At 68.5% G+C, this 55,843-nt stretch carries 59 protein-coding genes and 1 riboswitch (1 of these 60 only partly in view); of the genes, 39 read left to right on the top strand and 20 right to left on the bottom strand.

Annotation, left to right across the window (positions count from 1 at the left end; genetic code table 11):
* The first annotated feature begins 227 nt into the window (after positions 1-227).
* The 5 genes from DEU38_RS21695 to DEU38_RS21680 all read left to right on the top strand — a co-directional run bounded on the left by DEU38_RS21695 (position 228) and on the right by DEU38_RS21680 (position 4,570).
* On the top strand, positions 228-932 hold the full coding sequence (locus DEU38_RS21695; RefSeq protein WP_114723464.1) for a YciI family protein: 705 nt from the start codon (positions 228-230) through the stop codon (positions 930-932).
* Positions 933-939: 7 nt separating this feature from the next.
* Positions 940-2,181, top strand: a complete 1,242-nt coding sequence (locus DEU38_RS21690) for an RNA polymerase sigma factor (RefSeq protein WP_114723463.1) — start codon at positions 940-942, stop codon at positions 2,179-2,181.
* A gap of 71 nt (positions 2,182-2,252) precedes the next feature.
* A riboswitch (SAM riboswitch) is annotated at positions 2,253-2,367 on the top strand.
* 53 nt (positions 2,368-2,420) lie between these two features.
* On the top strand, positions 2,421-3,740 hold the full coding sequence (locus DEU38_RS21685; protein WP_114723485.1) for an aminotransferase class V-fold PLP-dependent enzyme: 1,320 nt from the start codon (positions 2,421-2,423) through the stop codon (positions 3,738-3,740).
* Between the two features lie 69 nt (positions 3,741-3,809).
* Positions 3,810-3,893 carry a putative leader peptide gene (locus DEU38_RS29875; protein ID WP_397484741.1) on the top strand — a complete coding sequence of 28 codons (84 nt, stop codon included), beginning with the start codon at positions 3,810-3,812 and terminating at the stop codon, positions 3,891-3,893.
* Positions 3,894-3,934: 41 nt separating this feature from the next.
* Entirely contained in the window at positions 3,935-4,570 is a 636-nt protein-coding gene (locus DEU38_RS21680; protein WP_114723484.1) for an LLM class flavin-dependent oxidoreductase, read from the top strand.
* Between the two features lie 10 nt (positions 4,571-4,580).
* Here DEU38_RS21680 and DEU38_RS21675 read toward each other — a convergent pair whose 3' ends face one another.
* Entirely contained in the window at positions 4,581-5,339 is a 759-nt protein-coding gene (locus tag DEU38_RS21675; RefSeq protein ID WP_114723483.1) for a methyltransferase domain-containing protein, read from the bottom strand.
* A 20-nt stretch (positions 5,340-5,359) separates the two neighbouring features.
* Complete coding sequence (locus DEU38_RS21670) at positions 5,360-6,139, bottom strand: SDR family oxidoreductase (protein WP_114723462.1); 780 nt, start codon at positions 6,137-6,139, stop codon at positions 5,360-5,362.
* Positions 6,140-6,382: 243 nt separating this feature from the next.
* Here DEU38_RS21670 and DEU38_RS21665 point away from each other — a divergent pair, with 243 nt between their 5' ends.
* From DEU38_RS21665 to DEU38_RS21655, 3 genes are read left to right on the top strand one after another with little or no spacing between them, the layout of a single operon-like run.
* Positions 6,383-7,312 carry an ABC transporter ATP-binding protein gene (locus DEU38_RS21665; RefSeq protein ID WP_114723461.1) on the top strand — a complete coding sequence of 310 codons (930 nt, stop codon included), beginning with the start codon at positions 6,383-6,385 and terminating at the stop codon, positions 7,310-7,312.
* Positions 7,309-8,160, top strand: a complete 852-nt coding sequence (locus tag DEU38_RS21660) for an ABC transporter permease (protein ID WP_114723460.1) — start codon at positions 7,309-7,311, stop codon at positions 8,158-8,160. Before DEU38_RS21665 ends, DEU38_RS21660 begins: the two co-directional genes overlap by 4 nt.
* Positions 8,150-8,392, top strand: a complete 243-nt coding sequence (locus DEU38_RS21655) for a helix-turn-helix transcriptional regulator (protein ID WP_114723459.1) — start codon at positions 8,150-8,152, stop codon at positions 8,390-8,392. Before DEU38_RS21660 ends, DEU38_RS21655 begins: the two co-directional genes overlap by 11 nt.
* A 70-nt stretch (positions 8,393-8,462) precedes the next feature.
* On the opposite strand, the gene DEU38_RS21650 is transcribed toward DEU38_RS21655, so the two are convergent.
* The 3 genes from DEU38_RS21650 to DEU38_RS21640 all read right to left on the bottom strand — a co-directional run bounded on the left by DEU38_RS21650 (position 8,463) and on the right by DEU38_RS21640 (position 10,626).
* A complete protein-coding gene (locus DEU38_RS21650; protein ID WP_174907929.1) occupies positions 8,463-9,011 on the bottom strand; it encodes a flavin reductase family protein in 549 nt (182 codons plus the stop codon).
* A gap of 73 nt (positions 9,012-9,084) precedes the next feature.
* Positions 9,085-9,609, bottom strand: a complete 525-nt coding sequence (locus DEU38_RS21645; protein ID WP_114723457.1) for a YbaK/EbsC family protein — start codon at positions 9,607-9,609, stop codon at positions 9,085-9,087.
* A gap of 15 nt (positions 9,610-9,624) precedes the next feature.
* Positions 9,625-10,626 carry a hypothetical protein gene (locus DEU38_RS21640; RefSeq protein WP_254622938.1) on the bottom strand — a complete coding sequence of 334 codons (1,002 nt, stop codon included), beginning with the start codon at positions 10,624-10,626 and terminating at the stop codon, positions 9,625-9,627.
* Positions 10,627-10,853: 227 nt separating this feature from the next.
* Between DEU38_RS21640 and DEU38_RS21635 the strand changes: the two genes are divergently transcribed.
* Entirely contained in the window at positions 10,854-11,429 is a 576-nt protein-coding gene (locus DEU38_RS21635; protein WP_114723482.1) for a TetR/AcrR family transcriptional regulator, read from the top strand.
* Here the strand turns inward: DEU38_RS21635 and DEU38_RS21630 are convergent.
* The gene (locus tag DEU38_RS21630) at positions 11,423-11,944 is read right to left on the bottom strand and encodes a 2-oxo-4-hydroxy-4-carboxy-5-ureidoimidazoline decarboxylase (protein WP_114723455.1); all 522 of its coding nucleotides are present in this window, start codon (positions 11,942-11,944) and stop codon (positions 11,423-11,425) included. The genes DEU38_RS21635 and DEU38_RS21630 overlap by 7 nt on opposite strands.
* Positions 11,945-12,429: 485 nt before the next feature.
* Between DEU38_RS21630 and DEU38_RS21620 the strand changes: the two genes are divergently transcribed.
* The 4 genes from DEU38_RS21620 to DEU38_RS21605 are packed head-to-tail and all read left to right on the top strand — an operon-like array spanning position 12,430 to position 15,898.
* Positions 12,430-12,795, top strand: coding sequence for a glyoxalase superfamily protein (locus tag DEU38_RS21620; protein ID WP_174907935.1), 366 nt, complete (start codon positions 12,430-12,432; stop codon positions 12,793-12,795).
* A 38-nt stretch (positions 12,796-12,833) separates the two neighbouring features.
* Positions 12,834-13,271, top strand: a complete 438-nt coding sequence (locus DEU38_RS21615) for a carboxymuconolactone decarboxylase family protein (RefSeq protein ID WP_114723454.1) — start codon at positions 12,834-12,836, stop codon at positions 13,269-13,271.
* A 46-nt stretch (positions 13,272-13,317) separates the two neighbouring features.
* Positions 13,318-14,148, top strand: coding sequence for a crotonase/enoyl-CoA hydratase family protein (locus DEU38_RS21610; RefSeq protein ID WP_114723453.1), 831 nt, complete (start codon positions 13,318-13,320; stop codon positions 14,146-14,148).
* Between the two features lie 52 nt (positions 14,149-14,200).
* Positions 14,201-15,898: an MDR family MFS transporter gene (locus DEU38_RS21605; protein WP_114723452.1), complete on the top strand. Its 1,698-nt coding sequence runs from the start codon at positions 14,201-14,203 to the stop codon at positions 15,896-15,898.
* On the opposite strand, the gene DEU38_RS28145 is transcribed toward DEU38_RS21605, so the two are convergent.
* The 6 genes from DEU38_RS28145 to DEU38_RS21585 form a co-directional block, all read right to left on the bottom strand.
* Positions 15,856-16,191, bottom strand: coding sequence for a hypothetical protein (locus DEU38_RS28145; protein WP_147283562.1), 336 nt, complete (start codon positions 16,189-16,191; stop codon positions 15,856-15,858). The genes DEU38_RS21605 and DEU38_RS28145 overlap by 43 nt on opposite strands.
* The gene (locus tag DEU38_RS28645; RefSeq protein WP_181818890.1) at positions 16,188-16,355 is read right to left on the bottom strand and encodes a hypothetical protein; all 168 of its coding nucleotides are present in this window, start codon (positions 16,353-16,355) and stop codon (positions 16,188-16,190) included. Before DEU38_RS28645 ends, DEU38_RS28145 begins: the two co-directional genes overlap by 4 nt.
* 226 nt (positions 16,356-16,581) lie before the next feature.
* Positions 16,582-17,349 (bottom strand): hypothetical protein, encoded by a 768-nt coding sequence (locus DEU38_RS21600; protein WP_258558091.1) that lies wholly within the window; start codon positions 17,347-17,349, stop codon positions 16,582-16,584.
* 343 nt (positions 17,350-17,692) lie between these two features.
* The gene (locus DEU38_RS21595) at positions 17,693-18,904 is read right to left on the bottom strand and encodes a hypothetical protein (RefSeq protein WP_147283561.1); all 1,212 of its coding nucleotides are present in this window, start codon (positions 18,902-18,904) and stop codon (positions 17,693-17,695) included.
* 197 nt (positions 18,905-19,101) lie between these two features.
* Positions 19,102-19,764 carry a transcriptional repressor LexA gene (lexA, locus tag DEU38_RS21590; protein ID WP_114723449.1) on the bottom strand — a complete coding sequence of 221 codons (663 nt, stop codon included), beginning with the start codon at positions 19,762-19,764 and terminating at the stop codon, positions 19,102-19,104.
* Positions 19,765-19,856: 92 nt separating this feature from the next.
* Positions 19,857-20,348 (bottom strand): inorganic diphosphatase, encoded by a 492-nt coding sequence (locus DEU38_RS21585; RefSeq protein ID WP_114723448.1) that lies wholly within the window; start codon positions 20,346-20,348, stop codon positions 19,857-19,859.
* 166 nt (positions 20,349-20,514) lie between these two features.
* Here DEU38_RS21585 and dacB point away from each other — a divergent pair, with 166 nt between their 5' ends.
* From dacB to hpt, 4 genes are read left to right on the top strand one after another with little or no spacing between them, the layout of a single operon-like run.
* Entirely contained in the window at positions 20,515-21,927 is a 1,413-nt protein-coding gene (gene dacB / locus DEU38_RS21580; protein ID WP_114723447.1) for a D-alanyl-D-alanine carboxypeptidase/D-alanyl-D-alanine-endopeptidase, read from the top strand.
* A gap of 23 nt (positions 21,928-21,950) precedes the next feature.
* Entirely contained in the window at positions 21,951-23,003 is a 1,053-nt protein-coding gene (locus DEU38_RS21575; RefSeq protein WP_114723479.1) for a zinc-dependent metalloprotease, read from the top strand.
* Positions 23,004-23,005: 2 nt separating this feature from the next.
* Positions 23,006-23,980 (top strand): tRNA lysidine(34) synthetase TilS, encoded by a 975-nt coding sequence (gene tilS, locus DEU38_RS21570; RefSeq protein ID WP_114723480.1) that lies wholly within the window; start codon positions 23,006-23,008, stop codon positions 23,978-23,980.
* 12 nt (positions 23,981-23,992) lie between these two features.
* Entirely contained in the window at positions 23,993-24,547 is a 555-nt protein-coding gene (gene hpt / locus DEU38_RS21565) for a hypoxanthine phosphoribosyltransferase (RefSeq protein ID WP_114723446.1), read from the top strand.
* Here the strand turns inward: hpt and DEU38_RS21560 are convergent.
* Positions 24,508-26,856: a serine/threonine-protein kinase gene (locus tag DEU38_RS21560; protein WP_114723445.1), complete on the bottom strand. Its 2,349-nt coding sequence runs from the start codon at positions 26,854-26,856 to the stop codon at positions 24,508-24,510. The two genes, hpt and DEU38_RS21560, sit on opposite strands and share 40 nt — an antisense overlap.
* A gap of 101 nt (positions 26,857-26,957) precedes the next feature.
* Here DEU38_RS21560 and DEU38_RS21555 point away from each other — a divergent pair, with 101 nt between their 5' ends.
* The 14 genes from DEU38_RS21555 to DEU38_RS21490 all read left to right on the top strand — a co-directional run bounded on the left by DEU38_RS21555 (position 26,958) and on the right by DEU38_RS21490 (position 39,541).
* Positions 26,958-28,310, top strand: a complete 1,353-nt coding sequence (locus DEU38_RS21555) for an amidase (RefSeq protein WP_114723444.1) — start codon at positions 26,958-26,960, stop codon at positions 28,308-28,310.
* Between the two features lie 259 nt (positions 28,311-28,569).
* Positions 28,570-30,915, top strand: coding sequence for an ATP-dependent zinc metalloprotease FtsH (gene ftsH, locus DEU38_RS21550; RefSeq protein WP_114723443.1), 2,346 nt, complete (start codon positions 28,570-28,572; stop codon positions 30,913-30,915).
* 85 nt (positions 30,916-31,000) lie between these two features.
* Complete coding sequence (gene folE / locus DEU38_RS21545; RefSeq protein WP_114723442.1) at positions 31,001-31,618, top strand: GTP cyclohydrolase I FolE; 618 nt, start codon at positions 31,001-31,003, stop codon at positions 31,616-31,618.
* Positions 31,619-31,650: 32 nt separating this feature from the next.
* Entirely contained in the window at positions 31,651-32,499 is an 849-nt protein-coding gene (gene folP / locus DEU38_RS21540; RefSeq protein ID WP_114723441.1) for a dihydropteroate synthase, read from the top strand.
* On the top strand, positions 32,492-32,893 hold the full coding sequence (gene folB / locus DEU38_RS21535; protein WP_258558090.1) for a dihydroneopterin aldolase: 402 nt from the start codon (positions 32,492-32,494) through the stop codon (positions 32,891-32,893). Before folP ends, folB begins: the two co-directional genes overlap by 8 nt.
* Positions 32,890-33,396 (top strand): 2-amino-4-hydroxy-6-hydroxymethyldihydropteridine diphosphokinase, encoded by a 507-nt coding sequence (gene folK, locus DEU38_RS21530; protein ID WP_114723439.1) that lies wholly within the window; start codon positions 32,890-32,892, stop codon positions 33,394-33,396. The genes folB and folK overlap by 4 nt, the downstream gene beginning before the upstream one ends.
* Positions 33,397-33,401: 5 nt before the next feature.
* Positions 33,402-33,869, top strand: a complete 468-nt coding sequence (locus tag DEU38_RS21525) for a DUF3180 domain-containing protein (protein WP_114723478.1) — start codon at positions 33,402-33,404, stop codon at positions 33,867-33,869.
* 81 nt (positions 33,870-33,950) lie between these two features.
* On the top strand, positions 33,951-35,102 hold the full coding sequence (locus DEU38_RS21520; RefSeq protein WP_220181947.1) for a DUF6779 domain-containing protein: 1,152 nt from the start codon (positions 33,951-33,953) through the stop codon (positions 35,100-35,102).
* A gap of 145 nt (positions 35,103-35,247) precedes the next feature.
* Positions 35,248-36,174, top strand: coding sequence for a Rossmann-like and DUF2520 domain-containing protein (locus tag DEU38_RS21515; RefSeq protein WP_114723437.1), 927 nt, complete (start codon positions 35,248-35,250; stop codon positions 36,172-36,174).
* 7 nt (positions 36,175-36,181) lie between these two features.
* Entirely contained in the window at positions 36,182-37,132 is a 951-nt protein-coding gene (gene panC, locus DEU38_RS21510; protein ID WP_114723436.1) for a pantoate--beta-alanine ligase, read from the top strand.
* A gap of 16 nt (positions 37,133-37,148) precedes the next feature.
* On the top strand, positions 37,149-37,571 hold the full coding sequence (panD, locus tag DEU38_RS21505) for an aspartate 1-decarboxylase (protein ID WP_114723435.1): 423 nt from the start codon (positions 37,149-37,151) through the stop codon (positions 37,569-37,571).
* Positions 37,572-37,574: 3 nt separating this feature from the next.
* Entirely contained in the window at positions 37,575-38,384 is an 810-nt protein-coding gene (locus tag DEU38_RS21500; RefSeq protein ID WP_114723434.1) for a type III pantothenate kinase, read from the top strand.
* A gap of 162 nt (positions 38,385-38,546) precedes the next feature.
* Complete coding sequence (locus tag DEU38_RS21495) at positions 38,547-39,122, top strand: cysteine dioxygenase family protein (protein WP_114723433.1); 576 nt, start codon at positions 38,547-38,549, stop codon at positions 39,120-39,122.
* On the top strand, positions 39,119-39,541 hold the full coding sequence (locus tag DEU38_RS21490) for a rhodanese-like domain-containing protein (RefSeq protein WP_114723432.1): 423 nt from the start codon (positions 39,119-39,121) through the stop codon (positions 39,539-39,541). The genes DEU38_RS21495 and DEU38_RS21490 overlap by 4 nt, the downstream gene beginning before the upstream one ends.
* 34 nt (positions 39,542-39,575) lie before the next feature.
* On the opposite strand, the gene DEU38_RS21485 is transcribed toward DEU38_RS21490, so the two are convergent.
* Positions 39,576-40,532, bottom strand: a complete 957-nt coding sequence (locus DEU38_RS21485; protein ID WP_114723431.1) for an AraC family transcriptional regulator — start codon at positions 40,530-40,532, stop codon at positions 39,576-39,578.
* A gap of 81 nt (positions 40,533-40,613) precedes the next feature.
* Between DEU38_RS21485 and DEU38_RS21480 the strand changes: the two genes are divergently transcribed.
* The 5 genes from DEU38_RS21480 to DEU38_RS21460 all read left to right on the top strand — a co-directional run bounded on the left by DEU38_RS21480 (position 40,614) and on the right by DEU38_RS21460 (position 46,833).
* Positions 40,614-41,141 (top strand): anthrone oxygenase family protein, encoded by a 528-nt coding sequence (locus tag DEU38_RS21480; protein WP_114723430.1) that lies wholly within the window; start codon positions 40,614-40,616, stop codon positions 41,139-41,141.
* An 11-nt stretch (positions 41,142-41,152) separates the two neighbouring features.
* Positions 41,153-42,664, top strand: coding sequence for a lysine--tRNA ligase (lysS, locus tag DEU38_RS21475; RefSeq protein WP_114723477.1), 1,512 nt, complete (start codon positions 41,153-41,155; stop codon positions 42,662-42,664).
* A gap of 131 nt (positions 42,665-42,795) precedes the next feature.
* On the top strand, positions 42,796-43,149 hold the full coding sequence (locus DEU38_RS21470; RefSeq protein WP_114723429.1) for an Lsr2 family protein: 354 nt from the start codon (positions 42,796-42,798) through the stop codon (positions 43,147-43,149).
* A 595-nt stretch (positions 43,150-43,744) separates the two neighbouring features.
* Positions 43,745-45,622: a hypothetical protein gene (locus tag DEU38_RS21465; RefSeq protein WP_114723476.1), complete on the top strand. Its 1,878-nt coding sequence runs from the start codon at positions 43,745-43,747 to the stop codon at positions 45,620-45,622.
* Positions 45,619-46,833, top strand: coding sequence for an acyltransferase (locus DEU38_RS21460; RefSeq protein WP_114723428.1), 1,215 nt, complete (start codon positions 45,619-45,621; stop codon positions 46,831-46,833). The genes DEU38_RS21465 and DEU38_RS21460 overlap by 4 nt, the downstream gene beginning before the upstream one ends.
* Here DEU38_RS21460 and DEU38_RS21455 read toward each other — a convergent pair.
* The 4 genes from DEU38_RS21455 to DEU38_RS21445 all read right to left on the bottom strand — a co-directional run bounded on the left by DEU38_RS21455 (position 46,799) and on the right by DEU38_RS21445 (position 49,917).
* On the bottom strand, positions 46,799-47,425 hold the full coding sequence (locus tag DEU38_RS21455) for a DUF3558 family protein (RefSeq protein WP_181818889.1): 627 nt from the start codon (positions 47,423-47,425) through the stop codon (positions 46,799-46,801). The two genes, DEU38_RS21460 and DEU38_RS21455, sit on opposite strands and share 35 nt — an antisense overlap.
* A gap of 47 nt (positions 47,426-47,472) precedes the next feature.
* Positions 47,473-47,847 carry a hypothetical protein gene (locus tag DEU38_RS28640; protein WP_181818888.1) on the bottom strand — a complete coding sequence of 125 codons (375 nt, stop codon included), beginning with the start codon at positions 47,845-47,847 and terminating at the stop codon, positions 47,473-47,475.
* Positions 47,844-48,923, bottom strand: a complete 1,080-nt coding sequence (locus DEU38_RS21450) for a hypothetical protein (RefSeq protein ID WP_147283560.1) — start codon at positions 48,921-48,923, stop codon at positions 47,844-47,846. The genes DEU38_RS28640 and DEU38_RS21450 overlap by 4 nt, the downstream gene beginning before the upstream one ends.
* A gap of 196 nt (positions 48,924-49,119) precedes the next feature.
* Entirely contained in the window at positions 49,120-49,917 is a 798-nt protein-coding gene (locus tag DEU38_RS21445) for a hypothetical protein (RefSeq protein WP_258558089.1), read from the bottom strand.
* A gap of 375 nt (positions 49,918-50,292) precedes the next feature.
* On the opposite strand from DEU38_RS21445, the gene DEU38_RS21440 reads away from it, so the two are divergent.
* A complete protein-coding gene (locus DEU38_RS21440) occupies positions 50,293-52,845 on the top strand; it encodes an ATP-dependent Clp protease ATP-binding subunit (protein WP_114723425.1) in 2,553 nt (850 codons plus the stop codon).
* Between the two features lie 55 nt (positions 52,846-52,900).
* On the opposite strand, the gene DEU38_RS21435 is transcribed toward DEU38_RS21440, so the two are convergent.
* A complete protein-coding gene (locus DEU38_RS21435) occupies positions 52,901-53,500 on the bottom strand; it encodes a TIGR03086 family metal-binding protein (RefSeq protein WP_114723424.1) in 600 nt (199 codons plus the stop codon).
* A 97-nt stretch (positions 53,501-53,597) separates the two neighbouring features.
* Between DEU38_RS21435 and DEU38_RS21430 the strand changes: the two genes are divergently transcribed.
* Positions 53,598-54,569: a YafY family protein gene (locus tag DEU38_RS21430; protein ID WP_114723423.1), complete on the top strand. Its 972-nt coding sequence runs from the start codon at positions 53,598-53,600 to the stop codon at positions 54,567-54,569.
* Between the two features lie 5 nt (positions 54,570-54,574).
* Here DEU38_RS21430 and DEU38_RS21425 read toward each other — a convergent pair whose 3' ends face one another.
* Positions 54,575-55,180: a hypothetical protein gene (locus tag DEU38_RS21425; RefSeq protein WP_258558088.1), complete on the bottom strand. Its 606-nt coding sequence runs from the start codon at positions 55,178-55,180 to the stop codon at positions 54,575-54,577.
* A 166-nt stretch (positions 55,181-55,346) separates the two neighbouring features.
* Between DEU38_RS21425 and DEU38_RS21420 the strand changes: the two genes are divergently transcribed.
* A protein-coding gene (locus DEU38_RS21420) for an MFS transporter (RefSeq protein ID WP_114723422.1) crosses the window boundary here: on the top strand, positions 55,347-55,843 show its start. Its footprint extends 1,090 nt past the window's final position; the window shows 497 of its 1,587 coding nt (coding positions 1-497); the start codon lies at positions 55,347-55,349; its stop codon lies off the right edge, out of view.

Raw genomic sequence — 55,843 nt, 5'->3', positions numbered from 1 at the left:
GGCTGGGCAGACAATCCGGGGCGTCCCTCTCTGGTCCTGGCTGTGCGGGCACCTGGTTGTCTCACGACCAGGTGTCCGGCTGATGAACACGCTCCGACGGCGTGGACATCCTCCAGGGGTCGGTTCTTCGTGACGATTCTCCACCGGTTGTGTCGAAATCGGCGCGTCGCGCACGTCGTGTTGACGAAAGTGGGGTGAAGGGCCCCGCATCGTCGGAAGGAGACGACATGTACTACCTGGCATTGCTGGCAGCGGAGGAGGACGGTCGCACCTCGATCCCGGGCACCGATGAGCACAAGGCGTCGATGGCGCGGCACCAGGAGTTCTGGACCAAGGCGCAGGAGGCCGTTGCCGGTGGCGGGCTGTATCCCTCCAGCGAGGGAGCGGCCATTCGGCACGACGGCGGACGCACCCTCGTCGCCGACGGCCCGTTCACCGACGCCGCCGAGGTCGTGGGCGGGTACTACGTGTTCGATGCCGCCGACCTCGACGCCGCGCTGAGTCTGGTGCGGCAGATCCCCGAGGTCTCGACCGGGCACGTGGAGCTGTGGCCGATGGTGTTCTGGAATTCGGTGGACGAACCGAATGACACGTGGTGGGCTGCGCTGCTGCGTGAACCTCTCGGGTCCGCCAACGAACCGGGGTCGGCCGAGTGGGACGCGCGCGTGGCCGAACATCAGTGGTTCGGCGAGATCGCGGGCGACCGGATCAAGGGTTCCGGGGCGCTGTATCAGCCGGCGTCGGCAACGACCGTACGACTGCGCGGCGGGGAAATGCTGCTGACGGACGGGCCGTTCACCGAGGCCAACGAGATCGCGAACGGTCTCTACGTGCTGTCCGCGCCCGATCGGGAGACCGCGGTGGCGCTGGCCTCGCAGATCCCGCTCGGGCCCAAGGGGTGCGTCGAACTCCGGCAGATCGTCGCCGAGTGAGCGAGGCATGACCTCCGAGGCGGCGACGGTGGCACTGACGCGCGTGTTCCGGGAGGAATCCGGGCGGGCGCTGGCCACCGTCGCCCGCCTGGTCGGGGACATCGAGATCGCCGAGGACGCGGTGCAGGATGCGTTCACGGAGGCGCTGCGGACGTGGCCCGTCGACGGCACGCCCCGCAAACCGGGGGCATGGATCACGACGGTCGCCCGGAACCGCGCGATCGACCGGCTACGTCGCGAGCGACTGCGCGGTGATCGTGAGGAGGACGCGTTCCGGCAGCAGCCCGAGGACGACGGCGACCCGGGGGAGGTGTCTCCGGTGGCGGACGACCAGCTGCGGCTGATCTTCACGTGTTGCCATCCGGCGTTGTCCGCACCGTCGCAGGTGGCGCTGACGCTGCGGCTGGTGTGTGGGCTGACCACCGGCGAGATCGCCCGCGCGTTCATGCAGCCGGAGCCCACCGTCGGGCAGCGGCTGAGTCGGGCGAAGGCGAAGATCCGGACTGCGGGCATCCCACTGCGGGTGCCGTCCGACGGCCTGCTCCCCGAACGTCTGCCCGCCGTGCTCGCATGCGTCTATCTCGTTTTCACGGAAGGGTATTCGGCCACCGCAGGTGATGCGAGCGTGCGCGGCGAGCTGTGTGACGAGTCGCTGCGGCTCGGTCGTCTGCTGTGTGAACTGATGCCCGACGCGCCGGAGGTCTGGGGGCTCACGTCCCTGATGTGCCTGCAGGACAGTCGCCGCCGCGCACGCGTCGACAGTTCCGGCGAAGCCGTTCCGCTCGACGAGCAGGACCGTGGCCGATGGGATCGGTCTCGGATCTCGGAAGGATTGGCGCGCTTGATCGTTTCCCGCGCGGGCGGTGGCGGGCGCTATACCGTCGAGGCCTCCATCGCCGCGGCACACGCCGTCGCTCCCACCTTCGCCGATACCGACTGGTTTGCGATCGTCGCCGCCTACGACCGTCTCCTCAGGTTCGGACAATCCCCCGCCGTGCAACTGAATCGGGCTGTCGCAGTGGGATTTCGGGATGGGCCCGAGACCGGAATCGTCGCGGTGGACGAGATCGGGGGAGTGGGTGCGGCCGGGTTCGATCACGCGGTGGCCGCGGTGCAAGCCGACCTGCTGCGCCGCTCCGGCCGGCGCCGAGACGCCGTCGCCGAGTATCGGCGCGCGGCGTCCTCGGCGCGGACCGCGTCGTCGCGACGATTCCTCGAACGGCGCCTCGCCGAACTCGGCGAGATGTGACCACCGTCTCGTTCCGGAAGGGTTGACGATGGGTTGACATGGCGCGGACGCCTCTGCCATTCTCGTTGCCAGGTCACGAGTACCAGCGTCAAGCCCCGGCTAGCTGGTCGGCAACCCTCCAACCGCGGTGGGGTGCTCCGGGTGACGACCAGGCTGTCGGCCACAAGGCCGCGGCAAGCGCGGACTCCGATGGCGTCAACTCTCATCGCCGACGAGTCCTGAACTCGAAGGATGTCGTGATGACTGCTGTACTGACTGCCGATACCTGCTGCGCCACCGCCCCGATTGCTCGGGTGTCGGGCTGTGACCTGCAGGTTCCGCTTGTCGGGGGTGGAACCTGCACCTATGCGAACTTCGACTACGCGGCCAGCGCGCCGGCCCTGGCGCAGGTCACCGACCGGGTCCAGGAACTGCTGCCCTTCTATGCAAGCGTGCATCGCGGCGCCGGCTACGCCTCCCGCGTGAGCACCGAGGCCTACGAGAACGCCCGCGGATCGGTGGAGCGCTTTGTCGGAGCCGACACCGACCAGGTCGTCGTCTTCACCCGCAACACCACCGACTCGCTCAACCTGCTCGCCAACTGCGTGCCCGGCGATGTCGTCGTCCTCGACATCGAGCACCATGCAAACCTGTTGCCGTGGAAGAACTCCCGCATCGTCGAGGCTGCCGACACGGTCGCCGAGACGATCCGTCGCCTGGTCGCCGAACTGTGCGCCAAGCCCGCCGCGCTGCTCGCGATCACCGGGGCCTCCAACGTCACCGGTGAGGTGCTGCCGATCGCCGAACTGGCCGACATCGCGCACCGCTGCGGCGCCCGGATCCTCGTCGACGGCGCGCAGTTGACCCCGCACCGCCGCGTGAACCTCGCCGAGTGCGGCGTCGACTACCTGGCCTTCTCCGGCCACAAGCTCTACGCACCCTTCGGTGCGGGCGTACTGGTCGGCCGCCGTGACTGGCTCGACGACGCGCAGCCGTACCTCGCCGGTGGCGGCGCCGTCCGCGAGGTGACGATCGACGAGACCTGCTGGGCGCCCGCCCCCGCCCGCCACGAGGCCGGCAGCCCCAACGTCCTCGGTGTCGCCGCGCTCGCGGCCGCGTGTGACGCGCTGTCCGCCTTGGACTTCGACCGTGTCGTCGAGCATGAGCGTGTGCTGTCGACCCGCCTCGCGGACGGCCTCGCGGAGATCGACGGTGTGCACCTGCTGCGCCTGTGGTCGGATGCGCCGGACAGCGTCGGCATCGTCACCTTCACGATCGACGGCTTCGAGCCGGGCCGGATCGCTGCGTTCCTGTCCGCCGAACACGGAATCGGCGTGCGCGACGGCCGCTTCTGCGCTCACCCGCTGCTCAGCCGCATCGGCCACGCCGGCGGTGCCGTGCGTGCCAGCATCGGGCTGGGCACCAGCTCGGCCGACGTCGAGCGCCTGATCGCGGCCGTCCGCCAGCTCGCCGCCGGCGAGGAGACCTGGAACTACGGCAAGACCGACGGACTGTGGAACCCGGTCCCCGAGACCCGCGGGTTCTCCGAGCGGACCTCCGGCGCCGCCGAGTGCGTGTAGACGGCACGTCCGAAATCGCCGTGATTCGAACTGTGGTGGGGACGCGAAGGGACGGCTAGCGTGACGCACATGGAGTCGACGAACACGGGCGGTCAAAGGTCCCGCCGGCACGTCGACCTGTGCCGCACCTCGTCCGGCATGTGTACGCGCTGATCGCTCCGCGCCCTGTACCTGCCTTCCTGCGAGGAATTGCCATGTCCGAGAACTTCTTTGCCTCCGTCTCCACGGCCGCGCACCGTCGCCCACTCCGCGTCGCTGTCGAACTGACCGGCGCGGGACACCACCCGGCCGCAGCCCGTATCGCCGGCAACGTCCCGCTCACCGGCCCCGACTACTGGGTCGACCTGACCGTCGGCCCCGATGACCTCGACCTGGCTGCGCAGCCGCCCGTCGTCTACCGGGTCCAGGCATCCGATCTGCGTGAGGCACAGCAGACCCGGGCCCGGATCCGAGCCGAGGTGGCCGCCGAGGGGCGCGACCCCGACGGCATCACCGTGCTGGTCGATGTCGAGACGCTCCTTGCCGTCGATTCCCGAAGCGCGCGTTCCGAACTCGCGTTGCTCGACGAGACCCTCGGAGTGCCCCACCTGCCGACGTCGTTGTCCTACATCGGGACCGCCGACGGCCTCGCGAGCCTGATCGCCGACATCCACGCCGCCGACGTCGCGGACGGGGTGACGCTGGTGCCGCTCGCACTCCCGAGGGTGCTCGAGCGTGTGGTCGACGGCACGCTGCCGTGGCTCGAACGCCGCGGGCTCGTCGCCGCGTCCGAGACCGCCGACGAGGCGCTGGCCAAGTTCGGGCTGCATCGTCCCGCACGCGCGTCCTGAGACCGCTCCGTCAGTCCGGCTTGCGGGCCTCGATGAGAAATCGGGTGGAATGGGCGACGAACGATCCCTCCGCGCGGATGTGTCGGTCGAGGTCCCGCAACCGGTCACGGTAGGCGTCGACCGTGAAGCCCGGAACTATCCAGATCACCTTCCGTAGGAAGTAGACCACCGTTCCGATGTCGAAGAACTCCATGCGCAGTCGCTCGAAACGCAGATCCATGATCTCGAGCCCGGCGGCGCACGCCTCGGACGCGGCCGTGTCCGGATGCCTCGATCGCCGCGCCTCGGGTTGCGGACCGAGGAAGAACTCGGCGAGTTCGAAGACGCTCTCGTGACCCACGTGCTGGGCCAGATAGGTTCCGCCGGGGACGAGCACCCGCGCGATGTCCGGCCACGACACGGTACTGGGATGTCGGCTGCTGACCAGATCGAAGGCGTTGTCCGCGAACGGTAGTGGTGGCTCGTCCGAGGCCGCGACCACCACCACGCCCAACGGGTGCAGCACCGCGGTGGCCTTCGCGAGGTTGGGCGGCCAGGACTCCGTCGCGGCCATCGTCGGAGGAATCGCGCCGGCGCCCGCGAGAACCTCCCCTCCGCCGGTCTCGATATCGAGTGCGGCCGTCGCTCGTGCGAGGCGCTCGCCCAGCAGGCGCTGATAGCCCCACGACGGGCGCTGTTCGGTGGCGCGGCCGTCGAGCCAGGAGAATTCCCAGCCGTCGACCGATGCGGCCTCGGCTTCGGCAACCAGACTGTCGAAGGTGCGCTCCATGTCCGTGATTGTCCCAGTGCTCACAGCGTTTTGATCAGCCCGCCGTCGATGACGACGTCGGCCCCGGTGATGTTGCCGGCCCTCTCGCTCGCGAGGTACAGCACCAGATCCGCCACCTCGTCGGGGCGGGTGAAGCGTCCGGTCTCGGACCCTGCAGCGGCGGCCTCGACGACCGCCTCCGCCGTGCTGCCGCTGACCCGGGCCACGGTGGACGCGACCCCGTCGTCGGCGAGCCACAGCGCAGTGGTGACCGGTCCGGGGCTGACCGTGTTGACCCGAATCTTCTGACCGGCAACCTCTTTGGAAAGCGAGAAGTTGGTGAGTGCGGCCTTCGCAGCGGAGTAGTCGACCACCCCGGGATCGGGCAGGAACGCGTTGACCGAGCTGACGGTCACGACGGCCCCGCCGCCGCGCCGGACGAGTTGGGGGAGCGCGGCGCGGGTGGTCCGCACCGCGGACAGGAACGTCAGGGTCAGCGATGCCAGCCAGTCCTCATCGGAGATGCTCGCAAATCCGCCGGTCCGCGGCGTCACGGCGCCGGCGTTGTTGACGAGGATGTCCACGCCGCCGCGCTCGGCGGCCGCCTCGATCAGGGCCACCGGGCCCTCGGCCGTGGACAGGTCACACGGAACGAACGTGACGTTGCCGTCGTTCTCCAGCGACTCGATTTCCGCAGTGCGAGTGCGTGATCCGGCGACGACGTGAGTGCCCTCGGATGCCAGGGCTGTGGTCACCGCAAGCCCGATGCCCTTGCTCGCGCCCGTGACGACGGCGGTCTTGCCGGCCAGGTGCAGGTCCATGACTTCTCGATCCCGTGGATCGGATGTGGTCGGCTCAATGCTACTGCCGGTCTCTGCGCGGGATCGCGGATCGGCACGGATCCCGGGCATAGAGCTGCCACGCCATCCCCATCTCCATGTTGTGTGCGGTCCCGGGTCTCGACGTCCTCGTGCCCGTTTCGAGAGGATTCGACGAAGCACTAGCGCTGCAGAATGTAGTAGGTATGCTACAGATCATCGAAGGATCGTGACTGGGGAGGGTTCATGGCTTTGAGTAACGACGTTGTTCTCGACGTCGGCGCGCTGCGAATGCGCTACGCCGACGTCGATGTTCTGCGCGACGTGGCATTCCAGGCGCGGCGCGGCGAGGTGCTGGTCATGCTCGGCCCGAACGGCGCGGGCAAGACGACCACGATCGAGATCCTGGAAGGCTTCCGCAGACGCTCGGCGGGCCGCGTCGCCGTCCTGGGCGCCGATCCCGAACACGGCGACGAACAGTGGCGATCCCGGATCGGTGTCGTCCTCCAGTCCTGGCGCGACCACGCCAAGTGGCGGGTACACGAACTGCTCGACCATCTCGGCGCGTTCTACCGCCCCTATCTCGCGGAGCGATCTCGCGAGCCCTGGGACACAGACGAACTCATCGCCCTGGTCGGGCTCACCGCGCAGGCGGACGCGAAGGTCGCCACACTGTCCGGTGGTCAGCGCCGCAGGCTGGACGTGGCGATCGGCATCGTGGGCCGTCCGGAACTGCTGTTCATGGACGAGCCGACCGCGGGCTTCGACCCCGCGGCCCGCCGGGACTTCCACGACCTGGTGCACCGCCTGTCCGATCTCGAGAACACGACGGTGCTGCTCACCACCCACGACCTCGACGAGGCGGAGAAGATCGCCGACCGGATCCTGATCCTGGCGGGCGGCCGCATCATCGCCGACGGTTCCGCCGACGAACTGTCACGCACGATCGCCGGCGAAGCCGAGGTGCGGTGGACCGTCGACGACCAGCGTTTCGTCCACACCACCACCGAGTCCACGAAGTTCGTCCACGAACTGTTCAAGCAGCACGGCGAGCGCATCGAGGACCTGGAGGTGCGCCGCGCCTCGTTGGAAGACACCTACATGACGCTGGTCCGCCGCCAGGAATCAGGCGAGGCCGAGGCCGCCGTCCACACACTCTCGGAGGTCGCACGATGAGCCCGACAGGTACCGTTGTCCGCGCCGGTTTCACCCGTGGATGGATCGAGTTCCGTCAGCTGTACACCAACGCCCCCGACCTCATCGGCCAGTTCGCGATGCCGGTGATCGCGCTCGCTGCGCTCTACCTGCTGCGGAACCGGGAGTACGCGGGCAGCGATCTCTCGATCGCCGAGCTGGCACTGCCCGGCCTCATCGGCAGCATCATCGCGTTCAATGGCGTGTTCGCGATAACCAACGTGCTGGTGCTCGACCGGGAGGACGGCACACTGCTGCGGGCCAAGGCGGCACCCAACGGCATGATCGGCTATTTCATCGGCAAGATCCTTTCCGCGTCCGGATCGGTTCTGGTGCAGGTGGCCATCGTGATGGCGGCGGGGATGGTGATCATCGGCGGGTCTTCGCTGGACGGGGTGGGCGCGTGGACGACCTTCGTCTGGGTGGTGCTGCTCGGCCTGCTCGCCACGCTGCCGGCCGGGGCGATCCTCGGCGGCGTCCTCGAAGGTCCGCGCGCCACCTTCCTGCTGACGATGCCGATGATGGCGCTCGTCGCCATCTCGGGCATCTTCTATCCGATCACCGCACTGCCCGGCTGGCTCCAGGGCGTGGGTCAGGCGTTCCCGATCTACTGGGTCGGCCTGGGCATGCGTTCGGCGCTGCTGCCCGACGACGCGGCCGCGATCGAGATCGGCCAGTCCTGGCGGCACCTCGAGACGGCCGCGGTGCTGGGCGTTTGGGCGGTCGCGGAGCTGCTGATCGCGCCGGTAGTGTTGCGACGCATGGCGCGTCACGAATCAGGATCGAGCATGGCCGAGCGGCGGGACAAGGCGATGCAGCGTGCCTTCTGAAGTCATCTACAACCGGATCGCGATGCTGCGCGCCGAGCGGGGGATATCGCGGCGGGAACTGGCCGAGGCGCTCGGCGTGCACTATCAGACCGTCGGCTACCTCGAGCGCGGCGAATACAGTCCCAGCCTGCATCTGGCGTTGCGGATCGCCGCCTACTTCGACGTGGCGGTGGAGGTCGTGTTCTCCACCGACCCCTTCCCCCGACTGGGGTCGGCCGCCGAAACGGCGTGACGCTCCGGCCCGTGAACGGCTCCGGCCAGGCTCGTCGTGGACGAGCCTGGCCAGAACTCTGTCGAAGCGTCTAGTCGAGCGGTGCGGCGCGGTGGTAGCGGCCCTCGTGGTACAGCAGCGGAGCGGCCGCGGCCTCGTCGTCGTTCTCGTTGTGGATGCGGGTGATCAGGCCGATCACGAGGGTGTGATCGCCCGCGGGGATGAGCTGGTGGACCGTGGTGCGCATCCAGATCGGGGTGCCGTGCAGCACCGGCTCACCCGTCTCGAGGCGGGACCACAGTGACTCGTCGCTGAAACGCTGGTCGGCGCTGCGTGAGAAGCGCTGCGACAGGTGCTGCTGGTGCTCGCCCAGCAGGTGCACGACGATCGAATCGGCGGCCTGCAGCGCGTTGATGCTCGACGAGTTCAGCGCGATGTTGAACGAGATCAGCGGCGGATTCATCGACAGCGACGCGAACGACGTCGCGGTGAAGCCGACCGGACCGGACTCCGAGTCGAGGGTGACGATCGTGACGCCGGCCGGGTGGCGGCGCATGGCCGCCTTGTACTCGTCGTTGCCGATGCCCTCCTCGCTCGGGACGACGGTGAGGTCGGGCGCATTCTCGACGTGCTGTGACAAGGCATTCTCCGATTCGGACCTGATTGACTGCCGTCACTATAGGGCCAGGCTCACAGACCAGGCATGCTTACGCTCACTCAGCGGGCAACTGGTTTTCGTGTCCCATCGCGGCGTCCTCGGTCGGTCGGCCCATGTCGACGGCCAGACCCGCCGTCACCCGCAGCAACTCCGGGAAGGTGGTCCGGAAGACCGTGTCCGGGTGCCCGGCCGCCGCCCACAGATCCGGATGGCCGGCCAGGGCGCTGTCGAGGTAGGTGGGCAGATTGGTGGGATGCCCCAGCGGCGCGACCCCGCCGATCGGTTGGCCGGTGACCTCCCGGACCACGTCGAGCGGGGCCCGCGACAGCGTGCCCTGCAGGCGGACGCCCGTGGCGGCCACGTCCACCTCGTGCGCCCCCGACACCAGCAGCAGCACCGGTTCGTCGTCGAGCAGGAACACCAGCGACTTGACGATGGCACCGAGTTGCACGCCCAGCGCCTCCGCCGCCTCCGCGGCACTGTGCGTCGGCGCGGGCTGGGTGACGATGACCCCGTGATGTCCGCGCGCGATCAGCGTGTCGGCGACGTGCGCCGCATTGGGATGCAGCAGCCTGGGCATGTTCTCAGGGTAGGACTAACTCGCGGCGTGGGTAGGCGTATGCGTGAGCGAAGTCCGGGTCCGGCGTGTTCGCCGCGCGGTGAAGCCGAGCAGCATCGCCGCACCGACCGCGGCGTACAGCGCGAGGGCGAGCGCCGGCTGGCCGAGACCCACGTTGTCGAAGTACACGATGCTGCGCACACCCTCGGTGCCCGCGCCGGGGGTGATCCACTGCCCGATCGCGGCGTAGAAGCTGGGAATCACGTTCGCGCCGAATGCGCCACCCGCGCTCGGATTGCCCAACACCACGAACACCGCGATCGCGAGCGGGACCGCGAGAATGCCCACCGCGGCCCGCAGTCCGAGTGTGAACAGCGCCGTCGCGAACACCACGCCCGTGCCCAGTAGCCACAGCGGGAACCAGTGTCCGGCAAACGTTCCCAGCAGGTGCGTCGTGATCAGCGCGCCCAGGGCGCCCGACACCACCGAATAGCCGAACAGGACCGCGATGTGCGTCCACGCCTGACGCATCGTCGACGGCGCTCCGATGATGAGGCCGATCGCCGCGGCCAGCAGGTAGCCGCCGACGACCCATCCGATCGACAGGTAGAAGCCCGAGAGCCCGCGGTTGTCGTGGGCGCCGACGGGGATCTCGTCGCGCACCACCAGCTGCCGGTCCTGATCCGCCGCGACCCGGTCGAAGACCGCCTCGAGCGCGGATGCGATCGAGCTGCCACCGGCGCTCGCGGTGATCAGGGTGTCCGTCCCGCTCGGGTCGATGACGTATGCGCCCTGGATCTCGCGGTCCCGCAGCAGCCGTCGGACCTCCGAGGTGTCGGACGCGACGCGTGCGTCCAGCGGATGTCCGTCGAGCGCGTTCAGCTTGTCCACCGACTGCTGTCCGACGCCCTCCGGGATGCCACGGGCCGTGACGACGGCGACCGTGATGTCCCGTGGCGTCGGCTGATGGAACGCGGCGACGTAACTGAGGATGAAGCCGAGCTGCAGCGCCAGGACGCCGATGACCAGCGCGGCCATGACCTTGCCGCTGCCGAACCGCTCGAGCGGGCTGCGGTGCGTGGGCGAGGGCGTGGCGGTTGCCGCGGGGATGGTCGGTGTCTCGGTCGATGTGGTCACGGGCTTCCTCGAAGTCTGGGTGGGCCCCGGCGGTCTTGTCGATACCGCGGGTATTGAATACCGTAGGTATCGTGACTGGTAGTCGTCAAGACGAGGTGGCCGCAACGGCGCGTCCGGCCCGGGATGTGGTGCGCGGACGCATTCTGGACGCGGCCGCCGACGAGTTCGCCGAACGCGGCTTCGCCGCCGCCCGCCTCGCCGAGATCGCGCGTCGGGCAGGGTTCACGAAGGGCGCGGTGTACTCGAACTTCGAGTCCAAGCAGGACCTGTTCGCGGAGCTGTTCGCGCAGCGGTCCCTCGAACTCGCCGGCCGGGTCCTCGCCGAGATCTCCGGACTCGACCCCGCCGACGCGGTGGGCAAGGGCGGCGCGGAGGTGGCGTCGGCCCTCATCGCGGATCCGGGATGGTCGCTGCTGGTCCTCGAGTTCGGGGTCCAAGCGGGCCGCGACCCGAACATCAAACAGGCCTATCTACGCGAACGCCGTTATCTGCGCGGCAAACTCGTCGAACTGATCGGCGACCGCGCCCGCGAGTGGGGCGTCGACATCGACGTGCGAACCACCGCGATCTCGTTGATGGCGCTCATCTCCGGCCTGGTCCTCGAGCACTCCGTCGATCCCGAGGAAGTGGACCAGCGCGCGATGGGCGCCGCCGTGACCGCGTTGTTCGCCGGCGCCGTCGCCCGGGCCACCCGTCGTCAGTAGTCCGGGAACCCGCCCTCCGGTCCGAGCATCCGTTCGAGCCGTGTGCGGGTGATCGTCGCGAGCTCCGCGGTGCAGACATCACGCTCGGTCTCGAGATCGTGGCTCATCCGGGCCGTGAGATTCGCCAGCAGTGCGCGCCCGTCCCGGCCGTCGGCGCACCAGACGTACCGGAACCCGAACCGCTCCTCGTACGCGGAACCGGCCTCGTCGAGCATGCCCATCGCGGCCGCGTCCTCGACCCACACCGCGCACTGCTCCCGATACGACTGCAGGCTCCGGGCCCGGGACCCGATCCGGGGGTGGCCCTGCAGGACCTGCTGGATCTCCTGCTCGGGCAGGATTCGCAGTTCCTTCTCCGCTCGGCTCAGCAGATCGGTGTGCATGGCATACGCGCGGCCGTCGGCCAGGCGGGCCGACCACGGCAGGCTGGAACAGCACTCGAACAGTGCGTGCACCGCGCGCCGGCGCGGCAGGTCGTTGAACCGGTCCAGGCCGATTCCCTGGTGCATCAGCATGCGCATCCTCCGCTCGGCGTCGCGGACGTGCCCGTGCGGGCAGTTCGATCATCCGCCGTTCGCGGGCGGGAACCGGCCGGTCGGCGCTGATGTTTGCACACAATTAACGAGTCGCACCGGATTGTGCGGATTCGGTGACGATCGAACCGCGGGTCTGGTCCAGCCAGGTCCGCTCGGCGAAACCAAATCGCACGGTGCGCTTGCTCGCTGCGATGCGCAGGATGTCGTCGAGGTCGAAACCGTGGAACGCGGCGATTCCGAGCTGCGGTCAGTTGCCGCACCACCGGCGTCTCTCCGTTCGAACGGATGATCTCCGGGATTCGACCCCTCACAAGCTTGCCCAAGACCGATCTGCCTCCTTCGTGCGCCTTGCCCCGGTAGTTCTTCAGGCGGGCACCGACAGAGGAATCACGAGTCGGGCGCACCGGTTCCCTCGAACGGGGAGAATCGAATGCGTCCGTCCACGCCTGGGACAGGAGGACTTCATGCGCGTCACCCGTATCACCGCCAATCTTCGTGTGCCCGACGTCGATGCTGCCAAACGCTTCTACACGGACTACCTCGGGTTGAGCACCGAGGAATTCGACATGGGCTGGGTCGCTCGTTGCACCGCGCCGGGCACCGGGGCGAGCGTCCAGCTCGTCACGAAAGATGCTTCCGCTCCTGAGGATTCGGTCGTATCGGTTCACATCGACGACGTGGACGCGGCATACGCGGAAGCGCAGGAGCACGGTTACGAGATCGTGTACCCGCTGACCACCGAGCCGTGGGGAGTTCGCAGATTCTTCGTCCGAGCACCGGACGGCAACATTCTGAATATCGTGAGACATCGGGAAGGGCCACATCGGTAACGACCCCGTCGGACGTGCCTTCGTCGAAAGGAATCCGCATGAGCTCCCTGAATCTCAGCAAGCAGCACCCGGACGCGTACAAGCAGTTGGGCGCCTTGAACGCGCAGGCCGAAACGGCCGTGCAGGAGTCGGGGCTGGACCAGCTGCTGGCCGAACTGGTCAAGATCCGCGTCTCGCAGATCAACGGCTGCGCGTTCTGTCTGCGCATGCACACCCGCGACGCCATCTCGAAGGGGGAGACCAGCGATCGTCTGGCGGTCGTGGCGGCGTGGTGGGAGTCTCAGTACTTCAGTGCGCAGGAGCGCGCAGCCCTGGCCCTGGCGGAACAGGTCACCAGGCTCTCGGTCCCGGACACACGTACGTGGGACGACGGATCCCTGACCGCCGAGCAGGCGTCGGCGGTCAGCTGGCTCGCCGTCGTGATGAATGCGTGGAACAGGGTCGCGATCACCAGCCACTACCCGGTTGCCCCCTGACGACCGGGTCTTCGCCTGCCCGAGCCGCAAAGGTTACTCTCGAGTAATGACGGAAAAGCAGAGCTGGAAGGCGTTCACAGTCGAGCGCAAGGACCACGTCGCCCAGGTGACGCTCATCGGCCCCGGCAAGGGCAATGCGATGGGCCCGGACTTCTGGGAGGAACTGCCCGACATCTTTGCCGAACTCGACGCCGACCCCGAGGTCCGTGCCGTCGTGCTCGCCGGATCCGGTAAGCACTTCTCCTTCGGCCTGGACCTGCCCGCGATGAGCGGCGGCTTCGGCGCCGTCCTCGCCGACAAGGCCCAGGCCGGACCTCGTACCGATTTCCACAACCTCATCAAGCGGATGCAGTCCGGCATCAACGCCGTCGCGGACTGCCGCAAGCCCGTCGTCGCCGCGATCCAGGGCTGGTGCATCGGCGGCGGCGTCGACCTGATCTCGGCCGCCGACATCCGATACGCGAGCGCCGACGCCAAGTTCAGCATCCGCGAGGTCAAGGTTGCCATCGTCGCCGACATGGGCAGTTTCGCCCGCCTGCCCGCGATCATCGGTGACGGGCACCTGCGTGAGCTCGCGCTGACCGGCAAGGACATCGACGCCGCCCGCGCGGAGAAGATCGGTCTGGTCAACGACGTGTTCGAGGACGCCGACGCGGTCCTGGCCGCGGCTCACGCGACCGCCGCCGACATCGCGGCGAACCCGCCGCTCGTCGTGCACGGCGTCAAGGACGTGCTCGACCACGGCCGTTCCGCGGCGGTGAACGACAGCCTGCGTTACGTGGCCGCGTGGAATGCGGCCTTCCTGCCGTCGGAAGACCTGACCGAGGCCATCACGGCGGTGTTCCAGAAGCGTCCGCCCGAGTTCAAGGGTCGCTAGGCTCGAAAGGCGTTTGCCACTGCAGTTGTGAGAGCGACGGCGAGGGACCGACATGGCCGAGGAACCTCAGGATTCTGATCGGGACGTCGAGCCCGCCGTCGCGCCGGAGGGTTCCGGGCAGCAGGTCACGTTCACGCACCGCCAGATCCTGGCGATCCTCAGTGGCCTGCTGCTCGGAATGTTCCTCGCGGCGCTCGACCAGACCGTGGTCGCCACCGCGATGCGCACCATCGCCGACGACCTCGACGGGTATGCGCTGCAGGCGTGGGTGACCACCGCCTATCTCATCACCGCGACCCTGGTCACCCCGCTGTACGGGAAGCTCTCCGACATCCACGGGCGCAAGCCGTACTTCATGGCCGCGATCGTTCTGTTCGTGATCGGGTCGATCCTGTGCACGTTCGCGCAGTCGATGTACATGCTGGCGGTGTTCCGGGCAATTCAGGGACTCGGTGCCGGCGGCCTGTTCTCGCTGGCGCTGGCCATCGTCGGCGACATCGTCCCGCCGCGCGAACGCGCGAAATACCAGGGCTACTTCCTGGCGGTGTTCGGCACGTCGAGCGTGCTCGGGCCCGTGATCGGCGGCGTGCTCGCGGGGCAGGACGAGATCCTCGGGATCGCGGGCTGGCGGTGGGTGTTCCTGGTCAACGTGCCGATCGGACTGGTCGCGCTCGCGGTGGTGTGGCGGGTCCTGCACCTGCCACCCGTGCACCGCATGATACGGATCGACTGGTGGGGTGCGCTGGTCCTCGCGGTCGGGCTGGTGCCGCTGCTGGTGGTCGCCGAGCAGGGGCGCACCTGGGGCTGGAGCAGCGAGAAGGCCCTGATCTGTTACGGAATCGGCGTCGTCGGCGTACTCGGATTCGTCGCCGTCGAATACGCCATGCGCGACGCGGCGCTGTTCCCGCTGCACTTCTTCCGCGGCCAGACCTTCGCCCTCGGCGTGCTCATCAGCTTCCTGGTCGGTGCCGTGATGTTCGGTGCCATCACCGTGATCCCGCAGTTCCTGCAGGTGGTGAAGGGGTCGAGTCCGACGATGGCCGGCTTCCAGATGCTGCCCGCCGTGCTGGGCATAGCGCTCGGATCGATCCTGTCCGGTCAGCTGATCGCCAGAACCGGCCGCTACCGGATCTTCACGATCGTCGGCGCCGTGCTGATCGCCGTCGCAGCCCTGCTGCTGCACACCGTGACCGCGCAGACCAGCCTGCCGGTGTTCATGGTGTTCATCTTCGTGCTCGGCCTGGGCCTCGGTAATCTGCTGCAGCCGCTGACCCTCGCGATCCAGAATGCGTTGCCGCCCAAGGACATGGGCGTCTCGACCGCAGCCGCCACGTTCTTCCGGCAGATCGGCGGCACGCTGGGCGTCGCGCTGTTCCTGTCGATCCTGTTCGCCCAACTGACGCCGGCGATCACCACCCAACTGCACGACGCTGCCCAGTCGCCCGAGTTCCAGCAGGCCGTCGCGGCCGCGGTGAACAGCGCCAACCCCGTCGAAGCCGGGATCGCGCGCGGCCTCATGAGCGGAGACCCGACCGCCGCACAAGCGTCGATGAACGACACGTCGTTCATCGAGCAACTGAATCCGACGCTCGCCGCACCGTTCAAGGACGGCTTCGCGACCGCGTTCGAGGCGGTCTACCCGCCGATCGTCGTCCTCGCCGTCGCGTCGCTGGTGCTGATCCTGATCTGGCGCGAGGTGCCGCTGCGTCAGAAGTCGGGCATCGACGAGGCACGATCCGACATCAGCTGACGTGTGCCCATGACGTCCGCGGCATCTGCATCCACCAGATCGCTGGACAGCAGGCCCGGCGACCGACAGGGACTTGTACGTAATCGAGTTCGATACGGTTGGACCGATATCGGGCGTAACAACGAATTCGACTCGCCGACAAAGGGTTCTGCGCTCGACATGCCGACCGCAAGCTGGGCTGGATGGATGACCTCACCGTCGTCGTGGAAGTTGTGTGCGGTGCGTCCCAGAACTGATGCGTTCCAGTGAGAGCCGGCGAGATCACGGAAACCTGCCAGCACTCCTTCGTTCATGAACGCTGCACGAATCTCAGATAGAACGCCGTGAACACCAGGACGATCCCGACATTCACCATCAACCGCCCCCAGAAATGGTGCCTGAAGAACAGGACGTCCACTACAACCACTACGGCTACCAGCGCGAGCACGTAGAGCACGACGGTTGCCTGTCTTCCCACCTTTCCTTTCTACTCTCCGAGTTCTCCTTCACAGACTGTCGTGTTCGACGCTCGCTGACCGAGGTCAAAGAACGAACGATATCTTTAGCCTGCGGCGGCACTGGTCCGTTGAGCTGCGCTCTTGCGTCATGGACGATGTCCACAACGGGGTGTTGGCCAGGGATTCGCTGCTGATTTCGCGGAGCCCTTTGTTATCGAGTCGATACTGTGGGATGGCGAAGTCAGATCACTCATCGTCGAGGGAAGGTTCTTCCAGTTCGAGTAGTGCGGCATCGTCCGGGTGGAGGTTCTCGTTCGGTTGCACCGAGCGGGTCAGCGAATCGTCCCGCTCGACATCGTCGGGAGTCTGGACGATCTGCAATCCCCGTTCCAGGACGTTTGTTCGCTCGAGATCGTCGCCGGACGAACCCGCGAAGAAGGCAGCGGCAACCGCGTCACGGACCAGCGCCTCCGCGAGGTCCCAGTCCTGGATGTAGTCCGCGACGGGAACCGACGGGTCCCGCCGCATCGCGGCATCGCTGCTGCACTCCTGGAAGTAGACCCCGACCAGTTCCTGGGACCGGTCCCATTGCTCCTTCAGACCGGACGCGACGGCCTTGACCCGCAACTGCGAACGGAGGTCGAGGGCAGCGGCGGACCTCATCGGCGGGGAGGCCCGAACCTGGTCGACGTAGTCGTCGAACCCGATAGCCGCGACATCCCCGACCGTGTTGACGATCGCCGGCCAGTTCTGCCCCAGATGGTCGAGGAGATCGCCGTCCGTGATGGTCGTCGACTCGATGTGTCGAACGATCGTCTCAAGCGATCTGTTCGGGTCGTCGTACACACCGTCCCGCTGTGCTTGACGAAGCCATTCCATCTCCACGGCCGTTGCATCACCTGGAACCGATGCCGCGAGCTCGAACGCCTCGCTGGCGGACAATTGTGTACCGGTAGCGACCTGCGGTCCCCACGCGGCGCCGCGGACGCGCAGCAACTCTCCTGCGCGCTGCATGACGTCCGTCAATCGCTGCGCTGTGCTTCCGTGGCGACTGCACCTTCACCGTCCCTTCAACACCGTCGTGGATTGGTCTGGAGAAACTGGAAACCAATGCGAACGCTACCGGGCAGGCGGTTTCGCTGATCGGCCGATGGGAAGTTGCTTGTCGGTGACGTGTCCTTGGACTGGTACTTCCACGCTCCGATCGTCACGGCGGTGAGGACCACGACTGCCGCAACGACCACGAGAGTTGTCAGCCCCTAGAATGTCTTCGAGGTCACTCGCTGTTTGTGACACTCGTGGCCGCCCACCCCGCAGGGGTGGGCGGCCACAGAGTTGGTGGTGTGGTGGGAGCCGGTCAGGATCCGAAGATCGGGCCGAGGGAGCCGGTTGCCGAGGATTCGGAGGTGACCGACGCGAGCGCGAGGGAATGGAAGCCGCCGGCGGCGACGGCGGTGTAGGTCTGCCCGATAGGCGGCGCCGGCACGACGGACACCTCGTAGGCGTTGTTTCCCCAGCCGATCACCTGTCCGGCGGAGGTCAACGCGACGGAATGGGCGCGGCCAGCGGCGATCGCGGTGTAGGTCTGCCCGGCCGGCGGGGCCGGCACGGCGGTCTGCCTGAATTCGTTGCTTCCCCAGGCGATCACCTGTCCGGCGGAGGTCAACGCGAGGGAATGGGAGCGGCCGGCGGCGATCGCGGTGTAGGTCTGCCCGGCAGGCGGGGCCGGCACGGCGGTCTGACCCTCGTTGGTGTATCCCCAGGCGATCACCTGCCCGGCGGAGGTCAGTGCCAGCGAATGGGAGTAGCCGGCGGCGATCGCGGTGTAGGTCTGCCCGGCAGGCGGGGCCGGCACGGCGGTCTGACCCTCGTTGGTGTATCCCCAGGCGATCACCTGTCCGGCGGAGGTCAGTGCGAGGGAATGGAAGCCGCCGGCGGCGATCGCGGTGTAGGTCTGCCCGGCCGGCGGGGCCGGCACGGCGGTCTGACCCTTGTAGTCTCCCCAGGCGATCACCTGACCGGCGGAGGTCAACGCGAGGGAATGGGAGCCGCCGGCGGCGACGGCGGTGTAGGTCTGCCCGGCCGGCGGGGCCGGCACGGCGTTCTGACCGTTGTCGCCCTCGGGGGCCACCTGCCCGTTGTCGTTGTTTCCCCAGGCGGCCACCTGCCCGGCGGAGGTCAACGCGAGGGAATGGTAGAGGCCGGCGGCGATCGCGGTGTAGGTCTGCCCGGTAGGCGGCGTCGGCACGGCGGTCTGCCCGTCGTAGTTGTATCCCCAGGCGATCGCCTGGCCGCTGGGCGGGACCGGGACCCCGACCGGGACCCCGACCGGGGCCGCGGCCGCGGGAGCGGCCAGCGCCACGGCGATACCGGTCGCGGCGAGAGCCGTCAGGACCGTACGCCGGAATCGGGGCGCGCGGCGGCCGGTCGAGTGTCGGGGCGGAGCGTCCCCACCGTGTGGTGAGGCCGGGGCGGCGAGCAGCATCGAGATCGGTTCCTTCGTATGAGAGTGGTGAACGGTGACCACCAGCAGGCGGACGTAGCGGCGGCACCACTCGGAAGCACGCAAAACCGGATAGTCGGCCCACTGCAAATTCGCACCATAACAGGGCAAATCGGAGGGCATAAGTGGCAATCAGGAGAGATAGCCGAAAGTGGCCAAATACCGAGGGCGCATCCGGGAGTCGGCCGCAACTCGCGGTCGAGATTTGCGAGCGCAGCGCGCGAAGTCGAGGCGAAGGACGTTCGTTCGCGTGCGTAGCGGGATCAGATCCGCCGCATTACCGACACCACCTTGCCGAGGATGACGGCCTCGTCGCCGTCGATGACCTCGTAGGCGGGGTTGCGGGGCTCTAGGTACACGTGGCCGTTCCGACGGCGCAGCACTTTCACTGTGGCCTCGCCGTCGATCATCGCGGCGACGATCTCGCCGGAATGGGCCTCGTCCTGGCGGCGCACCACGACGGTGTCGCCGTCGCAGATCGCGGCGTCGACCATGGACTCGCCGCGCACCCGCAGCGCGAACACGGTGCCGGAGCCGACGAGCTCACGCGGCAGGGCCAGCACCTCGTCGGCGTGCTCCTCCGCGAGAATCGGTGCGCCGGCCGCGATGTCACCGACGACGGGAACCGCCACCGTGTTCTCCGTCGCCCGTCCCGGCGCGGAACCGGCGAGGAAGGGGCGCACGTCCAGCTGGCGGGTCATCGCCCCGCCGCGGCGCAGGAAACCGCTGTCCTCGAGGATCCGCAGATGCTTGGACACCGTCGACGTCGAACGTAGTCCCACCGCGTCCGCGATCTCACGGGTACTCGGCGGGCACCCGTACGCGTCGACCCAGTCCCGGATCGTCAGCAGGATCCGTTGCCGGCGGGGCGGCAGGGTGGAGGCGTCGAGGCCACCGAACATGTCGAGATCGTCGTAACCGGTCACCCGGCGAATGGTAGTGGGGGCCGGGGACACCCCCGGAAACAGCGAAGGTGTGGGACCACGAACGTGATCCCACACCTTCACCGGTGGTTACTTCAGTGTCCGCCGTTCGCCTTCAGACGCTCGACGGCCTCCGCGATGACCTTCTCCGCCTCGGCGCGACCGACCCAGTCGGCGCCCGTGACGTGCTTGTTCGGCTCGAGATCCTTGTAGTGCACGAAGAAGTGCTTGATCGCGTCCAGTTCGAACTGCGCGACGTCGGCCAGGTCCTGGATGTGATCCCAGCGCGGGTCACCCGCGGGGACACACAGCACCTTGTCGTCGCCGCCGGCCTCGTCGACCATCTTGAACATGCCGACCGGGCGAGCCTCGACGATGACGCCGGGGAACACGGACTCGGGCAGCAGCACCATCGCGTCCAGCGGATCGCCGTCCTCGCCGAGGGTGTTCTCGATGTAGCCGTAGTCGGCGGGGTAGCCGAAGGAGGTGTAGAGGTAGCGGTCCAGCTTCACGCGGCCGGTCTCGTGATCGACCTCGTACTTGTTGCGCTGGCCCTTGGGGATTTCGATGGTGACGTCGAACTCCACGTCTTGTCCTCACTGTCCTGTCTGCGGCTGCCGCCTCGGTAGACGGTTCGGGAAAAGGGTAGCGGGTCGGCGATACTGTGTTGTGCAGGTGCCGGGCACTTGGTCGGCCCCTCGCGCGAAACGGTCTGAGTAGTCCGAGAAGTCGGTGGAGCGAGAACCCGGAGGGATGTTGGCGGGCGAGGGAAAGAAGAAGATCGGCACCCTGGCGGGGCGTCGACGCCGAAATATCCGGATCCTGATGGCGTTGGCGGCTGTGCTCGTCCTCGCCGCCGCCGGCACCACGATCGTGGTGATGCAGCGCGGGACCGCCACCGCCGCCGAGGACGTGGTCGCCGCGCCCCCGGAGCCGTCGCCCATCAGCGCGACACCGCAGGTGGCGCCGCTGTCCGACGACGCCCCGATGCCGACGCCGCAGGCACTGGCGGCGGCCCTCGCGCCGGTCGTGGCCAACCCCGCGCTCGGCGCGTTCACCGGTTCCGTCGCCGACGCCCTCACCGGCAACGTGCTGTGGAGCCAGAACCCGGACACCCCGATGACGCCGGCATCGACCACCAAGATCCTCACCGCGGCCGCCGCGATGCTCGCGCTGCCCGCCGACCACCGGGTCGCGACGCAGGTGGTGCAGGGCTCGCGGCCCGGTGAGATCGTCCTCGTCGGCGACGGCGACCCGACGCTCACCGCGCAGCCGGCAGGGCAGCCGGGCTACTACCCGGGGGCACCGCGCATCGCGGACCTCGTCGAGCAGATCCAGCGCGCGGGCGCGCCGGTGGACAGCATCGTCGTCGACACCAGCGCGTACACCGGCCCGACGATGGCACAGGGCTGGATGCCCGACGACGTCGCCGCCGGCTACATCGCGCCCACCGAACCGCTCATGATCGACGGTGGCCGGATCTCGCCGCTCGCCGACGAGTCGCCGCGCAGCGCCACCCCCGCGCTCGACGCCGGCCGCGTCCTGGCGCAGGCCCTCGGCATCGACCCCGCCCGTGTCACCCTCGGCAAGGCCGAATCCGGTGCCGCCCCCGTCGCGAGCGTGCTGTCGGCGCCGCTGCGCGACCGGCTCGGTCAGATGATGCGCAAGTCGGACAACGTGCTCGCCGAGGCCATCGCCCGCGAGGTCGCGGGCGCGAAGAACGCCGAACGATCGTTCGCGGGTGCCACCGCGTCCATCTCGCAGACGCTGTACGACGCCGGTTTCGGGATGGACGGGCTCACCCTGCACGACGGCAGCGGCCTATCCGTCGACAACCGCATTCCCGCCCGGCTCCTCAACGAGACGCTCACGGCCGCGGCCGGCGACACCAAGCCGCAGTTGCGGCCCATGCTCGACGACCTGCCCGTCGCCGGCGCCACCGGCACGCTCTCGGACCGGTACGCCTCGGGGGACCGGACCGGCGCGGGTTGGGTGCGGGCCAAGACGGGAACTCTCTCGGTCGCCAGCGTGTTGACCGGATATGTCGTCGACGTCGACGGCCGGGTCCTCACCTTCGCGCTGATGTCCAACAACAGTCCACCGGAGGCGAGCCGTCCCGCGCTGGACGCGGTCGCCGGGGCGCTGCGGCTGTGCGGATGCCGGTGAGTTGAGGGGAAGTGAGCGGTGAGGTGACGGAGCCGGAGAGCGGATTCGGGAATGCGGTGGACTGGAGTCTGGCCGCCCGGACGGGTGCGCGGCTGGCTCCGGCCGGGCCGTCGACGTCCCGGTACACCGCGCAGGCGGTGGTGGCGGAACTCAAGTCCGCGTCGATCCGGGCGGAGGGCCCGGTCCGGGAGGTCACCGGTCTCGCGGACGGGCTGCCGATCCCGACCGCGCAGGTCGTGGACCGGGCCGGCTGGATCCGTGCCGCCGCGCACTCGATGGCGCAGCTGACCGGGACCGACATCGATGCCGCGCAGCGCACGCTGATCGCCGGCAAGCCCGGTGGTGTGCAGGCCGGAGCGATGCTGGCCTACCTGTCGTCCGCGATTCTCGGCCAGTACGACCCGTTCACCGGCGAACACGGCACCCTGCTGCTGGTGGCGCCCAACGTGCTGCAGGTCGAGCGCACCCTGAAGGTGCCGCCCAGCGACTTTCGGCTGTGGGTGTGCCTGCACGAGGTGACCCACCGGGTGCAGTTCTCGTCGGCGTCGTGGATGGGCGAGTACATGCGCCAGTCCGTCGCCACCCTCGGCGAGTCGACCGACGAGCCGATGGGCGAGTTCGTCGCCCGGCTGTCCGGGGCACTGCGCGACCGCCGCCGCGGCGAGGACCTGCCCGCCGACCAGCGCGGAGTCATCGGGCTCCTGCGGGCCACCCAGGCCGAACCGCAGCGCCGAGCGCTGGACCGGATGCTGATGCTCGGCACCGTCCTCGAAGGGCACGCCGACCACGTGATGGACGCCGTCGGGCCCGAGGTCGTGCCGTCGGTGGTGCGGATCCGCAATGCGTTCGACGCGCGCCGCCGCCGCAAGAGCAACCCGGTGCAGCGACTGGTGCGGGCACTGCTCGGCATGGACGCCAAGATGGCGCAGTACGTGCGCGGCAAGAGCTTCGTCGACGCCGTCGTCGCGCGCGTGGGTATGGAGCAGTTCAACGCCGTCTGGTCCGGGGCCGAGGCCATGCCGACCGTCGACGAGATCGACAACCCCGACGCCTGGATCACCCGGGTGCTGGGGTGACGGTGCCCGCCGTCCTGCCCGAGGCCCCCGCGATCCTCGAGATCCGGCACGCGGTGCGTGCGTGGCTGGCGCGGCACGAACCGGCCGGTGGTGTGGTCGTCGCGCTCTCGGGCGGGGCGGACTCGCTCGCGCTGACCGCGGCCGCCGTCGCCGAGGCACCCGCGGTGCGGGCACTGGTCGTCGACCACCGCCTGCAGGACGGGTCCGGTGACGTCGCCGCCGTCGCGGCCTCCCGGGCGCTCGCACTGGGCTGCGCCGGCGCCGACGTCGTGGCGGTGGACGTGACGGGCCCGGGAGGACTCGAGGCCGCCGCCCGCGCCGCCCGGTACGCCGCTCTCGATGCGGGCCGGAGCGGTCGGCCCGTCCTGCTCGGGCACACCCTCGACGACCAGGCCGAGACGGTGCTGCTCGGTCTGGCCCGGGGTTCCGGGGGACGTTCGATCCGTGGCATGGCCGAGTACGACGCGCCGTGGGGGCGTCCGTTGCTCGGGGTGCGCCGCGCGACGACACGGACCGCGTGCGCCGAACTGGGGCTCGAACCGCACGAGGACCCACACAACTCCGATCCCGGGTTCACCCGGGTGCGGCTGCGCACCGAGGTGCTGCCGCTGCTCGAGGACGTCCTCGGGGGCGGTGTCGCCCCGGCCCTGGCCCGCACCGCCGAGCAGCTCCGCGAGGACGGCGAGGTGCTCGACACACTTTCTCGACAGGCCCTGGCGGCGGCCCGCGACGGCGACGACCTCGTCGTCGAGCGGCTGATCTATGTCCCGGTCGCGGTGCGGCGCCGTGTCCTGCGGTTGTGGCTCCACGACTGCGGTGCGAAGGCGTTGACCGACCGGCAGTTACGTGCCGTGGACGAACTGGTCGGGCGGTGGCGGGGGCAGGGTGGTGTCGCAGTCGGGGGCGGAAGACCGGGAGTCAGGTTGGTTGCATCCCGGCGGCGTGGCAGGCTGTCGGCGGGGTTCGTGAACGACTGAAGGGAATGCTCCGTGTACGAGGGCGACATCGCATCGGTACTCATCTCCGAGGAGCAGATCAAGGAGCGCACGGCCGAACTGGCCGAGGCCATCGCCGAGCGCTATCCGGTGGGCGCGCCGGAAGGTGACCTGCTGCTGGTGGGTGTCCTCAAGGGCGCCATCTTCTTCATGACCGACTTCGCGCGGGCACTGTCGATCCCCACCCAGATGGAGTTCATGGCCGTCAGTTCGTACGGCTCGTCGACGTCGTCGTCCGGTGTCGTGCGGATCCTCAAGGACCTCGACAAGGACATCGCCGGTCGCCACGTGCTGATCGTCGAGGACATCATCGACTCCGGTCTGACGCTGTCGTGGCTGATGCGCAACCTCAAGACCCGCAACCCGGCGTCGCTCGAGGTCGTGACGCTGCTGCGCAAGCCCGAGGCGTGCAAGGTCGACATCGAGGTCGCGCACGTCGGCTTCGACATCCCCAACGAGTTCGTCGTCGGCTACGGCCTGGACTACGCCGAGCGCTACCGCGACCTGCCCTACATCGGCACCCTCGACCCCAAGGTGTACGGCGGATAGTTCCCCTGCGACACCACGCGCTCGAGGGCGCGTAGGTCCTCTTCGAGCAGGCGGAACAGCCAGTACACCAGCACGAAGGCGACCACACCGCCGACGCACAGCACCCGCACCGCGTAGATGACGACGGAGATTTCGTCGGGGGACAGGAACGTCACCCCGGCGACTCCGACCAACGGCACCGATGCGGCCACCGCCAGATACAGGGTGCTGCGGCGGTCCAGTCCGCGTAGCCGGCGCTCGTCGCTGCTGCTGGTGATGCCGTGCGGCAGCAGCGACGGATACAGGCAGCGGACGGCGTAGAAGCTGACGACGAAGAACGGGTACGCGACGGCGACCGCGCCGCACACGATCTGCGATCCCAGGAAGTGCACGTACGCGCCATGCGGGATGCTGCCCGCCGCGAACTGCAGCGAGACGGGGAAGACGATCCCCGCGACCAGCCACAGCGTGAACACCACGGCCACGATCCGGTCGCCCATCAGCAGCGTGTCGGCGCGGGCCCGCGCGAGGGTCGCGGCGTCGTAGGACTTGCCCTTGCGCAGGCCACGGGGCACCGAGATGACGTGCCGGCAGAAGTACACGATCAGCAGGAACCCGAGAGGGAACAGGGTGCTGTTGATCACCTGCGAGATCTCGACGAACCGCTGCTGCGCCTCCGGGGAGAGTTCCTCGATGATCAGCGTCTGGTTGTGGTGGTAGTTGTACATCGCGGCCAGCGCGTTCGGCACGCCCACCCCGACCGCGACGATGGGGATCATCCACGGCCGCAGCCGGGCCCGCCAGCTGTTCGGCGGCGGATCGACGAGGTCGCGGGCGCGCGCGTCCAGGCACAGGTCGAACTGCTGCGCCAGTTCGGCGCCGGTCGCCCAGCGCCCCTCGGGATCGGGGGCCAGGCACGTCAGCAGTACGCGTCGCAGCGCGGCGGGACAGTCGTCGGGCAGATCGGACTGGAACTGCGGGTCGATGTCGCGTCGGCGCAGCGCGAGCATCCGCTCGAGGGACGTCGCCGACTCGCCGGCGCCCTGCTCGTCCGCGAAGGGCCGGCGACCTGTGAGCAGCTCCCACAGCATCACACCGAGCGCGTAGACATCGCTGCGGACGTCGAGGTCGGCCGCCGATCCGGCCATGTCGGGATGGCAGGCCTCCAACTGCTCCGGCGACATGTAGGCCAGCGAGCCGCCGAAGTACGCGACCGGGCTGGTGCCGGCGACGCAGTCGCTGAAGCTGATGTTGAAGTCCGCGAGCTTCGGGACGCCCTCCGACGTCAGGAGCACGTTCGCGGGCTTGATGTCCCGGTGCAGGACGCCGCGGCTGTCGGCGTAGTCGAGGGCGTCGGCGAGCCGTCGGCCCAGCCATGCCACCGTCTCGGGCCACGTCAGCCCGGCGATCTCGTCCCGCACGCTCGAGTCGCTGGGACGGATCTCGCCCTTGCGTTCGAGGGTCTCGTCGATCGCGTCGAGCAGCAGCCGGCCGGTGCGCGGGTGCTCGGGATCGTCCGGCTCCTCGCGCACGCGGCGCAGCACACCGAGCAGCGTGCCGCCCGGCACGTACTGCATGTACAGCAGCTTCAGCTCGCGGTCCGTGAGGAGCCGCTGGTCGAACACCCGCACGATGTAGTCGTGGTCCAGCTGGGCGAGGGTCTGCGGCTCGGTGCCGTGGTCGTGCGAGATCTTCACCGCGACCAGTCGTTGCATCGACCGCTGCCGCGCCAGGAACACGCGTGCGAACGACCCGCGGCCGAGCCCGGTCAGCAGATCGAAGTCGTCGATGCAGTCGCCGACGTCCACCTGGTCGAGGGCGTGCTGCGCGCCGGGCTGTGCGATCAGCGTGCTGCGGTAGTCGCCCGCGCCGTTGCCGACCCGGGCCAGCTGCTCGGCGAGTGCGGGGAACTCGCGCGCGTACGCCTCCGCGTCGGCGACCCGGCCGCAGCGTCGGCGCAGGTGGAAGTCCTCGTAGATCAGGTCGAGGGGCAGCGGCTTCGCGTGCAGGTCCGGGAACTCGGAGTGATAGTCCGTCAGCGGCTTCGGCCGGTCGGTCCGCAACAGCCGGTAGTCGAGATCGACCTTGATCAACTCCACCAGCGCGGCGCGGCGCAACGCGTCGCCCACGGCCAGCCCGCCGGGCAGGAACGTCTCGATGTCGGGCGGCTCGCCGGTGGTCTCCCACTCGGCCGCGAACCGGGCCACCACGTCCGCCAGGAACGTGACGGTCTGCGCGCCGAGATCCGGCGGCGCCCCGGCGGCGGCCGTGGGAGCCGTCGTCGCAGCGAGGTCCGCCGAACCAGCGCTTGCCGAACCTGGGCCATCCATCACTCGTCACCGTTCGGGAGAGGGCAGCGGCCGGAAGGGTGGGGTGAACTCACCCCTCGGGGTACTCGAAATGATATCGCCGTCGGCGGCATACTCGGCAGGTGCAGGATCACCTGGTCGAGGAGTTCACCGCAGTTTCCATCGCTGCCCGCGTGCGTTCCGGTGCGCTGTCGCCGGTAGATGTCGTCGCGGACGCGCTCCGCCGCATCGAGCAACGCAACCCGCGGATCAACGCGTTCGTGCGCGTGCTGGGGGAGCGGGCTCGCGCCGAGGCTCAGGCCCTGGCCTCGCACCCCGACCTGTCGAGCCTGCCGCTGGCCGGGGTGCCGGTCGCGATCAAGGACAACGTCGAGGTCGAAGGCGAGCCGATGCGTGACGGGTCGGCGGCGACCGATCCGGGCCCGTCCACCCACGACCACCCCACGGTGGCCAGGCTGCGCGCGGCCGGGGCGATCCCGGTGGGGCTGACGGCGGTGCCCGAGCTGTGCGTCTGGGGTGCCGTCGACTCACCCGGCGTGATCACGCGCAATCCCTGGAATCCGGACCGGGTCCCCGGCGGCTCGTCCGGTGGTTCCGCCGCCGCCGTCGCCGACGGCATGGTGCCGATCGCGCTGGCGGCCGACGGCATGGGCTCGATCCGGATCCCGTCGGCCGCGTGCGGAGTGTTCGGCATCAAGCCGGGCCGTGGTCTGGTGCCGGCCGAGCTGGGCGCGCACTCGTGGTTCGGGATGTCGGAGAACGGGCCGATCGCGACCACCGTGGAGGATGCGGCGCTGATGCTGTCGGTGCTGGCCGACGATCCGTCGCTGGCTGAGATCCCGGAGTCGCGACCCCTGCGCGTCGGTGTCGCGGTCAACCCGGCGTCGCCGATCCTGCGCGTCGACGCGGACTGGGCGCGCGGTGTCGAGCAGACCCGGCTTGTCCTCGCGGAGGCCGGACACCGGACCAGCGAGACGAGGGTGCCGTACCCGCCGAACATGTCGGCGGCGTTCCTGCGCTGGTTCGCCGGCACCGCCGACGACGCCGCCGACCTCGATCCCGCGTTGCTGCAGCCGCGGACCTGGTGGCACGCCGCGATCGGGCGGGCCGTCAACCGGGCGGGGCTGGTGCGGTCGTCGCAGGTGGACCGTCTCGATGCGCGAATGCGGTCCTTCTTCATCGCGTACGACGTGGTGTTGACGCCGTCGCTGGCCCAACCGCCGATCGAGGCGCTCCCGTGGAGCGAGAAGTCGTGGGCGGCCAACCTTGTCGCAAATGTACGATATGCCCCGTTCAGCGCGATGTGGAACGTGCTCGGCTGGCCGGCTGCCAGCGTGCCGGTCGGTATGCACCCCACGTCGGGTACGCCGATCGCGGTCCAGATCGTCGCACCGCCGGGCGGGGAATCGACGGTGCTCGCGGTCGCGGCCGAACTCGAGCGGCGACAGGCCTGGCCTCGCCACGCACCCGTGTGACTTGCGGCACGTATCGTCCTGTGTCGAGTGAGTTCGGCGGCCAGCGGGAACCGGCGGGGGGCCGGCGTGCGTTGAACGGATTGACTCCACTTCTCGGAGTGGATGGCTGCTACCAGGCGTCGAGCATCATCGTTCGCGGTAATCTGAGGTGTCCGAGCAGCCCGAACGCCGACTGTCCGGGGATCCGGACGGTCGACCCCGTACCTGCACGAGCGTAGCCCGCACTATCGAAAGGACCGGCCGCCGTGGCCGAACCTGTATGAACCGCAAGACTGTGTTCCGCAACCTGGCGATAGTCGCTGGAATCCTGTTGGTGATCTACGCCTTCAGTTACTTCGGTAACGACACGCGCGGGTTCAAGTCGGTCGACACCTCGGTGGCGATCTCGCAGCTCGACTCCAAGAACGTCGAGAAGGCGCAGATCGACGACCGCGAGCAGCAGGTGCGCCTGTGGCTCAAGGACGGCAACGAGGCGACCCAGGATTCGAAGCAGATCATCGCCAAGTACCCGAACGCGGCGTCCGAGCAGATCTTCGACAAGGTCTCCGGATCCGGGGCGCAGGAGTTCAACACCAGCGTCACGCAGGAGAGTTGGCTGACGTCGCTCCTGCTGTTCGTGCTGCCGATGATCATCCTGCTGGGCATCTTCTTCTTCGTCATGAACCGCATGCAGGGCGGCGGGCGCGGCGGAATGATGGGCTTCGGCAAGTCCAAGGCCAAGCAGCTGTCGAAGGACATGCCCAAGACCACCTTCGCGGACGTCGCGGGCGCCGACGAGGCGGTCGAGGAGCTCTACGAGATCAAGGACTTTCTCCAGAATCCGGCTCGCTACCAGGCGTTGGGCGCGAAGATCCCGAAGGGCGTGCTGCTCTACGGTCCTCCTGGTACCGGCAAGACGCTGCTGGCGCGCGCCGTCGCCGGTGAGGCCGGCGTGCCGTTCTTCACGATCTCCGGTTCGGACTTCGTCGAAATGTTCGTCGGTGTCGGCGCCTCGCGTGTCCGCGACCTGTTCGAGCAGGCCAAGCAGAACAGCCCGTGCATCATCTTCGTCGACGAGATCGACGCGGTCGGCCGCCAGCGTGGCGCCGGCCTCGGCGGTGGCCACGACGAGCGCGAGCAGACCCTCAACCAGTTGCTGGTCGAGATGGACGGCTTCGGCGACCGCACCGGCATCATCCTGATCGCCGCGACCAACCGCCCCGACATCCTCGATCCCGCACTGCTGCGTCCCGGACGTTTCGACCGGCAGATCCCGGTCGGCGCGCCCGACCTGGCCGGCCGCCGCGCGATCCTCAAGGTCCACTCGCAGGGCAAGCCGATCGCGCAGGACGCCGACCTCGAGGGTCTGGCCAAGCGCACCGTCGGCATGTCCGGTGCGGACCTGGCGAACGTCATCAACGAGGCCGCGCTGCTCACCGCGCGCGAGAACGGCACCGTGATCACCGAGGCGGCGCTCGAGGAGTCCGTCGACCGCGTGATCGGTGGTCCGCGCCGCAAGAGCCGGATCATCTCCGAGCACGAGAAGAAGATCACCGCGTACCACGAGGGCGGTCACACGCTCGCGGCGTGGGCGATGCCGGACATCGAGCCGATCTACAAGGTCACGATCCTGGCCCGCGGCCGCACGGGCGGTCACGCGATGACCGTGCCCGAGGACGACAAGGGCCTGATGACGCGGTCCGAGATGATTGCTCGACTGGTGATGGCGATGGGCGGTCGTGCCGCCGAGGAGCTCGTGTTCCACGAGCCCACGACGGGCGCGTCCTCCGACATCGACCAGGCCACCAAGATTGCGCGCGCGATGGTCACCGAATACGGCATGAGCGCCAAGCTCGGTGCGGTCCGCTACGGCCAGGAACAGGGCGATCCGTTCCTGGGTCGGTCGATGGGCATGAACTCCGACTACTCGCACGAGGTCGCCCGCGAGATCGACGAGGAGGTGCGCAACCTGATCGAGGCCGCGCACACCGAGGCGTGGTCCATCCTCAACGAGTACCGCGACGTCCTCGACATCCTGGCGCGCGAGCTGCTCGAGCGGGAGACGCTCACCCGGAAGGATCTCGAGCAGATCTTCACGAGCGTCGAGAAGCGTCCGCGGATCACCGCGTTCAACGTCTTCGGTGAGCGCACGCCGTCGGACAAGCCGCCGATCAAGACGCCGCGCGAACTCGCGGTGGAGCGCGGCGAGACGTGGCCGCCGACCGTCGAGCCCGAGCCGACGCCGGAGGTGCCGCAGCCGACCTTCGTCAAGCGCGATACGGTGCCGACCCCGCCCGCCAACGGGCACGCGGCACCCGATCCGTCGCGGCACCAGCAGCAGGCGCACCCGCAGCAGCCGGCCGCGCCGGTGCAGGGCACGCGACCGGACTACGGCGCCCCCGCGGGCTGGTCGGCCCCGGGCTGGCCCCCGCAGGAACCGGACGGCCGGGGTCGCCCGCAGAACCCGAGCGGCTGGCAGCCGTATCCGCAGTGGGAGCCGCCGCAGCAGCAGCGGCCCACCGATCCCGAGGGACGTCCGGTCCACCGACCTGGCGATCAGGGGACCGGACGGTCTGATGACGATGCGCGGACGCAGGCATGGGAGGGGCCGAGCGGCCCGCAGTAGTCGGCTCGGAACTAGGCTTAGCCCTGGCTCACCCCGTTTCGGTGTGGGTCAGGGCATTCAGCCCCGATACTGGAGGTGCGGTCGGTTGTCGGTGAATCAGCTGGGGAGTGAGCCGGTCGCGCTCATGACGGGAAGGCCTTTCGATCAGGCACGGGCCGAGGCCGCGGTTCGCGAACTCCTGATTGCGGTCGGTGAGGATCCCGACCGCCCGGGTCTGCTCGATACTCCGGCGCGCGTTGCGCGCGCATACCGTGAGGTGTTCGCGGGTCTCTACACCGACCCGGACGACGTACTGAACACGACGTTCGACGAGGGCCACCAGGAACTGGTGCTGGTCCGCGACATCCCCATGTACTCGACCTGCGAGCACCACCTGGTCTCGTTCCACGGCGTCGCGCACGTGGGCTACATCCCCGGCCCGACCGGTCGGGTGACGGGCCTGTCGAAGCTGGCACGTCTGGTCGATCTCTACGCGAAGCGCCCGCAGGTGCAGGAGCGGCTCACGAGCCAGATCGCCGACGCGATGATGCGCAAGCTCGATCCCCGCGGCGTGATCGTCGTGGTCGAGGCCGAGCACCTGTGCATGGCGATGCGCGGCATCCGCAAGCCCGGTGCCAGCACTACGACGTCGGCGGTGCGGGGGCTGTTCCAGTCGAACTCCGCCTCCCGTGCCGAGGCTCTGGATCTGATCCTCCGCAAGTGATCGCCTTACCGAACCCGGGCCGCCCCGTCGTGATGGGCGTCCTCAACGTGACCGCCGATTCGTTTTCCGACGGGGGCCGATTCCTCGACCGGGACGCCGCCGTCGCACACGGAGTGCACCTGCACGATCTCGGCGTCGACATCGTCGACGTGGGGGGTGAGTCCACCCGGCCCGGGGCCGCCCGCGTCGACCCGGAGGTCGAGGCGGCCCGGGTGGCGCCGGTGATCGCCGCGCTCGTCGCGGAGGGTGTCACCGTCAGCGTCGACACGATGCGGGCATCGGTGGCGCAGGCCGCGATCGAGGCCGGTGTCACCATCGTCAACGACGTGTCGGGTGGACGCGCTGACGCGGACATGGCCAGGGTCGTCGCCGACGCCGGTGTGCCCTGGATCCTCATGCATTGGCGGCCCACCGGCGGGTTCGTCCACGCCGGCGGGTCGACCCACTACGACGACGTGGTCCGCGACGTCCGGGACGAGCTGATGGTCCAGGTGGACGCGGCCGTCGCGGCCGGGGTGGACCCGAAGGCGATCGCCCTCGATCCGGGCCTCGGTTTCGTCAAGGATCCGCACCACAACTGGCAGCTGCTCAATCGGCTCCCGGAACTGGTCGATCTGGGTTTCCCGGTCCTGATCGGCGCGTCCCGTAAGCGTTTCCTCGGCTCGCTGCTCGCGGACGCCGACGGCACCGTGCGCCCACCGGCCGGCCGCGAGGTCGCGACGGCGGTCGTGTCCGCGCTCGCGGTGACCCACGGTGCGTGGGGCGTGCGGGTGCACGACGCGCAGGCCTCGCTCGACGCGATCGCGGTCGCGGGGGCGTGGGCGCGGGGTTCCCAGAGCCCGAGTCCCAGCGGTGATGTGCCAGGAGGCGGCGGTGAGTGATGGCAGTGATGTCTCGGGCGATCGCATCGAGTTGCGGGGGCTGAAGGTCCGCGGCAACCACGGTGTGTTCGATCACGAGAAGCGGGACGGTCAGGACTTCTTCGTCGACGTGACGCTGTGGATGGATCTGGCGCCGGCTGCCGCGTCGGACGATCTGAAGGACACCTTCGACTACGGCGACCTCGCTCAGCGTGCGGCGACGATCGTCGGGGGACCTGCGCGGGACCTGATCGAGACGGTGGCCGCGGAGATCGCGGACGACGTGATGCGCGACGCCCGCGTCCGGCGCGTCGAGGTGGTGCTGCACAAGCCGTCCGCGCCGATCCCGTTGACATTCGCCGATGTCGCGGTGGTCGCGAGTCGATCGCGCGCGGCCGCCGAGGGCTCCCGGTGAGTCGGGCGGTCCTGTCGATCGGCTCCAACATCGGGGACAGCCTCGCGCATCTGCAGGGTGTCGTCGACGGGCTCCGCGAGTGGATCGTGGTGGTCTCGCCGGTCTACGCGACCGCTCCGTGGGGCGGTGTCGAGCAGCAGGACTTTCTGAACGCGACGGTGATCGTCGATGATCCCGGCACCGACTGCCGGGGCTGGCTTCGACGCGGACAGCAACTCGAGGCCGCGGCCGATCGGATTCGTGAGCAGCGGTGGGGACCGCGCACGTTGGACGTCGACGTCGTCACGTGTGACGGGGTGCGCAGCGACGATCCGGAGCTGACTCTTCCGCATCCCCGCGCGCACGAACGCGCCTTCGTATTGGTGCCCTGGCTGGATGTGGACCCGGATGCGACGCTCGATGTGGGCGGGATCACCGTCCGCGTCGATGAGCTGGTCACGGGCCTCGACGCGGCCGAAAGAGCCGGAGTTCGCCGGACGGCGCTGCAACTGGAACTACGGTAGCCGTGATGAAGCCGACCCGGATCTGGGACCTGCTGTCGCTGGCACTGCTGGCCGCAGTCGCGACATGGTTGCTGGTGCGTGTCTCGTATGGCTCGCTGCCCCCGATTCCCATCTACGCCGGGGCATCGCTGTACCCGGTGGCGCTCATCGAGGTGGTGTTGGCGTTCGTGATCCGGGCCCGGGTTCGTGGGCACGCGATCGGCCCGGGGCCGCGTCAGCTGCACCCGATCACCGCGGCCCGAGCGGCGGCGCTGGCGAAGGCGTCGGCACTGGTCGGTGCGGCGAGTGCCGGCGTGTGGGCAGGTTTCCTGGTGTTCCTGTGGCCGCAGCGTTCGGAGTTGCGGGCGGCGGTGTCGGACAGTCCCGGCGCGATCGTCGGGCTGGTTGCCGCGGTCTTGCTGGTGGTGGCCGCGATGTGGCTCGAGCACTGTTGCCGGACTCCGGACGAGCCGCCGGACGAACCCGCGCACTGATCTGCGCAACCGGACAAACGGGATTGGCGCCCGGATGTGTCCGGGCGGAGGTTCCCTCTGAGTGCGGCTACCCTGATCTGCATGACGGTTCCGGGTCGCGCCAAGTCAGTACGCCGCAACCGGCGCAGTGCGAGCCAGATGATCATTGCAGGTCTCGTTGTGCTCGCCGTCGCCGCCTCTTTGTTCATGATCTTCAGCGAAAGCGTCCAGCTGCTGCGGGTCGGTTTGGTGATCGCGCTGTGGGCCGCGACACTCGGTGCAATCGCGATGACGAAGTACCGGCGCGAATCCGCCCTCGACAAGGCGAAGGTTCGCGACCTGCAGAAGGTGTACGAGCTGCAGTTGGAGCGCGAGATCGGCGCTCGCCGCGAGTACGAGTTGGGCGTCGAGGCCCGGGTTCGTGGAGAACTGGGCGCCGAGGCCGAGAACATCGCCGCGTTGCGCGAAGAGCTTGCGGCGCTGCGCAAGAACCTCGAGGTCTTGTTCGACGGACGCCTGCCCGAGGAGCGGGTGGCGTTGCGCGCGGAGTCGATGCGGGTCCAGGAGCTGGCAGGTGGCCCTCAGCCGTCGGCGCCGGGCCTGTTCCGGCCGGGCGCTCAGGCACCGGCGCGGAACAACGCCCCGCGGCCGGCACCGAACAGGCCGTCGTTCGCGTCGCCGTACGACGATCCGGTGACCGCCGAAACATCGGTCGTTCCACCCGAGCCGATCGACGTCGAGGTCGACGAGGTTGCCGAGCCGGTGGTGCCGCAGCCGGTCGTGCGGGCCGAGAAGGTCGAGCAGGTCAAGCCGGTCGAGCAGGTCAAGCCGGTCGAGCAGGTCAAGCCGGTCGAGCAGGTCAAGCCGGTCGAGCAGGTCAAGCCGGTCGAGCGGGTCAAGCCGGTCGAGCAGGTCAAGCCGGTCGAGCGGGTCAAGCCGGTCGAGCGGGCCACGCCCGTCGAGCGAGTCACGCGAGAAGAGCGGAAGCCGGCCCCCGCCGTCCAGGAGCGCGTTCAGGAGAAGAAGCCCGCACCCGTTCCCACTCTCGTTCCGGATCCCGACACCGGGGCCGACGCCGATGCGGACGCGGGCGGCGAAGTGCCCGCGTCGCGGCGGTCGCGTCGCCGCGCCGAGGACGCCGGGGACGCCGGGGGCGCGCACTCGAATGGGCTGTCGGTCGCCGAGATCATGGCGAACATGAAGTCGGCGGATTCGGGTGACGCCGAGCCGCGTCGCCGTCGCCGCGCCGAGTGATCGTCGAGGTCCCGCGGCTGTCGGTCGTGAAGTGAGCTGTAGATCACGTCACTAGCCCGTGGCGGCGTGTCTTCGCGCGGGGCTATTCTCTCCGCAGAACGTCTGGTACCCGCCGAGCGGGACTGGAACGAACGAGAGGACAAGTGTGACCTCTTTCGGGATCACCAACGGGCCTGCGCCTGCACGATTGACGGTAGGAATCGTCTCGGCGGGCCGGGTCGGAACTGCCGTAGGCGCCGCGCTCGAGCGGGTCGGTCATATCGTCGTCGCCTGTTCCGCGGTGTCCGACGCGTCCGTCCTCCGTGCCGAGACCCGGCTTCCCGACACCGAGATCCTGCCGGTGCCCGACGTCGCGGCCGGCGCCGAACTGCTGATTCTTGCCGTCCCCGACGATGAGCTCGCGGGCCTGATCAACGGCCTGGCCGCCACCGGAGCGGTGCGCCCCGGCACGATCGTCGTGCACACCTCCGGCGCCAACGGCATCGGGATTCTCGAGCCGCTCACCGCGCAGGGCGTCGTTCCGCTCGCGATCCATCCCGCGATGACCTTCACCGGTCACGCCGAGGACACCGCGCGTCTGTCCGACGCCTGCTTCGGCATCACTGCGGCCGACGACATCGGCTACGCGATCGGGCAGTCCCTCGTGTTGGAGATCGGCGGCGAGCCGGTGCGGGTCCGCGAGGACGTCCGCCCGCTCTATCACGCGGCCCTCGCGCACGGCAGCAATCACCTCGTGACGCTCGTCGTCGACGCGGTCGCGGCGCTGCGGGTGGCCCTCGAGGGGCAGGAACTGATGGGTCAGGAACTCGTCGGCGACGAGCCCAACGGGTTGCCCGAGCGGGTGCTGCAGCCGCTGCTGTCGGCGGCGCTGGACAACGCGCTACGGCGCGGGCAGTCGGCACTGACCGGGCCCGTGGCGCGTGGGGACGCGGCGGCGGTCGCGAAGCACCTCGAGGTGCTCGGGGACGTCGACCCGCAACTGGCCGCCGGATATCGGGCCCTGTCGCTGCGGACGGCGCAGCGCACGGGGGCCAAGCCGGAACTGATGGAAGTACTCGATGATCGGGAATGAGCAGGGAATGGGCACTGTGACCGAAGCTTCTGCACTGCAGGGCGGATACAAGCGCGGCGAACTGACCGTGCACCACGACCCCGCGATCGTGACGCGGGTGTCGAAGGCGCTGCGGGGCGTGGGCCGTCAGGTCGCGCTCGTCCCGACGATGGGTGCTCTGCATTCGGGGCACATCGAGCTGGTCCGCCAGGCGAAGCTGACCGGTGCGGTCGTGATCGTGTCGATCTTCGTCAATCCGCTGCAGTTCGGTGCGAACGAGGATCTCGACGCCTACCCGCGCACCCTCGACGCGGACCTGGAGTTGCTGCGCGCGGAGGGCGTCGAGCTGGTATTCGCGCCCAGCGCGAAGGCGATGTACCCGGAGGGCCCGCGCACCACGGTGCTGCCGGGTCCGCTCGGCGCCGAGCTCGAGGGTGCGAGCCGCCCGACGCACTTCGCCGGCATGCTCACCGTCGTCGCGAAGCTGCTGCAGATCGCGGCGCCCAATGCCGCGTACTTCGGTGAGAAGGACTACCAGCAGCTGACGCTGATCCGGCAGATGGTGCGCGACCTCAACTTCGACGTCCGGATCGTCGGCGTGCCGACCGTCCGCGAGCAGGACGGCCTGGCGCTGTCCTCCCGCAATCGCTACCTGGACGCGGAGCAGCGCGAATTGGCGACCGTCCTGTCGGCTGCGCTCGTCGCGGGGGCCCACGCGGCCGCCGGCGGTGCGGAGGGGATCCTGGCCGTCGCCCGCGACGTGCTCGCGTCCGTTCCCGGCGTCGAGGTCGACTACCTCGAGGTGCGCGGCGTGGACCTCGGCCCGGCTCCCGAGCGCGGTGACGGCAGATTGCTCGTCGCCGCCCGCATCGGTACCACTCGACTGATCGACAACGTCGGCGTCGCGGTGGGAACCGGATTCCTCGAGCGCGACCCCCAGCCGGGCGATCCGGCCACTGACGACCTCCTCTCCCACTGAAACCGAAGGGCCGAAGATGCTGCGCACCATGATGAAGTCGAAGATCCACCGTGCCACGGTCACGCACGCGGACCTGCACTACGTGGGATCGGTGACCGTCGATCAGGATCTGATGGAGGCGGCCGACCTGCTCGAGGGTGAGCAGGTCACGATCGTCGACATCGACAACGGCGCCCGCCTCGAGACGTACGTAATCACTGGCGAGCGCGGTTCGGGTGTCATCGGGATCAACGGTGCCGCAGCGCATCTGGTGAACCCGGGCGACCTGGTGATCCTTATCGCGTACGGCGTGATGGACGAGCAGGAGATTCGCGAGTACGCGCCGCGCGTGGTGTTCGTCGATGCCGACAACAAGCCGGTGGAACTCGGTTCGGATCCGGCGCACGCGCCCGAGGGCTCCGGACTGATCACCCCGCGGATGCTCTCCAGTCTGGTGTAGACGGTGCTCCTCACCGTCGACGTCCGGAACACCAACATCGTTCTCGGGCTGTTCACCGGCAGCGGTTCGCACTCGAAGCTGGTGCAGGACTGGCGGATGCGTACCGATCCCCGGTTGACCGCCGACGAGTTGGCGCTCAAGATCCGGGGACTGCTCGGCGTGAACGCAGAACAGGTCACCGGAGTCTCCGCGCTGTCGACGGTGCCGTCGGTGTTGCGCGAGATCCGGGTGATGCTCGGCCGGTACTGGGATCACGTGCCGCATGTCGTGGTGGAACCCGGTGTCCGGACCGGTGTCCCGCTGCTGGTCGACAATCCGAAGGAAGTAGGCGCCGACCGTATCGTCAACAGTCTGGCCGCGCACCACCTCTACGACAGTGCGTGCATCGTCGTCGACTTCGGCACCTCGACGTGTGTCGACGTCGTCTCCGCGAAGGGGGAGTTCCTCGGCGGGGCGATCGCGCCGGGGATCGAGATCTCCACGGACGCACTGGCTTCCCAGTCGGCGGCCCTCCGCAAGGTGGAACTGGTGCGGCCGCGCTCGGTGGTCGGCAAGAACACGGTCGAGTGCATGCAGTCGGGGGCGATCTTCGGGTTCGCCGGCCTGGTCGACGGTCTGGTCAGCCGGGTGCGCTCGGAGCTCACCGCTTTCGCGGGCTCGAACGTGGCCGTGATCGCGACCGGGGACAGCGCGCCGCTCATCATGCCGGAGTGCGCCACCGTGGAGCATCATGAGCCGGATCTGACGCTCGAGGGTCTGCGGCTGGTGTACGAGCGCAACCTCGCCCGGCGCGCACGGCGCACCGAGATCTGAGCGCCGGAGTAACCGGCGTCACTGCGCGTCCGGGGTTCCGTGGGCTTCCGTCGTCGCTGATGTTGTGTCACACTGTTCGACGTGTCCCGTTGCATGAGTGCCCAGGAGTGTTGTCGAGGCTGAACGCTGCCTTGACCAATTTCACTTCCTGGAGCTCTACTCATGCTTTCTGCATATTCTTTTGACGTCTTCACGTCTGCTTCCGACCGCGGTGCTCGCCGCTTCGATGCCGCGCCGCCCTCCCGTCTGCGCCCCGCCGACCTGCTGCGTATCACCGACCAGGGTGCCTCCGACGTCCTCGAAGGCCGTCACGACCACCTGCTGCCGGGCGCGTTCCCGACGCGGGAGCGGTGGTCGACCCGCCTCTACGCCGACGACGACGTCGACGTCTGGTTGATCAGCTGGGTACCCGACAGGTCCACCGAATTACATGACCATGCAGGCTCTTTCGGGGCTCTGACGGTGCTCAGCGGCAACCTCGCGGAGTACCGCTGGACCGGTGGCGAGCTGCGTCGCCGCACCCTCGAGGCCGGCGACCAGGCGTCGTTCCCGCTGGGATGGGTGCACGACGTGATGCGGGCTCCGGGCCCGGTCACCGTCACCACCGAACCCACGCTGAGCGTGCACGCGTACTCGCCGCCGCTCACCGCCATGTCCTATTACGAGGTCACCGATCGCGGGGCGTTGCGCCGCACCCGCACCGAGCTGACCGATCTGCCCGAAGGGGGCTCCAAGTGACCATCGACCAGATGCTCGACGACGCTCGTTCGCAGATCGACCGCATGTACGTCTTCGAACTCACCGAGGCCTACCGGCGCGGCGCCATCTTCGTGGACATCCGCCCGCAGGCGCAGCGCGCGCTCGAGGGCACGCTGCCCGGCGCGTTGGCGATCGAACGCAACGTCCTCGAATGGCGACTCGACCCCACCAGCAGCGCGCACCTGGCGCTCGCCGTCGACCACGACGTCGAATGGGTGATCGTGTGCTCCGAGGGGTACACCTCCAGCCTGGCTGCGGCGTCGCTGCGGCAGCTCGGGCTGAACAAGGCCACCGACCTCGTCGGCGGCTACAAGGCTATCAAGTCGGCCGGTCTGCTCGGCGCGCTGATGGGGGAGCGTCACTGCGCCCGCGAGCTGGCGACGGTCTCCGCCCACTGAGGTCACCGGCCGCTCGGCCGAATGTCACATACGTTCAGTTGGACTGAACGCGTGTGACATTCGGCCGGCGGCGGAACTCGCGTGGGCTCACACCGTGGTGTCTGGTGAACGCTGCGGTGAGCGCGAACGGACTGGAGTAGCCCACCGCGGCGGCTATCGACGACACCGTCCGCCCGGGATCCGACAGCAGGTCCGCGGCGACGGACAGGCGCCATCCGGTCAGGTAGCCGACCGGCCCGACGCCCATGCGCGCCGAGAACCGTCGTGCGAAAGCGGCTCGGGAACAGTTGCATTCGCGGGCCAGGCCCTCGACGGTCCACGGCTGCTCCGGCTGGTTGTGGATCAGCCGCAGGGCGTTCCCGATGATCGGGTCGTCGTAGGCTGCGATCCAGTTCGGTGACCGTGATGAGTTGTGGGCCAACCATTCCCGAAGCGATGCGATCAGGACGAGGTCCAGCAGCCGATCGAGCAGTACGCTCTGGCCGGGACTGTCCAAGGTGATCTGTTGCGCCAGCAGGGCGGTCATCGGTTCGGTGTCGGTGCTGCGCGGTACCACCGCGATCGGGGTGAGGCAGTCGAGCAGTTGCCGGCTGAGGTAGCTGTCGAGCCGGTACGTGCCGGTCAGCATCACGGTCGGGCCGTCGAGCGCGTTGCCCCAGGTTCGGACGCCGAGGTCGGTCATCCTCATGGCCGGTGCTCCGGCGGCAGTGTGGCAGGCCTGGTTCTCGTCGATGATCACGTGCGGCGGCGTGTCCGGGCGGTCGGCGACCGTGTAGGCGTCGGGTCCGCGCACGAGTGCGATGTCGCCCGGTGTGAGAGTCGCGCCGGCGCCGGTATCCGAGACGACGACCGCGGATCCCCGGAGCAGTGCCACTACCGTCACCGGCGCGTGGTCCTCGATGCGCAGCGACCACGGCGGAGCGAGCACCGAGCGCAGTAGGAATGCCCCCTCCGCCCGAGAGTCGGAGAGCACCATCGACAGTGCGTCCATGCCCGCGACGGTAGACGCTCGAGTATGTTTCTGCGACGCTGCGCCATGGATCGTCTCGCATTGTTGCGGTGGTATCGATTCATGACCACAACAGCGGACAGCACGTCGTCGTCGGGAGCAGTCGCCTTCGAGATCCTCGTCGGAGTGACCGCGCTGGGCGCCGTGATCGCCGGCGGGGCCCTGTTCGCGTTCTCCGCGTTCGTGATGCCCGCGCTGAGTTCGATCCCCGTGCCCTCGGCGATCGAGTCGATGCAGGCGATCAACGTCGCGGCTCCGCGCAGTGCACTGATGGTTCCGCTGATGGGATCCGCGCTCACCGCCGCGGTCTGCGGCGTGTGGGCTGTGATCGCCCGCCCCGCAGGATGGGTCCTGGTGCTGGTGGGTGTCGTCGGGACGATCGCGGCCTTCGCCGTCACCGCGATTTACCACGTTCCGCGCAACGACGCGTTCGCGTCGGCGGACCTGGCCGACGCGGCCGCCTGGCAGAGCTACCGAACCGGATGGACGCTCTGGAATCACGTCCGGGTCGGCGTCTACTTCGCATCCGGCGTGGTGCTCGCGATCGCTGCCGCGCTACCGGCCACACGCTCGGCAGATGCCGCCCTATAGTCTTGTATCCCGTGAGTGAAGCACCCGCCCAGCCAGTAGACGACACCCCCGAGCAGCTCCGGATCCGCCGCGAGAAGCGGGAGCGTCTGCTTGCCCAGGGGCAGGAGCCGTACCCGGTGTCCGTTCCCCGCACTCACAGCCTCGCGGAGGTGCGCGCGAAGTACCCCGATCTGGAGCCCGACACCGCTACCGGTGAGCAGGCCGGCGTCGTGGGCCGTGTCATCTTCGTGCGCAACACGGGCAAGCTCTGCTTCGCGACGCTGCAGGAGGGCGACGGCACCCAGCTGCAGGCGATGCTGAGCCTGGCCAACGTCGGCGAAGAGGCCCTGGCCGCGTGGAAGTCCGACGTCGACCTCGGCGACTTCGTGTTCGTGCAGGGTGAGGTCATCAGCTCCCGTCGCGGTGAGCTCAGCGTCATGGCCGACTCGTGGCAGATGGCGGCCAAGTCGCTGCGTCCGCTGCCCGTCGCGCACAAGGAGATGAGTGAGGAGTCCCGCGTGCGTCAGCGCTACGCGGACCTCATCGTCCGCCCCGAGGCCCGGGAGAACGCCCGCAAGCGTGTTGCCGTCGTTCGTGAGCTGCGCAATGCCCTCGAGCGGCGCGGGTTCCTCGAGGTCGAGACGCCGATGCTGCAGACGCTGCACGGCGGCGCCGCGGCCCGCCCGTTCGTGACGCATTCCAACGCGCTCGACATCGACCTGTACCTGCGTATCGCGCCCGAGCTGTTCCTCAAGCGCTGCGTGGTCGGCGGCATCGAGAAGGTCTTCGAGATCAATCGCAACTTCCGCAACGAGGGCGTCGACTCGACGCATTCGCCGGAGTTCGCGATGCTCGAGACGTACGAGGCCTACGGCACCTACGACGATTCCGCGAAGATGATCCGCGAGCTGGTCCAGGAGGTCGCGCAGGCGGCGTTCGGCACGCAGGTGGTCACGCTCGCGGACGGCACCGAGTACGACCTCAGTGGCGAGTGGAAGACGATGGACATGTATCCGTCGCTGTCCGAGGCCATCGGCGTGCAGGTCACCCCGGACACCACGGTCGAGGAGCTGCTGGCGCTGGCCGCCAAGGTGGGTCTCGAGGTCCCGAAGGACAAGGGATACGGCCACGGCAAGCTCGTCGAGGAACTGTGGGAGCACCAGTGCGGTGACCAGTTGTACGCGCCGACGTTCGTGCGGAACTTCCCGGTCGAGACGTCGCCGCTGACCCGCCAGCACCGCACCCTGCCGGGTGTCACGGAGAAGTGGGATCTGTACATCCGCGGATTCGAACTCGCCACCGGATATTCGGAGTTGGTCGATCCGATCATTCAGCGTGAGCGTTTCGTCGATCAGGCGCGTCTCGCCTCGGCCGGCGACGACGAGGCGATGGCTCTCGACGAGGAGTTCCTGGCGGCGATGGAGCAGGGTATGCCGCCGACCACCGGAACCGGCATGGGAATCGACCGTCTGCTGATGGCACTCACCGGATTGGGAATCAGGGAAACCATCTTGTTCCCAATTGTCCGACCGAGCGCGCGCTGACCGGGAGTTTCAATTCGCTCCTATTGCCGAGTCATCACTTTTGGTGATTCAGGGGTACGATTGCATTCGTGTTACCGGCTGGGGCGCATCGCGTCTGAGCAACGTCGCGTCATTCGGAAGGAATTGACCCCATGGCAAAGAAGGTCACTGTAACGCTCATCGACGACGTCGATCAGGACGCCACTGCCGATGAAACGGTCGAGTTCGGCCTGGATGGGGTTCTGTACGAGATCGATCTGTCTTCGGAGAATGCCGCGAAGCTTCGTGAACAGTTGGATGTTTGGGTTTCGCATGCCCGCAAGGCGACGGCTCGTCGTCGTGGCGGCAAGGGTACTTCCAGTAGCAGTGCGACCTCGTCGCGTGTTTCGGTAGACCGCGAGCAGAGTGCGGCGATTCGCGAATGGGCACGCCGGAACGGTTATCCGGTGTCCTCTCGCGGTCGAATCTCGGCGGAAATCACCGAGGCGTACAACAAGGCGCACTGATTACGGCCGGACGTCGCCTCCGCCGATTCGGCCCCGCGTGTAAAGGCGCGCTGCTAGTGTCCGCGATGTGCGGCTGAGGCGATTGTTTACCGACGCAGTGCCTTCGATATTGGACAATCCGGGTGGGTCCGGGCCGGGATCGAACCACTCGTCGCGTAATCCGCTCGACAGTCATCCGAATCCGGTTGTGCCGGTACACGGCACCGGGGGGAACCGGCCCGGACAATGGGGCCACGTATGCCCCGCCCCCGGCGACCGAGGAATATTGCGTCTTCTCGCTTCCTCCCGTTCCATTCGCCGATCTCTCCTGGTCGATTCCGGCGTTCGACGGAATGAAGCCGATCGAGCAGAGGACACGCCGGCGGGGCACCGATTACGGTGGGCATGCGGCGATCGCCGCGGAGTCGATGGCGGCGCGCATGCTCAATGCGCTGGACCGCGGCCGCCCGCGTCCGATTCCGTGCCAGTTCGTCGCACCGATCACAGGAGGCTGAAGCACCTCGCACAGCACTCCGGCGGCTCCTCAGACTCGCATTAATTTGCGTCAGTAAGGTTCCGCTCCGGCGATCGGGCCGACGGGAAGGAGCGTGTGCGGGTGCGAGCAGTTCCGGAGGCGGGCCTCGGCGACGAGATCGACTCGCCCACACCGACGCGGAATCCCTGGTGGCTGCTCGATTCCCGACGAGTCGTTGCGGTGGCCGCCGCAATGGTCGCCCTGCAGATGGTGGTGCGGGGCATCGTCGCCTTCTCGGGCGACTTCTACTGGGACGACCTGATCCTCATCAGCCGCTCGGGGCAGTACCCGGCGTTGTCGGGGCAGTTCCTGTTCTACGACCACGACGGTCACTTCATGCCTGCCGCGTTCCTGGCGGCCTGGTTCGCGACCACGGTGGCACCGCTGACCTGGGCGGTCTCTGCGTTGATGTTGCTGTTTCTGCAACTGCTGGCGTCGCTCGCGGTCCTTCGCGTCCTGCGGTTGCTGCTCGGGATGCGCCCGATCGTGCTGCTGCCGCTCGCGTTCTACCTGTTCTCTCCGCTGACCCTGCCGTCGTTCGCGTGGTGGGCCGCGGGACTGAACTCGCTGCCGATGCAGATCGCCCTCGCCTGGGTGGCGGGCGACGCGATCCGGCTCTGTCGGACCGGACGCGTCCGGTTCGCGGTGTCCGGTTCCGTGGTGACCGCGCTGTCGCTGGCGTTCTTCGAGAAATCGGTGCTGGTGCCGATCGTCGCGTTCGCGACCGTGGTGCTGCTGTTCCGGCTGGACGGAATCGAGCGGCCGCTGCGTTCGGCGTGGCGCCGGGGTCGGGTGCTGTGGATTCCGCTGGTCGCCGTCACCGCGCTGTGGGCGGCGGCGTACCTGTACTTCACCGAGTCGAGGTTCGTCGTCCCGAGTCCGGCGCAGACCGTCGGCCTCGCCCACCACGGCACGTCGCTGGGCCTGGTGCCGACACTGCTCGGCGGACCGTGGGCGTGGGATCGGTGGCCGCCGAGCCCGCCGTGGGCGACGCCGCCGACCGTCCTGGTCGTGCTCGCCTGGGCGGTGCTGCTGGCGGCGCTGGCGTGGTCGCTGCTGTGCCGGAAGCGCACGGGTGCGGTGTGGCTGGCGCTGGTGGCCTACGTCGCGGCGTCGGAGGCGGCGATGGTGCTGACCCGGTCCGGTCCCGGTACCGCCTACGAGCTGGCGCAGACGCTCCGTTACGTCGCCGACAGTGCCGTCGTCATCGCGATCGGCTGGGCGTTGATCGTCCGCGCACCGCGTCGCGAGAATCCTCGGCTGCGCACCCCGGCTGCGCTCCAGAAGCCGGAGAGACGAGCGGTCGTCGCGCTGGCCCTGACCGTCCTGTTCGTTGTGAGCAGTGTGTGGTCGACGTTCACGTTCGTCCAGCGGTGGCGCGACAACCCCACCGTCGACTACCTCGCGAACGCCCGCGCCTCGCTGGCCGCGAATCAGGGCTCGCCGCTGCTGGATCAGCCGGTGTCCATCTGGGTGCTGCTGCCCGTCGCGTACCCGCACAACACGACCAGCCACATCTTCGCCCCGTTGGACGAGCGCCCCGAGTTCGGCCGGTCCACCAACTACCTGCAACTCCTCGACGACTCCGGCCGGCTGATCCCCGCCGCCGTGACGTCGATCCGCAACATCGGTCAGGGGCCGGTGCCGGGCTGTGGCTACCGCGTCGAGGACGGCGCCACCGACATCCCGCTCGACGGCCCGCTGATCGACTGGGAGTGGACCGCCCAGCTCAACTACTTCGCGAGCGCCGACGGGACGATCGAGGTCGGGCTCAGCGGCAGCGGCCCGGCTGCCGACGCTGTGACTGTCCCCGTCCAGGCCGGGCTGAACCAGGTGTTCGTGCGGCTTTTCGGCCCCGGCACCGCGGTGCGCGTGCAACCGGTGAATCCTGGACTGGCGCTGTGCGTCGGAGCCGGTCCGGTCGGTGCCGTCGTCCCGGCTGCGGGGTCCGGCTCGTGAGAACGGACGGGGACGCCGGGTATCTGGCGTCGCTCACCGGCCTGCGCGCGGTCGCCGCGCTGCTCGTGGTCGGCGCGCACGCCGCGTTCTGGACCGGCCGGTACACGAACGACCTGGCGGGCGGCGCGTTCTCCCGCCTCGAGATCGGCGTCGCGGTGTTCTTCGCGCTGTCGGGCTTTCTGCTCTTCCGTCCGTGGCTACGGGCGGCGGCCGGGCAGCAGGAGTTGCCGTCGGCGCGCACGTACCTGTGGCACCGGGTCCGACGGATCCTGCCGGCGTACTGGATCACCGTCGTCGCGACCTACGTGATCTATCTGTTCCGGGAGCCGGGGGAGACGGGTCTGGGCTGGTCGGGGTTCGCGCGGAACATGACGCTCACCCAGATCTACGGGACCGGGCACCTGCACACCGGGCTCACCCAGATGTGGAGCCTGGCGGTGGAGGCCACGTTCTATCTGCTGCTGCCGGTGCTCGGGTGGTTCCTCGTCGTGGTCGTCTGCCGCCGCTCGTGGCATCCGGTCCGGCTCGCGATCGCGCTGCTCGTGGTCGTCGCGATCACGCCGTTGTGGACGCTGATCACGCACAACACCGACCTCACGTACACCGCACGGCTGTGGCTGCCGGGATTCATCGCGTGGTTCGCGGGCGGCATGCTGCTCGCGGTGGTGTCGCTGACGGTGAAGCGGTGCAACCCGTACGCGATGGGTCTGCTGGCGCTGTACTTCCTGCTGCTGGCATGCACGCCGCTGGCGGGCGAGGCGACGATCATCCCGATGGACGTCACCGAGGCCGTCACCAAATCGACGCTCTACCTGCTGTTCGCGATGTCGCTGATGGCGCCACTGGTGATCGGCGACCGGCCCGGTCCCCTCGGCAAGCTGTGCGCGTCCGGACCGATGGTGTGGCTGGGCGAGATCTCGTACGAACTGTTCCTGGTGCACCTCGTGGTGATGGAGTTCGTGATGGAGATGCTCGGCTACCGCACCTTCCAGGGCTCGACCATGGGCGTCTTCATCGTCACCGTCGCCTTCTCCGTCCCCATCGCGTGGGTGTTGCACCGGACGCTGGAACGCGTGCTGCCCACCGGCCCGCGGGCGGAGCGGCGGGTGACCGTCACCCGGCGCGCATCCGTCGTGGACTCGGCGGTGCCCGACGTCGACGCGGCGGCGACCCGGGCTACTCCCAGTCGAGTCGATTGCCGGCGCTCGTGAGCAGGGTCAGCGACTGCGCGCACAGGTCGTCGGGGCTGCGCCCGTCGCCCGGGCGGGCCTTGACGTCCATCATCACCGTTCGGTTGCCCGAGAAGTGTGTGTACATCAGGCAGCGCGCCTGGTTGCCGAACATGAGAAACACCTCGCGGCCATCGATGTCCGCGACGACGGCAGCTTCCCCGGCGTTGGCTTCCGCTTGGAACTGTGCCAACGAGACCGCGGTGGAGCCCTCCTCGGCCCCCCAAATGCAGCCTGTCGGCCCAGCATCGGTTTCATGGGTGACGACACCGGGCACCAATGATTCCCGTGTCGTCGCTGCCACCTCGTCGGGGGTGAGCAATCCGCACGGATCGAAGTCCATCGCGACCGGCATCGGGGATCCGGCATTCGTGATGGGTGCAGTCCTGCGCGTACTCAGCGTCGAGGGCTTCACCAGAGACGCACTTTCGTCGAACGTCGGCTCGACGGGCGCCTCGGAGGTGACTGTGACCTGTGGTCCGGTTTCGGGTGCTTCCTCCGGGGCGCTGCACGCCGTAAGGGTAAGTATGGCCAGGACGGCGCAGGTCGCTATTGCGACGGGCAGGATGCGCATGGTGCTCGTTTCGTGAGGGTTGCGTCGAAGTCGGTTGGCGGGTGCGGTCATTCCCATTGGAATCGATACGGGGCTTCGTCTTCCTCGACGGGAGTCGGCCGCGGTGTCGGGTTGCGGAACCACACGAAGTGGCGTGACTGGCGAAGTTCGGCGATCTCCGGCGGCACTGCGGCCGCTCGCCACTCGATCTCTTCCCAACGGCATTCTCCGGCAGCGACTCTCGCGGCGTATGCGCGAAGTTCGTCCGATACGTCCGGCATCGCTGCGAGTCGGTCCATGAAGGCGTCGTCGATTTCGGTGCGTGTGTCCCAATCGCCGTGCCGTTGTCGCTCGGCGCGGATGCGCTCCGTGGCCAGAGAATCGGCCGAGTTCATCAGCCGGTCGTAGGCGGAACGTAGGTGGGGCGGAATCCCGTCGATCATGCCGCGTCCTCCCACGGTTCGCCTCCGGTCCCCATCGAGAAGCTCTCGGTGGGTTTGTGGAGTGGTCCGTCAGCGTCGGCGACCCCGGCTATGTCGAACGCCAGTTCGGCCTTCGTCCGGACGTCGTCGACCTTGGAGGTGATCGGCGCCAGAATAGATTCCGCGAGCTCGTTGAGCGTCCCGCTCGGCGAGGCCACGGCTGCGAGGAACCCGTTGAGAGCCTTGACCACCTCTCGGATCTTCTCCACCAACGAAGTGACCCGACCCTGGACCGCGTCGATGATCTTGGTGATTTCGTAAACCTGGTATCCGGTTCCAGCAAGCGGAATCTTCTTGAGAACAAATTTCAGCAGGTGGCTCGCATCGTTGACCTGCACCTGCTCCTCGAGCATGTCGGCGAGGTGGCTCACGGCTTCCTCAACTGCCGCTTTGATTTCGTCGGCAACCCGCTCGAGACACACCTTGGTCACCCTTCCGACCGGCCCCTCCCAGGTCATTGCCTCGGCCTGTCGCGAGGCGTACTCCTGGAACGCGACGGCAGCCTTCCCGTCCCAGTGTTCGTCGACCTGTTTCGCACCCGCTGCGAGGTTCTGACCGGACGTCTCCATCGCCTCGCCTGCGATCTTGTATGCGTCGCCGATGCGTTTCAGTTCGTTCCAGTTCCCGCTGATCGGCTTGATCACTTCTTCGAGCGGACTCCAACCGGTCGCGACCTTGATCCCGTCATCGACATCACCCAACCAGCCCGCAGAGTCGGAGATCAGTTTGCGGATGTCCTCGGCCGCGGTTTCCGGAGGAGCGAGATCGACCGATTCGACAGCGGAGTACTTGGACGGCTCGGGAAACGGCCCAGCAACTCCCGTACCCGGATGCTCCGCATCGGCGCCTGCTTCCGGGAGCAGACAGCTCAGCAGGTTCGCGTTCAGGGCGTCGTAATTTCTCTTCTCTTGGTCCGCGTACATCCAGGCCGCGCGGTTCAGTTCGACGCCGATGCTGGAGCAGGTTGAGCTGAGGTCGTCGTAGCGGCCATGCGTGAAGTCTGTCGCGAGCGAGAGTGGGCTCAGCAGCATCTGCATGATCCCGCCGTCGAAGTCACCCGACGGTCGGGTGTGTTCGTCGAGGAAGCGTGAGGCTGCCTGCGCGTCACATCCGATCGCCTCGGCCAGTACTGCCAACCCGGCAACTTCCGCGGCATTTACCTCGAATACCTCTCCCACGTCACATCCCCCTATGTTTCTGTCTTCGAATCTGCTGGTCCGGCCGGTGTGTTTTCTAACTAGCGCGTACGGACGTGATGATCGCGTCCAACGTCGAAGGAGCGGCTGCTCCGGAAATCCCCTCGTGGGCCTCCGCAAGCAAGACCATCACTTCGGCAGTCGCGTACGCCGGGGTCGCCACGACCTCCACTCGCGCCGATGGCGGTGTGCAACGGTTGTTCGGGGGTATGTCCGTGATCTTCGCGGTGTACTTCACCGCGGGCCGCCCGGAAATCTCGAACGACACTGGGCCCGTGATCTCGACTTTCGGCTCAGTACCCTGATCGTTGGTGAAGATCTCCCGGGCAAGACTTACCTGTTCACGGGCCGCGGAATCGATGTCGATCCCGTTGAGGCCGGTGGCGCCGGTCATCGCCATTCGCGCCCCGTCGCTGTCCGGGCAGTAGCCATACCCGAAACGTCCGACCGCGCCGAGGGTCACGATCGGGCCTTCGAGGTTCGACCATCCTGCGACGGCACCCCAGCGGTTTTCCCAGTCCGGCGGAATGTCGTAGGTGAGCCCGAACTTGGTCGCGATGGGTTGCGGCTTCCCCGGCTCGACGTCGATCTTCGGTGGCGGGAACTGCATCGACGGGAATCCCGGAGGCAGGGACGGCGGGGGTGTGGTCGACGTGGGCGCAGTCGCGGTCGGCAGCGCGAGCGCCGAGCGCAACTCGTTCGAATCGGGCGCATCCGGTCCGAGGCTTGCCAGTCTGGGGATCAGGAGAATCACCCCGTATGCGGCGGCGACCGTGAGGGCAAGGCACAGCAGCGAGATCAGCGCACGTCGTCGTGCGGGCTTGATCGGACGCACCAGAATTCCCCCCGGAACCGAAACACCATAGATGCCGCGACGCCCCCGTCCGGCGGGATCACCGTACAGAACCTTGCCGATTCCCCTCCGAGCGACCGCTGCGGAAGTGTTCGCTTCAGGCGTACAGCCGGCGGGAAACGATTCCGCCACCTGCGGCGTTGAAGACTTCGAGCAGGTTGACTCCGCACGTTTGACGGGTGGAGGAGCGGCGGGTCGAATGGCAGCCCACTAGAGTATGAGGTGGGGTCGTGGAACCTTCGTCGGTTCCGGAGGCCGTCAGCCTGTTGTGCCGGAGCGAAACGCGGCGGGCGGGTACGAGACACTGTGACAAGCGGGGCCTCGGACCTGGACCGCCGGAGAGTGTGAGGGAGAGCGATGTTCGAGAGGTTCACCGATCGCGCGCGGCGCGTTGTTGTCCTGGCGCAAGAAGAAGCCAGGATGCTCAACCACAACTACATCGGCACGGAACACATCCTGCTCGGTCTCATCCACGAGGGTGAGGGCGTGGCGGCGAAGTCGCTGGAGTCGTTGGGTATCTCCCTCGAAGGTGTCCGTAGCCAGGTCGAGGAGATCATCGGCCAGGGCCAGCAGGCCCCGTCCGGCCACATTCCGTTCACCCCCCGTGCCAAGAAGGTCCTCGAGCTCAGCCTGCGCGAGGCGCTGCAGCTCGGCCACAACTACATCGGCACCGAGCACATCCTGCTCGGCCTGATCCGCGAGGGCGAGGGTGTCGCGGCTCAGGTGCTCGTCAAGCTGGGCGCCGACCTCAACCGTGTCCGTCAGCAGGTCATCCAGCTGCTCTCGGGCTACCAGGGCAAGGAGCCGGCCGAGGCCGGCGGCAGCCGTGGCGAGGCGGGCACCCCGTCGACGTCGCTGGTCCTCGACCAGTTCGGCCGCAACCTCACCCAGGCCGCCCTCGAAGGCAAACTCGACCCGGTCATCGGCCGCTCGAAGGAAATCGAGCGCGTCATGCAGGTGCTGAGCCGCCGCACCAAGAACAACCCTGTCCTCATCGGTGAGCCGGGCGTCGGTAAGACCGCCGTGGTCGAGGGCCTCGCACAGGCCATCGTCAACGGCGAGGTCCCGGAGACCCTCAAGGACAAGCAGCTCTACACGCTGGATCTGGGCTCCCTGGTGGCCGGCAGCCGTTACCGCGGTGACTTCGAGGAACGCCTCAAGAAGGTGCTCAAGGAGATCAACACCCGCGGCGACATCATCCTGTTCATCGACGAGCTCCACACCCTCGTCGGTGCCGGCGCGGCCGAGGGCGCCATCGATGCGGCCTCGATCCTCAAGCCGAAGCTGGCCCGCGGCGAGCTGCAGACCATCGGTGCCACCACGCTCGACGAGTACCGCAAGTACATCGAGAAGGACGCCGCCCTCGAGCGCCGGTTCCAGCCGGTCCAGGTCGGCGAGCCGACGGTCGAGCACACCATCGAGATCCTCAAGGGTCTGCGCGATCGCTACGAGGCGCACCACCGTGTCTCGATCACCGACAGTGCGCTGGTCGCGGCGGCCACCCTGGCCGACCGCTACATCAACGACCGCTTCCTGCCGGACAAGGCCATCGACCTCATCGACGAGGCAGGCGCCCGGATGCGCATCCGTCGGATGACCGCACCGCCGGACCTGCGCGAGTTCGACGACAAGATCGCCGACGCCCGTCGCGAGAAGGAGTCCGCGATCGACGCGCAGGACTTCGAGAAGGCCGCGAACCTGCGCGACAAGGAGAAGACCCTCGTCGCACAGCGTGCCGAGCGCGAGAAGCAGTGGCGTTCGGGTGACCTGGACGTCATCGCCGAGGTCGACGATGAGCAGATCGCCGAGGTGCTGGGCAACTGGACCGGTATCCCGGTCTTCAAGCTCACCGAGGAGGAGACCACGCGTCTGCTCCGCATGGAGGAGGAGCTGCACAAGCGGATCATCGGCCAGGAGGACGCCGTCAAGGCCGTCTCCAAGGCGATCCGCCGCACCCGCGCCGGCCTGAAGGATCCGAAGCGTCCGTCCGGTTCGTTCATCTTCGCCGGTCCGTCCGGTGTCGGTAAGACCGAGCTGTCCAAGGCGCTCGCGAACTTCCTGTTCGGCGACGACGACGCGCTCATCCAGATCGACATGGGCGAGTTCCACGACCGGTTCACCGCGTCGCGTCTGTTCGGTGCCCCTCCCGGCTACGTCGGCTACGAAGAGGGCGGCCAGCTCACCGAGAAGGTGCGCCGCAAGCCGTTCTCGGTGGTCCTGTTCGACGAGATCGAGAAGGCTCACCAGGAGATCTACAACACCCTCCTGCAGGTGCTCGAGGACGGCCGTCTCACCGACGGTCAGGGTCGTACGGTCGACTTCAAGAACACCGTGCTGATCTTCACCTCGAACCTGGGCACCTCCGACATCTCGAAGGCCGTGGGTCTGGGCTTCTCCGCCGGAACGGGCAGCGAGTCGAACTACGAGCGGATGAAGCTCAAGGTCAACGACGAGCTCAAGAAGCACTTCCGCCCCGAGTTCCTCAACCGCATCGACGACATCATCGTCTTCCACCAGCTGACCAAGGATCAGATCATTCAGATGGTGGACCTGATGATCGGCCGCGTCGAGAAGCAGCTGAAGAACAAGGACATGGACATCGAGCTGACCGAGCAGGCCAAGTCGCTGCTCGCCAAGCGCGGGTTCGATCCGGTGCTCGGCGCGCGGCCGCTGCGTCGCACCATCCAGCGCGAGATCGAGGACCAGCTGTCGGAGAAGATCCTCTTCAACGAGGTCGGCCCCGGTCAGATCGTGCTCGTCGACGTCGAGGGTTGGGACGGCGAGAGCGCGGGCGAGGACGCGAAGTTCACGTTCACGCCCAACCCGAAGCCGGTCAAGGTGCCGGACTCGCCCGCCGAGGCGCTGGCCGGTGCCGGCGACGCCCCGTCCGAGGGTGGCTCCGCCGAGTAGGTTCACAGGCACGACGACGCCCCGCACGCAGCAGCGTGCGGGGCGTCGTCGTGTGTCAGGCCGAGATCGTGGGCCGGCCGATGCCGGTCCGGCCGGACCAGTTGGCGAGGCGTTCCGTCGGTCCCGCTCCCTCGGCCGGCTCGACCACCGCGCCGAACGGCACGTGCCCACCGCGGGGGTTGGCGGGGATCGCGCGGCGGGCCACCGCGAGTGCCGATTCGGCGAGTGCGGAGTCGGTCTCGGTGGGTTGCCCGGTCGCGGCGGCCAGATCCCAGCCGTGGACCAGCGTCTCGTTGAGGTATCCCCAGATCGCGGCGCGGCCGGGTACGCGGCCCCACGGCGCGGTGACGGTGACGTCGAGCAGCGCGTCGTCGCTCCAGACGGCCCACATCCTCTCGCCGGCGATCCGGTACGCGGCGCACCGATCGCCGTCGACGGCGATCGCGACCAACGGCACGGTGGTCGGGTCGCCGCCCTCCCCGATGACGCGCGCCCGGTCGACGGTGGCGACCAGGTGGCCCATCAGGGTCGCGACGTCGAACTCGTCGCACGGCGTCTGATCCGTCAGCTGGTCCGGCCGCACCTCGGCAATCAAGGCGGTCACCCAGGCCAGGGCCTCGCGGTACAGGGGGCGGGGATCGGTGATGTCGGTCATGGTGGGGCCTTTCGATCGAGTGCACGTGTGCGGACCGCGCCCACTCTCGTCCCTAATCACGACATCTCCTGTCATGTATTGCTGAGAGGATGGGGCAATGCGCGCCGACCGCCTCCTCTCGCTGGTATTGCTGCTGCGGAACAGGGGACGGATGTCCGCCACGGCCCTCGCCCGGGAGCTCGAGGTGTCCACTCGCACGGTGCTGCGTGACGTCGAGGCCCTGTCGACGGCAGGGATCCCCGTCTACGCGGAACGCGGCCGGGACGGCGGGTTCGCCCTGCTGCCGGGGTTCACCACCGACCTCACCGGGCTGACGGTGGAGGAGGCGAAGGCGCTGCTCGCGGCCGGCGCCGCGGCCACCCCTGCGGCGCTGGGGATGGCGCCCGCCTTCGCGTCCGCGATGCGGAAGGTGTCGGCCGCCATGCCCGACACGCATCGCTCGGCCGCCACACGAGTCGCGGAACGGGTGCTCGTGCGGCAGGGCGGTTGGCTCACCGATTCGTCCCACGAGGCGTATCTCGGCCTGATCCAGCAGGTGGTGTTCGCGGGGCGCCGGCTTCGGCTCCGGTACGCCGCCCGCGGCGGCGAATCACGCTGGCGCACAGTTGATCCGATCGGCCTGGTCAATGCCGGCGGCAGGTGGTACCTGGTGGCAACGCATCGCGGTTCGGAGCGCACGTACCGGCTGTCCCGCATCCAGGACGCCGTGGAGCTCGACGAGCCGGCGCGGCGCGACCCCGTCGTCGACCTGGCCGGGATCTGGGACCGGCGGCGGTCCGAGTTCCGTGCGCTGCACGAGTCCGTGGCGGCCATCGTTCGGGTGCGGGCCGAGCGGCGGGAGGACCTTCTCGGCTCGGTGCTCTCCGCCGCCTCGGAGACTCGCGCGGACGGCTGGATCACGGCCGAGGTCGAGTTCGGCGACGCCGCTCACGCCGGGGGAGTGTTGTGGATGCTCGGCGAGGATGCGGAACTTCTCGGGCCCGAGAGTCTGCGCGAGGGGATCAGGCTCCGGGCGTCGGGCATGGCCGATCGGCACCGGGCCGCCCGTCCGGTGCCGGAACCGGGCTGACCCACTCAGGTGCAGGGGCCCGTCGACCCCGTCATCACCACGACGTGCGCGGCGCGGCGCGTCCGGTCCGGCCCGAACAACGCCACTTCCTGCCGGGCCCAGCGGTCCCAGTGCGGCCGGAATATGTCGCCGTCGCGCCGCAGGGCGCGACGCATCCGCTCGTCCGGGGAGGCGTCGACGAACACCCGGACCGCGAAGTACCCGCGCGCGATGCCACAGGTCGATCCGGCACCCTCGACGATCAGGTAGCGGTGGCGGCGGACCGCGCGCCACTCCGCGTATCCGCCGCGATACCAGTCGTAGCGCCGGTAGCGCGGGATCCGGCCGTGCTCGGCGGGAGAGAGGACCCACCGGACGAGTAGCGGCACGGACGCCGCAAGACCGTCCCAGCCGGGGTAGAGGTCGTCCATCCGGACGATCGGCGCGTCGCCCAGCGCCGCGGCGACCCGATCGGCGAGGGTCGATTTTCCGCCGCCCGCGGGACCGTCGATGCCTACCAGGATCGGTCGGCGTCCTCGACGCCGCCGTCGGTGGGCGGCACGGGCCAGAGCCGCGGTCCGAGCTGCCCCCTCGGCCTGCGCCCGGCTGGTCTGATCGTCGTCGGTGGTCACGATCAGCACGCTATGCCGATCGTCGCCCCGGTCGGTATTCGCCGAGGCGGTCGAGTGGGCTCCGGGGGGCTGCCGGGGGGCCTGCCACCAGATCACCGCGGGGTTCGTCCCGGTCGTGTCGGCCTGTCGGTGAGCGGGACGGACCTCGATGGTGTGAACTGGCCGCATGACGTCCGCTGCGGTCGGGACACGCCCCGCCCGGGCCTCGTTGGTCCTGACGGCCCTGATCCTCGTCGCCGCCGTGGCGAACCTGAACCTGGCGGTGGCCAATGTCGCGCTGCCCGACATCGGTCGGGCCTTCGACGCGAGCCAGACGCAGCTGAACCTGATCGCCGTCGGGTACTCCGTCGGGCTCGCGGGTTCGGTGCTCTACCTCGGTGCCCTCGGTGACCGGTTCGGCCGCAAGATGATGCTGGTGCTCGGCATGGTGCTGTCGCTGCCCGCGTGCATCATCGCCGCGTTCGCGCCGACCGTCGAGGTGCTGATCCTCGCGCGCCTGCTCGGTGGAGTCGCGGCCGGGATGGCCTTCCCGACCACCCTCGCGCTGATCACCGCACTCTGGTCGGGGGCCGGCCGGACCAAGGCGATCGCACTGTGGTCCGCGATCGGGGGCGGCATCTCCTCGCTAGGCCCGCTCGTGTCCGGTGCCCTGTTGCAGTCGTT

This window comes from Rhodococcus sp. AG1013 (assembly GCF_003350365.1).
Taxonomy (GTDB): Bacteria; Actinomycetota; Actinomycetes; order Mycobacteriales; family Mycobacteriaceae; genus Prescottella.
The sequence above is the reverse complement of the archived record's forward strand: the minus strand, read 5'-3'. Positions and strand labels throughout refer to the sequence as shown.

Coding starts and splice junctions, on each gene's coding strand:
- DEU38_RS21630 (WP_114723455.1), bottom strand. CDS start 11,944: ATGCTGATGCACCAGGGAATCGGCCTGGACCGGTTCAACGACCTGCCG.
- DEU38_RS21495 (WP_114723433.1), top strand. CDS start 38,547: ATGCTTTCTGCATATTCTTTTGACGTCTTCACGTCTGCTTCCGACCGC.
- DEU38_RS21610 (WP_114723453.1), top strand. CDS start 13,318: ATGACGGAAAAGCAGAGCTGGAAGGCGTTCACAGTCGAGCGCAAGGAC.
- DEU38_RS21560 (WP_114723445.1), bottom strand. CDS start 26,856: ATGGATGGCCCAGGTTCGGCAAGCGCTGGTTCGGCGGACCTCGCTGCG.
- DEU38_RS21620 (WP_174907935.1), top strand. CDS start 12,430: ATGCGCGTCACCCGTATCACCGCCAATCTTCGTGTGCCCGACGTCGAT.
- DEU38_RS21455 (WP_181818889.1), bottom strand. CDS start 47,425: ATGCGCATCCTGCCCGTCGCAATAGCGACCTGCGCCGTCCTGGCCATA.
- DEU38_RS21615 (WP_114723454.1), top strand. CDS start 12,834: ATGAGCTCCCTGAATCTCAGCAAGCAGCACCCGGACGCGTACAAGCAG.
- DEU38_RS21660 (WP_114723460.1), top strand. CDS start 7,309: ATGAGCCCGACAGGTACCGTTGTCCGCGCCGGTTTCACCCGTGGATGG.
- DEU38_RS28640 (WP_181818888.1), bottom strand. CDS start 47,847: ATGATCGACGGGATTCCGCCCCACCTACGTTCCGCCTACGACCGGCTG.
- DEU38_RS21450 (WP_147283560.1), bottom strand. CDS start 48,923: ATGCAGATGCTGCTGAGCCCACTCTCGCTCGCGACAGACTTCACGCAT.
- DEU38_RS21480 (WP_114723430.1), top strand. CDS start 40,614: ATGACCACAACAGCGGACAGCACGTCGTCGTCGGGAGCAGTCGCCTTC.
- DEU38_RS21695 (WP_114723464.1), top strand. CDS start 228: ATGTACTACCTGGCATTGCTGGCAGCGGAGGAGGACGGTCGCACCTCG.
- folP (WP_114723441.1), top strand. CDS start 31,651: ATGGGCGTCCTCAACGTGACCGCCGATTCGTTTTCCGACGGGGGCCGA.
- DEU38_RS21430 (WP_114723423.1), top strand. CDS start 53,598: ATGCGCGCCGACCGCCTCCTCTCGCTGGTATTGCTGCTGCGGAACAGG.
- DEU38_RS21645 (WP_114723457.1), bottom strand. CDS start 9,609: ATGCCCAGGCTGCTGCATCCCAATGCGGCGCACGTCGCCGACACGCTG.
- DEU38_RS21675 (WP_114723483.1), bottom strand. CDS start 5,339: ATGGAGCGCACCTTCGACAGTCTGGTTGCCGAAGCCGAGGCCGCATCG.
- DEU38_RS21440 (WP_114723425.1), top strand. CDS start 50,293: ATGTTCGAGAGGTTCACCGATCGCGCGCGGCGCGTTGTTGTCCTGGCG.
- panD (WP_114723435.1), top strand. CDS start 37,149: ATGCTGCGCACCATGATGAAGTCGAAGATCCACCGTGCCACGGTCACG.
- DEU38_RS21520 (WP_220181947.1), top strand. CDS start 33,951: ATGACGGTTCCGGGTCGCGCCAAGTCAGTACGCCGCAACCGGCGCAGT.
- DEU38_RS21470 (WP_114723429.1), top strand. CDS start 42,796: ATGGCAAAGAAGGTCACTGTAACGCTCATCGACGACGTCGATCAGGAC.
- DEU38_RS29875 (WP_397484741.1), top strand. CDS start 3,810: ATGGAGTCGACGAACACGGGCGGTCAAAGGTCCCGCCGGCACGTCGAC.
- DEU38_RS21605 (WP_114723452.1), top strand. CDS start 14,201: ATGGCCGAGGAACCTCAGGATTCTGATCGGGACGTCGAGCCCGCCGTC.
- DEU38_RS21665 (WP_114723461.1), top strand. CDS start 6,383: ATGGCTTTGAGTAACGACGTTGTTCTCGACGTCGGCGCGCTGCGAATG.
- dacB (WP_114723447.1), top strand. CDS start 20,515: ATGTTGGCGGGCGAGGGAAAGAAGAAGATCGGCACCCTGGCGGGGCGT.
- panC (WP_114723436.1), top strand. CDS start 36,182: ATGGGCACTGTGACCGAAGCTTCTGCACTGCAGGGCGGATACAAGCGC.
- DEU38_RS21435 (WP_114723424.1), bottom strand. CDS start 53,500: ATGACCGACATCACCGATCCCCGCCCCCTGTACCGCGAGGCCCTGGCC.
- DEU38_RS21680 (WP_114723484.1), top strand. CDS start 3,935: ATGTCCGAGAACTTCTTTGCCTCCGTCTCCACGGCCGCGCACCGTCGC.
- DEU38_RS21670 (WP_114723462.1), bottom strand. CDS start 6,139: ATGGACCTGCACCTGGCCGGCAAGACCGCCGTCGTCACGGGCGCGAGC.
- DEU38_RS21600 (WP_258558091.1), bottom strand. CDS start 17,349: ATGCAGCGCGCAGGAGAGTTGCTGCGCGTCCGCGGCGCCGCGTGGGGA.
- DEU38_RS21640 (WP_254622938.1), bottom strand. CDS start 10,626: ATGGCCGCGCTGGTCATCGGCGTCCTGGCGCTGCAGCTCGGCTTCATC.
- DEU38_RS21685 (WP_114723485.1), top strand. CDS start 2,421: ATGACTGCTGTACTGACTGCCGATACCTGCTGCGCCACCGCCCCGATT.
- ftsH (WP_114723443.1), top strand. CDS start 28,570: ATGAACCGCAAGACTGTGTTCCGCAACCTGGCGATAGTCGCTGGAATC.
- DEU38_RS21690 (WP_114723463.1), top strand. CDS start 940: ATGACCTCCGAGGCGGCGACGGTGGCACTGACGCGCGTGTTCCGGGAG.
- DEU38_RS28145 (WP_147283562.1), bottom strand. CDS start 16,191: ATGAACGAAGGAGTGCTGGCAGGTTTCCGTGATCTCGCCGGCTCTCAC.
- DEU38_RS21525 (WP_114723478.1), top strand. CDS start 33,402: ATGAAGCCGACCCGGATCTGGGACCTGCTGTCGCTGGCACTGCTGGCC.
- DEU38_RS21485 (WP_114723431.1), bottom strand. CDS start 40,532: ATGGACGCACTGTCGATGGTGCTCTCCGACTCTCGGGCGGAGGGGGCA.